This window comes from Anaeromassilibacillus sp. D41t1_190614_C2 (genome assembly GCF_015558525.1).
GTDB lineage: Bacteria > Bacillota > Clostridia > Oscillospirales > Acutalibacteraceae > Anaeromassilibacillus > Anaeromassilibacillus stercoravium.
In genome coordinates, this window is record NZ_JADMOD010000023.1 from 1 (window position 1) to 42,305 (window position 42,305).

The 42,305-nt window shown below is 54.6% G+C and carries 29 protein-coding genes and 1 riboswitch; of the genes, 26 read left to right on the forward strand and 3 right to left on the reverse strand.

All coding sequences use genetic code 11. The features are described from left to right. Positions 1–315, forward strand: a 315-nt coding sequence (locus tag I2G69_RS13480) for a hypothetical protein (RefSeq protein WP_195560943.1), incomplete at its 5' end; no start/stop codon positions are given. 350 nt (positions 316–665) lie between these two features. Here I2G69_RS13480 and I2G69_RS13485 read toward each other — a convergent pair. After that, complete coding sequence (locus tag I2G69_RS13485; protein WP_191396002.1) at positions 666–2,951, reverse strand: GH25 family lysozyme; 2,286 nt, start codon at positions 2,949–2,951, stop codon at positions 666–668. 415 nt (positions 2,952–3,366) lie between these two features. Next, positions 3,367–4,386, reverse strand: a complete 1,020-nt coding sequence (locus I2G69_RS13490) for a reverse transcriptase family protein (protein ID WP_191363112.1) — start codon at positions 4,384–4,386, stop codon at positions 3,367–3,369. 489 nt (positions 4,387–4,875) lie between these two features. Here I2G69_RS13490 and I2G69_RS13495 point away from each other — a divergent pair, with 489 nt between their 5' ends. From I2G69_RS13495 to pgsA, 14 genes are all read left to right on the forward strand, one after another. Next, positions 4,876–10,182, forward strand: coding sequence for a glycoside hydrolase family 97 catalytic domain-containing protein (locus I2G69_RS13495; RefSeq protein WP_195560944.1), 5,307 nt, complete (start codon positions 4,876–4,878; stop codon positions 10,180–10,182). A 718-nt stretch (positions 10,183–10,900) separates the two neighbouring features. Then, positions 10,901–12,271: a VCBS repeat-containing protein gene (locus I2G69_RS13500; protein WP_242969688.1), complete on the forward strand. Its 1,371-nt coding sequence runs from the start codon at positions 10,901–10,903 to the stop codon at positions 12,269–12,271. A gap of 102 nt (positions 12,272–12,373) precedes the next feature. Continuing rightward, on the forward strand, positions 12,374–13,078 hold the full coding sequence (locus I2G69_RS13505) for a response regulator transcription factor (protein ID WP_087234277.1): 705 nt from the start codon (positions 12,374–12,376) through the stop codon (positions 13,076–13,078). 38 nt (positions 13,079–13,116) lie between these two features. Further along, positions 13,117–14,565, forward strand: a complete 1,449-nt coding sequence (locus tag I2G69_RS13510) for a sensor histidine kinase (RefSeq protein WP_191448826.1) — start codon at positions 13,117–13,119, stop codon at positions 14,563–14,565. Position 14,566: 1 nt separating this feature from the next. Next, complete coding sequence (locus tag I2G69_RS13515; RefSeq protein WP_087234273.1) at positions 14,567–15,556, forward strand: DUF1385 domain-containing protein; 990 nt, start codon at positions 14,567–14,569, stop codon at positions 15,554–15,556. Then, positions 15,553–16,422 (forward strand): peptide chain release factor N(5)-glutamine methyltransferase, encoded by an 870-nt coding sequence (gene prmC / locus I2G69_RS13520; RefSeq protein WP_195560945.1) that lies wholly within the window; start codon positions 15,553–15,555, stop codon positions 16,420–16,422. The genes I2G69_RS13515 and prmC overlap by 4 nt, the downstream gene beginning before the upstream one ends. A 92-nt stretch (positions 16,423–16,514) precedes the next feature. Further along, positions 16,515–16,629, forward strand: a riboswitch (FMN riboswitch). A 153-nt stretch (positions 16,630–16,782) separates the two neighbouring features. After that, positions 16,783–17,889, forward strand: coding sequence for a bifunctional diaminohydroxyphosphoribosylaminopyrimidine deaminase/5-amino-6-(5-phosphoribosylamino)uracil reductase RibD (ribD, locus tag I2G69_RS13525; protein WP_087234269.1), 1,107 nt, complete (start codon positions 16,783–16,785; stop codon positions 17,887–17,889). Further along, positions 17,870–18,517 carry a riboflavin synthase gene (locus tag I2G69_RS13530; protein WP_087234267.1) on the forward strand — a complete coding sequence of 216 codons (648 nt, stop codon included), beginning with the start codon at positions 17,870–17,872 and terminating at the stop codon, positions 18,515–18,517. Before ribD ends, I2G69_RS13530 begins: the two co-directional genes overlap by 20 nt. A gap of 12 nt (positions 18,518–18,529) precedes the next feature. Then, complete coding sequence (locus I2G69_RS13535; RefSeq protein WP_087234265.1) at positions 18,530–19,765, forward strand: bifunctional 3,4-dihydroxy-2-butanone-4-phosphate synthase/GTP cyclohydrolase II; 1,236 nt, start codon at positions 18,530–18,532, stop codon at positions 19,763–19,765. Further along, the gene (gene ribH, locus I2G69_RS13540; protein WP_087234263.1) at positions 19,762–20,235 is read left to right on the forward strand and encodes a 6,7-dimethyl-8-ribityllumazine synthase; all 474 of its coding nucleotides are present in this window, start codon (positions 19,762–19,764) and stop codon (positions 20,233–20,235) included. The genes I2G69_RS13535 and ribH overlap by 4 nt, the downstream gene beginning before the upstream one ends. Positions 20,236–20,433: 198 nt before the next feature. After that, positions 20,434–21,597: a recombinase RecA gene (recA, locus tag I2G69_RS13545; RefSeq protein ID WP_195560946.1), complete on the forward strand. Its 1,164-nt coding sequence runs from the start codon at positions 20,434–20,436 to the stop codon at positions 21,595–21,597. Between the two features lie 28 nt (positions 21,598–21,625). Then, entirely contained in the window at positions 21,626–22,243 is a 618-nt protein-coding gene (locus I2G69_RS13550) for a regulatory protein RecX (protein WP_195560947.1), read from the forward strand. A 3-nt stretch (positions 22,244–22,246) separates the two neighbouring features. Next, entirely contained in the window at positions 22,247–23,569 is a 1,323-nt protein-coding gene (rimO, locus tag I2G69_RS13555; protein WP_195560948.1) for a 30S ribosomal protein S12 methylthiotransferase RimO, read from the forward strand. 22 nt (positions 23,570–23,591) lie between these two features. Next, positions 23,592–24,191, forward strand: a complete 600-nt coding sequence (gene pgsA / locus I2G69_RS13560) for a CDP-diacylglycerol--glycerol-3-phosphate 3-phosphatidyltransferase (RefSeq protein WP_087234255.1) — start codon at positions 23,592–23,594, stop codon at positions 24,189–24,191. Between the two features lie 45 nt (positions 24,192–24,236). Here pgsA and I2G69_RS13565 read toward each other — a convergent pair whose 3' ends face one another. Then, on the reverse strand, positions 24,237–24,581 hold the full coding sequence (locus tag I2G69_RS13565) for a helix-turn-helix domain-containing protein (protein WP_195560949.1): 345 nt from the start codon (positions 24,579–24,581) through the stop codon (positions 24,237–24,239). A gap of 200 nt (positions 24,582–24,781) precedes the next feature. On the opposite strand from I2G69_RS13565, the gene I2G69_RS13570 reads away from it, so the two are divergent. The 11 genes from I2G69_RS13570 (at position 24,782) to I2G69_RS13620 (ending at position 41,202) form a co-directional block, all read left to right on the forward strand. Further along, positions 24,782–25,888: a TasA family protein gene (locus I2G69_RS13570; protein ID WP_195560950.1), complete on the forward strand. Its 1,107-nt coding sequence runs from the start codon at positions 24,782–24,784 to the stop codon at positions 25,886–25,888. A gap of 475 nt (positions 25,889–26,363) precedes the next feature. Continuing rightward, the gene (epsC, locus tag I2G69_RS13575) at positions 26,364–27,044 is read left to right on the forward strand and encodes a serine O-acetyltransferase EpsC (protein WP_195560951.1); all 681 of its coding nucleotides are present in this window, start codon (positions 26,364–26,366) and stop codon (positions 27,042–27,044) included. Positions 27,045–27,172: 128 nt separating this feature from the next. Beyond that, a complete protein-coding gene (gene cysS, locus I2G69_RS13580; RefSeq protein ID WP_087234247.1) occupies positions 27,173–28,582 on the forward strand; it encodes a cysteine--tRNA ligase in 1,410 nt (469 codons plus the stop codon). A gap of 153 nt (positions 28,583–28,735) precedes the next feature. Beyond that, positions 28,736–29,194 carry a Cys-tRNA(Pro) deacylase gene (gene ybaK / locus I2G69_RS13585; protein ID WP_242969690.1) on the forward strand — a complete coding sequence of 153 codons (459 nt, stop codon included), beginning with the start codon at positions 28,736–28,738 and terminating at the stop codon, positions 29,192–29,194. A 35-nt stretch (positions 29,195–29,229) separates the two neighbouring features. Further along, the gene (locus I2G69_RS13590) at positions 29,230–29,964 is read left to right on the forward strand and encodes a hypothetical protein (protein ID WP_195560952.1); all 735 of its coding nucleotides are present in this window, start codon (positions 29,230–29,232) and stop codon (positions 29,962–29,964) included. Between the two features lie 97 nt (positions 29,965–30,061). Then, entirely contained in the window at positions 30,062–30,721 is a 660-nt protein-coding gene (locus I2G69_RS13595; RefSeq protein ID WP_195560953.1) for a CatA-like O-acetyltransferase, read from the forward strand. 112 nt (positions 30,722–30,833) lie between these two features. Beyond that, the gene (locus tag I2G69_RS13600) at positions 30,834–31,040 is read left to right on the forward strand and encodes a DUF6514 family protein (protein ID WP_087234241.1); all 207 of its coding nucleotides are present in this window, start codon (positions 30,834–30,836) and stop codon (positions 31,038–31,040) included. A 261-nt stretch (positions 31,041–31,301) separates the two neighbouring features. Further along, positions 31,302–32,837 carry a hypothetical protein gene (locus I2G69_RS13605; RefSeq protein ID WP_195560954.1) on the forward strand — a complete coding sequence of 512 codons (1,536 nt, stop codon included), beginning with the start codon at positions 31,302–31,304 and terminating at the stop codon, positions 32,835–32,837. Positions 32,838–32,842: 5 nt separating this feature from the next. After that, on the forward strand, positions 32,843–33,163 hold the full coding sequence (locus I2G69_RS13610) for a hypothetical protein (RefSeq protein ID WP_087234235.1): 321 nt from the start codon (positions 32,843–32,845) through the stop codon (positions 33,161–33,163). 158 nt (positions 33,164–33,321) lie between these two features. Next, on the forward strand, positions 33,322–33,525 hold the full coding sequence (locus tag I2G69_RS13615) for a DUF6514 family protein (protein ID WP_087234232.1): 204 nt from the start codon (positions 33,322–33,324) through the stop codon (positions 33,523–33,525). A 648-nt stretch (positions 33,526–34,173) separates the two neighbouring features. Further along, positions 34,174–41,202, forward strand: coding sequence for a glycoside hydrolase family 97 catalytic domain-containing protein (locus I2G69_RS13620; protein ID WP_195560955.1), 7,029 nt, complete (start codon positions 34,174–34,176; stop codon positions 41,200–41,202). Positions 41,203–42,305: the final 1,103 nt, after the last annotated feature.

Below are 42,305 nucleotides of genomic sequence, written 5' to 3' on the forward strand. Positions count from 1 at the left end.
GGCGCAGCGGGCATTGTCTCTGCAAGCCAGAGCGTATCCGCACAAGCCTATGTGGTTTCCGACACGACGGTCAACTTCACCTTGAAGAGAGGCAGCGCATACTGCTTTAAGATGACCGTGGTCAACGGCAACGCCATGACGCCGGGCTTCACGGCCGGCAACGGCGATGTGCTGAAGACGCAGTTCGTGGCGAAGGTTGGCAACGACTACTATTACAGAGTCTATGCCACCGGCACGCCGGGCCAGAGCACGGGCGTTTACACCACCCTGCCGGGCCAGAACGCTACAAAGCACTGCACGGTAACCATTGGCTAATTTAAAATGAAAGGGAAGGCTTCTTCCCAATAACGGTAAGGCCCCCACCCCCGGGAATTCCCAGGGTTGGGGGCCTTCTGTATTTGATTCTTCTATTTCTCACATGTGGTGGAACTGTAATTTTTGCCTGTATGAAAATTTTTGCTTGCCTCTGTAGGGCCTTCCCCTGTGGAGCGGAAAGCAAACTCCTTGCGGTTTGCTTTCGTAGAGAACGCCGTAGGCGCGAAAAGACGCTGTGCGTCGGCTAATCGGAAATGCCAAGATAAAAGGGAAGGGTTCTTCCCGATAACAGTAAGGCCCCAACCCCGGGGAGATTCCCAGGGTTGGGGCCTTTTATGTGTTGTCTTGAATTACTCGACGTTTACCGTGCAGTAGTTGACCGGCGCTTGACCGGGGATGGTCGCATAGACGCCCGTGCTGCCGACGCCGACGCCCTTGACCGTCAACAGGTAGGAACCATTGCGCAGCTTCAGGCCGGCGGTGATCAAAACATTGCTGTTGCCGGTGGTGAACTGTGGGGTTCCAACGTTTCCATTCGGTGTAAACAGGAACGTATAAATGTTTCCCTGCCGGATGGTAAAGGGATGCGTGGTGTCACAGGTCAGGCTCCCGGTGGGGGTGGACCCCGACGACGAAGAACGATTGCCGGTGGCCTGGAAGCTGACGGAGGAACCGTCCACCGTCGTCGTAATCACCGCCGTTCCCGTGCCGACATTGTTGATCTGGAAGATGTACCCGTCGCTTACCTTCTTGCCGAAGGTGACCGAAACGGCGGACGGGTTGGAAGATGTGGCAGTCGGCTGCGTTGCACTGGTGGTGAACACTTTGTAGTAATATGCCGAATTGCTACCAAATGTATAGGGAGAGGTGGTATCACACCGCAGCGGCGTACCGCTTGAAGTGGACCGCGTGCCCGTTGCCTGGAAGCTGACGGAAGCGCCATCGGCCGTTGTTGTGGTGATGACCGCCGTCCCCGTGCCGACATTGTTGATCTGGAAGATGTACCCGTCGCTCACCCTCTTACCAAACGTAACGGAAACAGCTGAAGGATTGGAAGACGTGGCGGTCGGTTGTGTGGTACTGTTTGTAAACACTTTGTAGTAATAAGTCGAATTACTACCAAATGTATAAGGAGAAGTGGTGTCGCAAGTCAACGTAGAGGAAACGATGGACTTGTTGCCGGTCGCTTGGAAGCTGACCGAAGCACCGTCCGCAGTGGTCGTGGTGATCACCGCCGTGCCCGTACCAACGTTGTTGATCTGGAAGATATACCCGCCCGAGACCTTTTTTCCAAACGTCACGGATACAACCGCAGGGTTGGAAGAAGTCGCGGTTGGCTGCACGATACTGTCTGTAAACACTTTATAATAATATACAGAATTATTACTAAATGTATAAGACGATGTGTCACAGGTCAATGCCGGCGTTGCAGATTTATTGCCGGTGGCCTGGAAGCTGACCGAAGCGCCCTCCGCCGTGGTTGTGGTGATAGTCGCTGTGCCAGAACCGACGTTATTGATCTGGAAAATATACCCGTCGCTCACCTTCTTGCCGAATGTAACGGAGACAGCCGACGGGTTGGAAGAGGTCGCGGTCGGCTGCGTTGCACTGGATGTAACTACCTTATAATAGTATACATCGTTGGAACCAAACGCATAAGAAGATGTGTCGCACGAGATGGAAGGCGTGGTTGGGTTGGACGGGGCCACAGGCGTACCAGCCTGTGAATAGTCCTTAAAGGAGTAGTTCAAGTCCACATTCCCACTGATCCCCGCTAGGGTGCCGTATGCATACTGCCAAATGGTATAAGCTTTATCGAGGTTGGCCACATCCCTGCCCCAGCTTGCCACCCAGCGGTCATACTTATCAAGGCGCGGGCTGGATAGGTTGGAATTAAAGATGTTGACCGAACTATAGACGCCAGTGCGATAACCGGCCGCTTCTATTTTCCCGCAGAACGCCTCCACAATGTCCGCCATCAAATTGGTATCCATGGTGCGGTGGACAGTGTCCTCGATGTCGTAAAAGACGGGGTAATCCAGTTCACGCCCATCCAAAATGCTCAAACAGAAGTCAGCCTCCTGAAGGGCGTCTTCTACGGTTTCCGCATAGCTAAAGTGGTATACCCCCACTTTAATGCCATTTGCGGTGGCGCCGCTGTAATTCTGCGCAAAATAGGCGTCGGTCTGCACTTCCGGGGCGGTCTTCCCATATCCGGTGCGGATAATTGCGAAGTCGATCCCTTGGTTTTTGACCGTTCCCCAATCAATATTTCCTTGCCAGGAGGACACATCAATCCCCTTTAAGACAACGTGTACATAGCAGGTTGCGCTTTCTCCCGCGCTGTTCGTGGCGGTGACGGTCGTTGTACCAAGCTGGTGGCCTGTCACCAGACCATTGCTGACGGATGCAATGCTTGGATTGCTGACGGTCCATGTGGCGTTCATCGTGGGGGAACCATTTTCATAAGCGGTAATCACCGCGCTTTCCCCGACTTTTATCGCAATGGACGTGTTATCAATTTGAAAAGTTCCTGTAGACGTAGCCGCAACAGCGGAAACATCCTCCGCAAAAGCAGCAGCCCCACAGTAAAATGTGAGACAGAACGTCAAAAGCAAAGCGAGTATTTTTTTCAATTGGGCTCCTCCTTTAAAGCGGCTACGCCGCGAACACGCGCAGCCGGAACAACGCTCCGCACAGATGAAAGCTGTTTGCATGTTTTTTTAAATGGTTCGTTCAATCGCATATCCCCTTTCTTCTGGTTGGCCGGGCCGCATCCGGCACGGAACTTCATGCAAAATCCGGCGGATTTTTACATGGTTTTCGTGTTTGATTATATGGGAATTCCAGAATTATGTCAAGTACACAGAGGGGATATGCAAATATGGGAAAGAATAGAAAAACACAGAGGAAAAATGGCGTAGAACAGGGGATTCCTGGAAGGATCGGAAACGTTTGTACGACGAAGGCAGGGGGATAGAAGAGGCCGTTAGGGAGGAAGTAAAAGGGACAGAAAAAAAGGCGGCCCGTGCCGCCTAATTTTCGTCATATTTATGTATAATGTTTCATTTGTTGCAAAATGTATGCCCGGTATCCCAGAAATTCCCGGTCATATGGGCACACTTGCAACACAAATTGGATGCGGCCGAGCAAACTGTGAAGATAGGGCCCTGGGGCGCATGACTCGCCCGTCCGCCCTTCGTGGAGCAGATGGGAGGATAGGCCGAAGCGTTGAATATAATAGAGTTCCTGCCGGATGCGCCTGCGGAATTTACGCCCGGCCTGCGGGCGGTCGTTTACGAGGATGCCGGTCACTTGTTGCCGGTTTCCCCGCCGGGCGATAACGGTTTTCGATTCATGAAGAAGGAATCCGTGCTCGCACAAAAGCCGCCGTATAAAACGGATCAGCGTATCCGGTGAAAAGTCGCCCGAAAAGGTCAGGTCGTCGCTGTACCGGGTGTAATGGATTTTACGGCCCTCGCAAAACGCAGCGATTCGGCAGTCCAAAGGGAAAAAGACTAGATTGGACAACAGCGGGCTGGTGGGGGCGCCCTGCGGCAAAACGCCGTCGAGGGTGCAGAGAGTAGCAAAGAAAAAACTCAGGGCCGCGTTGTAACTTTCGGTGGCTCCTTCCCTTGCAGAGGATGCCTTGGCGGATGATTGGATCTCTGGATTCCTGCACAAGGCACGGTCGATGGCCGCATAGACCGCTGGAAAAGGAATGCTCCCAAAGAAATTAGCGATGTCGAGCTTGACCACGAAGGGTTGCCCGACATGCGGGGCCGCATTGCGCAAAAGCGTGCAGCCCGGCTGATAAGCGGTCGCATGGGGAGAGACTTCCCCCACAGACAACAGCGAAAGGATACCGCGTTGCACCTTTTTAAGCCCAAGAGAGGGCGCCGCAACCGGGCGGTAACCGCCGCCGCGCTTGGCCAGCCAGAAAACTTGATATTCCCGCCGCTTTTTCCGGGCGGACCGCAGGGACAAAAGCCAATACAAGCTTTTTTGCACGGAACGGATGGAAGCATCTGGCTGGAGCCATTGGCAAAAGTCTTCGGGTGTCTGGATCATCCGCTTCCCTCCTGATTTTTAAAGGTGCGGCGGGGCAACACATCAAACACCTGAAGGGATGCGGGCACAGCCGTGTGGGAATACACGCAGTGTATCGATTACACGGCGAATCCCGCATGCCTCTTTCTGCCCAGATATCCTATTGGCCGGCGACTCCCCGGCCAGCCGTGCTGACAATGGCCACGGAAAGCGCTGTTGTCCCGCCTAACGAATACTGTATCATATTTCTTTACAAAATTCTATTCTAATTTTGTAACATATCATAAATTCTTTCGTACCAAAGGGAATGTAAAGATTTTTCCACAAATTTTTTAAATTATACTAGAAAAAGTCATAACATAGTGCTATAATACTTTAGGTTTCAACATGATTTCTAGTGAAGGAAAAGAAAGGAGGATCATAATAAGGATCCGTCAGTCGAGCGGATGCCTCATAAAGAAGACCATAATCATTTGGGAAGTTATTTTGATTAAAAGGAGGAGACTTAAGTTGAAAAGAAAAACATGGCGCTCTGCTGTTGCGCTGGTACTCGCCGTTCAGATGGCGGTGGCAAGTGGCGTAACCGCAATGGCGCAGACCAATATGGTTGCTTTGAATCCCAGCAGCCAGGCCTCTGTTTCCGTGGTAAACGACGGGGAAGAGGAGACAATCACTCGTTACCTCAGCGATATGCAGCCTGCGAAGGCGACCGTCGGCTGGGGCAGTTTGATGCTTGATGAGGGCCTTGAAAACTTGCCCTTGAAGCTGCGCACGGAAGACGGCGGCACCAAGGTCTATGAGAAGGGTATCTGCGCACACGCAGCTTCGGAATTGGTTTACGACATCGAAGGCCGCGGTGTGCAGCGCTTCCAGTCCTACATAGGCGTTAACTATTCGAAGTCCCGCGGCACCTGCGGCTTTACCGTTAAGGCGGACGACGAGGTGCTGTTTACGGTAGATCGCATCGCAGAATCCGATCCGCAGCAGTATGTGGATGTGGAGATCCCGGCGGATGCAAAACAGCTGATTCTGATTACGACGACGGGCGGCGATTCCAACGATTCCGACCACAGCGTGTGGGCGGATGCAAAATTGATTCTGGACGCCACTGTACAGCAGAATCTTTATAAGGTGACCGCTTCTACGGACAAGACCATTTTGGATGCCGGCGAGACGGTGAATATCAGCTTGTCCGGCACGTTGGTCGACGATAGCGTTGCTGATCTCTCCAATGCAGAGATTTCTTACACCAGCAGCGATAACGAAGTTGCAACGGTCGACGGCAGCGGCGCAATTACGGCGGTAGCCAACGGCTTGGCAACGATCACCTGCGATGTTACATTGGACGGCATCACCAAGAGCGCTTCCATCGACCTGATTGTGGGCGATGAGGTGGAAGGCAAAGTTTGGTCGGTTACTTCCCCGGAGGGTAATGTCGGCGGCATCTTTATGTTGGGCAGTGAAGGAAATCTCTCTTATACCGTCCTGCGCGAGGAAAAACCCGTCCTGGATTTCGGCGCAATGGGCATGAAGACCGAGATTGGCGATTTCTCCGAGGGCTTGGAATTTGTATCGGTTTCCGATGCGACGACCGTGGACGAGACCTATTCGGTCAATTCCCATAAGAAGGCCGAGTACCGCAACCACTATACAGAGCGCACGATTACCTTTATGAAGGACGGCGTGCAATTTGACGTTGTAGTTCGCGCATATGACGACGGCTTGGCGTTCCGCTATGTCATCCATGGGCCGGAGGGCGAGTCCTATGCGGTCGAGGATGAAGCGACGACGTTTGAGCTCCCCGCAGGGTCCAACGTTTGGGCAATGGCCTATGGCAGCGGCGCTTATTCCTATGAGTCGCATTTCTTTAAATATACGGCAGAGTCGGTCAGCGGCAACCAGACGATCCCGATGCTGTATGAGACCCCGGACGGCACCTTCGGCATGATTTCCGAGGCTGTGTTGACCGGCTATATGGGTTCCATGGTTGTGGCGCAGGACGGAGAGCTGAAAGTTTCCGCAACGCCGTTGCAGAGCACGGACCCGACCGTAGAGGGAACGTTTGCATTCCCGTGGCGCTTTACCGTTGTTGGCACCTTGGGCGACATCAACGAGAACACCATGACCGAAAACCTCAGCCCCGCTCCGGCAGAGGGCGATTACAGCTGGGCAGAGCCGGGCGTTTGCTCCTGGACTTGGCTGGTTGGCGGCGCAGGCATGCAGTCCAATCCGGATCAGATCAAGAAATATATCGACTTTGCATCCGAGATGGGCTGGAAGTACTTCATCATGGACGAAGGCTGGCAGCCGCGTTCGAACCAGGGCGACGGTACCCGTTACTTTGGTGAGTACGGTTGGATTGAAGATGTCATTAAATATGCAAACGAAAAGGGCGTCGGCCTGATCGCATGGGTACACGTCGACGACTTGAATACAGCGGAAAAACGCGCACAGCGTTTGGACCGTTGGGCAGAGCTCGGCATCAAGGGCATCAAGGTTGACTTCTTTGACCGCGAGACCGACGAACGTGTCCAGCTGATGGAAGACGTCTATGCAGACTGTGAGAGACTGCACCTGGTTACGAATGTCCACGGCGCGAACAAGCCGACCGGTGAAGTCCGCACCCACCCGGGCATCCTGACCCGCGAGGGCATCTATGGACAGGAAATGGGCGACCTGAGGGCAGAGCAGTACACGATTTTGCCGTTTACCCGCAATGCCGTTGGCCCGGCCGACGTAACGGAGACGGTCTATCCGAGAGGCGGCTCCACCACTTCCGGTTTCCAAGTAGCGTTGTCCGTCCTGATTACCAGCGGCATGCACTGCTTGGCCAGCAGCGTGGAAGATTATCAGAGCAGCCCGGCACTCTCCTTCTATAAGGACTTCCCGTCCGTTTGGGACGATACGCATTTCATCGACGGCTATCCGGGCGAGTTTACCGAATTGGCACGCCGCAGCGGGGACAAGTGGTATGCCTGCGCGATTACTGACGAAGCGCGCGACGCAGAATTCAAGCTCGATTTCCTGGACGACGGCGAATATTATGCGATGGTCTATGCGGATGACGGCACGAGCAACCGTGGCCTGAAGCTCGAAATCGAGAAGGTCACGAAGGACGACACCCTCACCGTTCCGATGAAGGACGGCGGCGGCTGCGCAGTCATCTTCACAAAAGAAAAGCCCTCCGCGGCAGAAACCATCGAATTTGCAGAGCATGAATTGACTCTGGAGCGCAATACCAGCACCACGTTGGATGTGACCATTACGCCGGAAGAGCCGCTGATCCCCAGCCTGGTTTGGGAATCCAGCGACCCGTCGGTTGCGACGGTGGACGATAGCGGCAATATCACCGCTCTGCGTCCCGGCACGGCAGTCATCACAGCTACCTCCCCGGTGGACGATTCCGTATCGGATTCCTGCACCGTGACGGTTGAGATGGAGAAATATACCCTGGACCGCAACACCTGGACCATCGAGCGCGAGAGCAGCGAGAACATCTCCTTCCCGAGCGAAACGTCCATGATCCAGAATTCGCAGTCCGGCGACGTTGACGGCAATGCGGATAGCAGCGCGTGGCCGAAGAACATGGTGCTCTTCCCGATGAAGGACGAAGACTTCACGGCCACTGTAAAGGTGAGCGGCGGCTTGGATACCGCTTTCCAGACCGTAGCACTGACCGCGTTTGCGAACAGCAACAATGCTGCTTCGGTCATGAGAAGATACCACAGCAACTTTGGCGGCAACGTCTTTGAGTTTATGCGCTATCAGAACGGCTATAGCGAGCCCTATGTGGCGGACACCAATCCGTCTGAAGATGCATACTTGAAGCTGGAAAGAAACGGCAACATCTTCAAGGGCTATTATAGCTATGACGGCCAAGAGTGGGTGCAGATTGCAGAGCAGGATTGCACGCAGCTCCTGAGCCAGGACAACGTCATGCTCGGTGTATACACCGGCAACGGCGCTGGTAACAACAACAGCATCCAGATCACAATCGAAGACTTCACCTATAACGACGAGCTGATCCCGTTCGCTGTGAGCACCGAGACCACGATTACAGACGTAGAGCCTGTAGCGCTGGGCGAAGTCTATGCGGGCACTGCATTTGAAGACCTGCAGCTGCCGAGCACCGTTAAGGTGACCTTGCTCAATGGCACCGAGGCAGAGCTGCCTGTCACATGGGCAGCAGGCGACTACGACGGCGATACGCTGGATACCTACACGCTGGAAGGCACCATTACTTTGGAGAACGGTGCATTGAATGTGATGGATCTGAAGGCAACGGCAACCGTCACGGTAGTAGAGGCGCCGGTAGAGGACAACACGATCACGGCAACCTATAACAACAAGGACGTCACCCTGTCGGTGGACGGCGAACCGCAGAAGATCGCAGACCTGCTCGGCAAACTCGAGATGAAGGATGTTACGACCGGTTCGAATGTCGAACTGACCTTTGCACCGCGCGTGGAAGGCAAGAACTTCCGCTCCGTGAGCATCGACGGCGCAGAGCCGGAGCTCATCAGCGGCGATTCCTACACTTACACGGTTCCGATGGAAGGCGACGGCGTTGTTCTGGACTTCGTATTCGAAGTGACCGATAAGCGCATCCTCGAAGAGACTTACAACTACGCGAAGACCTATGTGGACGACGGCACCGTCGATTCGCTGGTCACCGCAGCGAAGGAAGCCTTCATGGAGGCTTATGAGGCAGCGGCAGCGGTATTGGACGACGACACGGCGACCCAGGCGCAGATCGATGCGGCTTGGAATGACCTGCTGAACGTCATCCACTATCTGGACTTCCAGGCGGGCGACGCAAGCGCGCTGGAAGAGCTGTATAACATTTTGAGCGGCCTGGTGGAAGACGACTTCACGAGCGACAGCTGGGCGGCATTTGAAGAAGCAATGACGCAGGCAGCGGAAGTTATTGCAGACGACGAGCCGCTGGAAGCGGACGTCACGAAGGCCTATGAAGACCTGCTGAACGCAGCGGAGGGCTTGGTGCGTGCATCCGACCTGAGCAGCCTGAACGACTTGATCGAGAAGGCGGAAGAAGTAGCGGCGGAGATCGCAGAGGGCAAGTACCTGCCGGACGGCCAGGAAGCTTTCCAGGCGGCATTGGATGCAGCAAAGGCGCTGACGAAGGACGACGCGCAGGCGACGATCAACGAAGCGGCACAGACGCTGACCGAGGCCATGGCGGCGCTGCGCAAGAAGGCAGATAAGAGCGAGCTGGAAGCAATCCTGAATGAGCTCGAAGCACTGGACGCTTCCGATTACACAGCGACGAGCTATGCAGCGGTTGCAGCTTCCATTGCAAACCTGAAGACCCTGCTGGCGGACGAGACTCTCGACGCAGAAGAGGGCCAGGCGGTTGTGGACAACGCGGTCGCACAGGCGCGCGCGGCAAAGGCCAACCTGGTTGAAGTGAGCAACGGTGGTTCGAACTCCGGCAGCTCCAGCAATGGCAGCACGTCCGCAAACGTTGGCAATGCATATGGCGCTTCCGGTGTTGTGGCAGCAGGCCAGAATGTATCGGCTGTGAGCGCATATGTCCGCAGCGACACGACGGTCAACTTCACGCTGAAGCATGGCCAGGCGTATTGCTTCAAGATGACGGTTGTCAACGGCAACGCTATGACGCCGAGCTTCACGGTCGGCAACGGCGATGTGCTGAAGACGCAGTTCGTGGCGAAGATCGGCAACGACTACTATTACAGAGTCTATGCGATCGGCACGCCGGGCCAGAGCACGGGCGTTTATACCACCCTGCCGGGCCAGAACGCCGTCAAGCATTGCACGGTAACGATTGGCTAATCGAAAATAAAAGGGAAGGCTTTTCCCTAATAAACAGCAAGGACCCAATCCTGGAAGCTCCCGGGATTGGGTCCTTCTGTATTTGATACTTCTATTTCTCACATGTGGTGCTGCGGAGCTGTGTGTTTTGCCTTTATGAAACAATTTTTCGACTGCCTCTGTAGGGTTTTCCCTGTGGAGCGGAAAACAAACTCCTCACAGTTTGCTTCCGTAGGGAACGCCGTAGGCGCGAGAGGCACTGTGCGCCCGCCGTAGGCGCGGATGACGCTGTGCGTCCGATTGGCTAATCTAAAATAAAAGGAAAGTTTTTTCCTTATGAACAAAGAGGCCCCTGTCTTGGGATATCCTAGGGCGGGGCCTTTCTGCCTATGGCCGGAATAAGAGCGGTGTGAGGAAGGTTTGGAAAGGCTGTATTTGTAAGATGCTTTCCGCTTTTCAAAAAGGGCCAGGGGTGTTTTTGTGTACGCAATTGGCACAATGGTTCCTGGAAAATAAGACGGTATTTCATTTGACTCATTCAATTACAGATTTGATACTGTTCAATTTGCGTAGAAGATGCTATAATAACAAAGATATAGACGGACAATTTAGAACTATTTTTAACAAACCCTTCAAAATTTAGTGATAAACATCCATATATTCGTGGGTGGGCAAGGGATTCGTTCCCAAGCAAGATCGATAGAAAGGTTCGCGTTTAATCGAAAAAGGGGGCGGTGAGTTGTCTCATAAATTGCGCATATGGTGCGCAGCGGTTGCCGTGGCACTGGCCATTTCGCTGCTTTTTTCAGGCTGTTCTCTTTCAGCTCTGGACGCCCAGTCGCTGATGCGCCCTCCGCGTCCTACGGGGGAGCGCGCACAAATCCACGACGAACTGGAAAAATCGGCGGGCGCAAACCCTACTTTAAAATACCCCAGCAGGGGGGAATACCGCTCTGCAATTATTATGCATAGCCTTGTTAGCGCAGGGCAGGAAGATGCCATTGCATTCTATCAGAAAAAAGGCGACAGTGCTGGAATCAATGTCATGTTTATCCATAAAACAGAAGATGGCTGGAAGGCGGTTGGGGATTTTAATAACCCGGCCACTACAGTGGATAAAGTCTGTTTTGGCGATATAAACGGCGATGGGCACGACGAGGCGGTGATCGGTTGGGGAAGTAACCTCAATAACTCGACGACCATTTGCGTGTACTATTATGAAAACGGAAAAATGTGCGAGCTCAAACTGGAGCAGTCGTACACAGAAATGGTGGTTATGGATTTTGACGATGACCACAGCGATGAAATATTTACCGCGAGTGTAACGGTCGGCGACCAACCTGCGATCGCCCGGTTGTTGCGGGTCCGGGACGACCAGTTGGAGATCATCGGTTCCGCCAATCTGGATACGACCGTAACCAGCTATGCCTCCACTACGGCAGGAATCATCAGTGAATCCGGGAACTTGAAAGGCGTTGTATTGGATGGCCGAAAGAGCGCCGATACCTTGGTAACCGAGATGCTGTATTGGGACAAGGAGGCTTCTACCTTGCAATCCCCCTTCTATGACAGCAATGCGCAGACGTCAAACTATACCCAGCGTAGGACACATGCGGTGTCGCAGACGATTGGGGATAGCAAGATTATTGAAATCCCCATTGTGACGCCGATGCCTGGTTATACGACGGATAACGCTCCGGATGAAACAAATTATTTGACGAATTGGCATCGCTTTGATGAGCGCGAAGGGACCTTGGTCCGAAGCGCTTCTATGGTAATGGATTACACCGATGGGTATTCCTTCCTAGTGCCGGACATGTGGCGGGGGAAAGTCAGCACACAGATGGACCCTTCCACGCGGACACTGACTTTCTATGAGTGGGTGGTTGCGGATGAAACCACCGGTTCCGGCGCGATGGGGGCGGCATTGCTGCGCCTACATGTCTTTACAAAGGACAGTTGGGAACGCCAGGAGGGGACGGATGGGTATTACCAGCTTGTGGACAACAACAATTTGGTGTTTGCCGCAGCAATCCCCACGCCGGATAATGCGCTGTCCCTCACAATCAATGATATCAAAAATGGATTTGAGCTGATCCGTCAGGAATAAGATAAAAATATGGGAGTTGTTGAGAGAGGTCCCAGCAAGGTTCACATGGGGAATGGGCGTGGGACGGACGTTTAAAAGTTCAGTAGGAAAGGGTGTACTGCCGTGAAAAAAGTATTGGTTGCAGAGGATGAACAGGCCATCCGCGAATTTGTTGTGATTAATCTGAAACGTGCCGGATACGAGCCATATGAGGCTTCCAATGGGGAGGAAGCGCTGGAAATCTATGAACGGGAGGGCAAGGATTTTGACGTTGCCATCCTGGACATCATGATGCCCGGAAAGTACGACGGCCTGGCCGTCTGCAAAGAGCTGCGCAAGCAGAGCGGCTCGATCGGGATTATCATGCTTACCGCGCGGACACAGGAGATGGACAAAGTCAGCGGCCTGATGATGGGCGCGGACGACTATGTGACGAAGCCGTTCAGCCCGTCGGAATTGGTGGCGCGTGTGGATGCGGTCTACCGCCGGGTTGCTTTGGCGCAGATGCGCGATGAAAACAATTTTAAAGAGGAGATCCGGTCCGGGGATTTTGCGCTCAACCTGCGCAACCGCACCTTGATGAAGCGCGGCGCGCCCATTGAGCTGACGCAGGTGGAGTTTCAGATCATGGAATACTTTTTCTCCAATCCGGGGACCGCTCTGGACCGTTCCGCGATTTTGAAGCATGTGTGGGGGGAAGCCTACTATGGAGAAGAGAAGATTGTGGACGTCAATATACGCCGCCTGCGCATGAAGGTGGAGGACGAACCCAGTAACCCAAAGCATATCGTGACGGTCTGGGGACTCGGCTATAAATGGGAGGCATAAATTTAGAGAGGAATCCATAGGAAAGGAGGAAAACCCGCATGGTGGTAAAGGGAATTACAAAACGCTGGCTTTTGAACAGCCTTGGTGTTATACTGATCTTGATCGTCGCGCTGGTTTTCAGCCTTTCGTATGCCATACAAAATTATATTTATTATGGGATTCAACAGGCGATCAACGGCCGCGCAGGGGAATTGACCAATGTTTTCTCCGATTACGGGCAACGTTCTTCGCAGGACTTCCTCACGGCCGCGCGAAATTATGTGGAGAATTTCCCCAACAAGGAAAGCATGGAGTTGATGGTGTTCAATTCCGAGGGGCATATCATCACAACGTCCATTGGGTTTGCGCCGGATCAAAGCCAGCCCATGCCGGATTACCAGCAGGCATTGGCCGATGCGAATGGGTATGGCACATGGACCGGGCGCTTGACCAGCGGGGAAAAGGTGATGGCTGTCACGCGGGTGATCCACAACGACGCCGGCAGCGTGGTGGGCGGCGTCCGGTACGTTGTTTCGCTGGAGGAAGCGGATAAGCAGATCGGTATGGTGGTAGGGATTCTGATCCTGGCGGGCGTCGTGATCCTGCTTTTTATTTCCACTTCGAGTTACTATTTTATGAAGTCCATCCTCACGCCGATCAAGGAGATTGGCGCGACCGCGCGGCGGATCGCACAGGGCGATTTCAAAGCGCGCATTGAAAAATCCAACGACGATGAGATCGGCCAGCTGTGCGACACCATCAACGACATGGCGGTGGAGCTGGGCGCGGCGGAAAAGATGAAAAATGATTTCATCTCCTCCGTCTCCCACGAGCTGCGCACGCCGTTGACTGCCATCAAGGGCTGGGCAGAGACGATGCAGGGCGGCGGTATGGACGACGAAACCTTCGACAAGGGCATGAGCGTCATCATCCGGGAATCCGAACGGCTGTCCGGCATTGTGGAGGAGCTGCTCGACTTTTCGCGTATGCAGAGCGGCCGCATGACCCTGACAATGGACAAAATCGACATTCTTGCCGAGTTGGGCGAAGCGGTCTATATGTTCAGCGAGCGCGCAAAATCCGAACACAAGTATCTGCTATATGAAGAGCCGCGGATGCTTTCCCCGGTCTTGGGGGACATCAACCGTTTGCGGCAGGTATTTGTCAATATCCTGGACAATGCGTTAAAATATACAGGCGAGGGCGGGACCATCAGCGTGGTTGCCTCCGAGGAGAACGGCTACATCCGGGTCGCCATCAGCGACAACGGCTGCGGTATCCCGCCGGAGCACCTGCCCAACGTGAAAAAGAAGTTTTATAAGGCGAACCAGACCGTCCGGGGTTCCGGGATTGGGCTGGCACTCGCCGACGAGATCATGCGGCTGCATTCCGGCAGCCTGGAAATTGAAAGCCACGAGAATGTGGGGACTGTGGTAACCATCCGGATCCCTGCATTCCTCGAAAAGGCGCCGGACGCCGCGCAGGACACAGAAAGGATATCCGAATAGAATGGCTAGAGAAAAGACAAAACGTATTACTTCCATCGGCGGACAGGCACTGATCGAGGGCATCATGATGCGCGGGCCGAAGCGCACCGAAATTTCTGTGCGCATGCCGGATGGCACCATTTCTTCTGAAACCCTGGAGACGGACGGCCTGGGGAAGAAGTACAAAATTTTCCGGCTCCCGATTTTCCGCGGGATAGCGGCTTTTATCGATTCCCTTTCCACAGGCTTTAAGGCGCTGAATATCTCCGCAGAGAAGTCTGGGATGGCTGAGGAAGAGGGGGAACCCTCCAAGTTTGACCAGTGGATGGAGCGGGTGTTTGGCGATAAGCTGATGAACGCCATTATGGCGGTGGGCACGGTCCTGGGCCTGCTCTTGGCCATTGTGCTGTTTTTCTTTTTGCCGACCTGGCTGTTTAATGTGTGCGAGCAATACCTCTTTGGAACGGGGATTGAAGCATGGCGCTCCATCATTGAGGGCGCGATGCGCATCGGTATTTTTGTGGCGTATATCGCCATTGTAGCGCATATGTCGGAGATTAAGCGCGTGTTTGAGTATCACGGCGCGGAACATAAGACCATTTTCTGCTATGAAAATGAAGAAGAGCTGACCGTTGAAAACGTGCGGCATCACAGCCGCTTCCATCCGCGCTGCGGTACGAGCTTTATGATTATCATGCTGCTGCTGGGGGTCATCATCGGGTTCTTCATCCCGTTCACAAACCCCATCCTGCGCACATTGGTCAAATTGCTTTGTATTCCGGTGGTGGTGGGCATCGGCTATGAGCTTATCCGTATCTGTGGGCGTTATGACAACCTTGCCACGCGCATCATTTCGGCCCCCGGCCTCTGGATGCAGCGGCTGACAGTCAAGGAACCGGACGACAGCATGATCGAAGTGGCGATTGAGGCGATGAAGGCGGTCATCCCGGAGGACGGGACGGATCTGCAATGCCCGTTACAGGCCAAGCAGCCAAAGGAGAAAACGGCATGACGCTGCGGCAAACGTATCAAAAGGGAAAGATGCTTTTAGAAAAGGCAGGGATTGAAACCCCTGCCTTTGATGCTGTCTGCCTGTTTGAAAAGGTCTTTGGTATGGATCGCCAAAAGCTGATGATCCATGGGATGGAACCGGCGGAAGAAGCGCACGCGGCCGCATATTGGGAGCTTTGTGAAATGCGGGCGCAGGGGCGGCCGTTGCAGTACATCCTTGGCGAGTGGCCGTTCATGGATTTTACGCTTTGCGTGGGAGAAGGCGTTCTGGTGCCGCGCGAGGAGACGGAGTTGCTGGTGTATACAGCGGCGGAACGGCTCCGTGTGGGCAGCGGCGCGAAAGGGCCTTGGAAAGGGATCGACCTCTGCGGCGGAAGCGGCGCAGTGGCGATCGGGCTTGCATCCCTGCTCCCAGGGTTAGAGATATCCTGCGCAGAGCTCTATGCGGATGCTTTCCGGTTTTTGGAGGCCAATGTCCGCCGGCTGGCAAGCAAGGCCGTCCATCCGGTCCGATTAGATGTCTTGTCGCCGGAATCGGCCGCACCGTTTTCCGGGCTAGATCTCGTGGTGTCAAACCCCCCTTACGTGGAGGCGGGGGTGATTGCGGGACTACAAAAAGAGGTGCAGCAGGAACCGCGCACAGCCCTGGACGGCGGGGAAGATGGGCTGGTGTTCTACCGGGCGATTGCGCAGCTATGGGTCCCGCGTTTGAAGCCCGGCGGCGTTGCCGCTGTGGAGATCGGGGAAGAACAGGCGCAGGCCGTGACGGAATTGTTCCAAGAGGCGGGTGTGCGGGAAATCGAAGTGCGCAAGGATTTTAACGGGTTGGACCGCGTGGTCGTAGGATGTTTTTATCCGGGGCCATGAGAGGGGAAGGCCCTGGCAGATGAAATGCCAAACGAAAAGGGTCCCAGGGATTGACTTTTTCCAATAGGAGGAGTATACTCAATTCAATTGAATAGGATCTTCAGGGCGGGGTGCAATTCCCCACCGGTGGTATAGCCCACGAGCCGCATGGCATGATTCGGTGAAACTCCGAAGCCGACCGTATAGTCTGGATGAAAGAAGATCGTGTATGGCAGAATAAAAACGTCTCTGCACGCATGGATTTGCTCTGGAATGTTGGATTCCAGAGCTTTTTTATGTTCTGTGGCCAGAAGCCCCCTGCCATTTCAGGATGCCTTGAACGACCGTTCAAGGCATTTTTCTTTTTTTCGGAGGTGAAAGATGGAAGATCAAGATTATATGCGCTTGGCCCTGGAACTGGCGAAGCGGGGATGCGGCTGGACGAACCCCAACCCCATGGTAGGGGCAGTCCTTGTAAAGCATGGCCGTATCATTGGACAGGGATACCATACGCGCTATGGAGAGCTCCATGCGGAGAGGGAGGCTTTGAAGGCCTGCACGGAATCGCCGGAGGGCGCAACCATGTATGTTACGTTGGAACCCTGCTGCCATCATGGGAAGCAGCCTCCCTGTACCGATGCAATCCTGGAGGCCGGGATTGCCCGCGTGGTGGTCGGTTCGGAAGACCCCAATCCGTTGGTAGCGGGGAAAGGCCTGGAGCGGTTGCGTGTCCAAGGGGTGGAGGTGGCCACCGGCGTCCTGCGGGATGCTTGTGACGCGCTCAACCAAGTGTTTTTCCACTTTATCCAGACCCGGCGCCCTTATGTGGTGATGAAATACGCGATGACGATGGACGGAAAGATCGCCACACGGACCGGCGCTTCCCAATGGATCACCGGCGAAGCGGCCAGGCGGCGTGTCCATCAGGATAGGCACCGGTATGCGGCAGTTCTGGCAGGAATCGGCACTGTCCTCGCGGATGACCCTTTGCTGACCTGCCGGCTGGAGGGAGGAAAGAACCCCATCCGGGTTCTCTGTGATACCCATTTACGGATACCGCTGCACAGCCAAATTGTACGCACCGCCAGGGAAGTCCCCACCATTTTGGCCGCAGTCTCCCCGGAGCCGGGGAGGAAGGCAGCGCTGGAGGACGCTGGCTGCCGGGTTTGGACCCTTCCGGAGCGGGAGGGCCGGGTGGATCTGCGTGCATTGATGGAGAGGCTTGGAGAGGAAAACATCGATAGCCTTCTGCTGGAAGGGGGCGGCGCGCTGAATTGGGCGGCGCTGGAGCAGGGGATTGTCCAAAAGATTCAAGCTTATATCGCCCCGAAGATCTTCGGCGGTGCGGCCGCCAAGACACCGGTGGCGGGCATAGGGGTTGAACTGCCCTCCCAGGCGGTCCGGCTGAAAAATACGGTGGTTGTCCAACTTGGAAAGGACTTTTTGCTGGAAAGCGAGGTGGACGGCAATGTTTACGGGGATTGTTGAAGAAATTGGGACGGTCCGCGCGGTCCGGCGCGGCGCGCATTCCTCTGTATTATCGATTGGGGCTGTCCGAATCCAGAACGGTCTAAAAATTGGCGACAGTGTTGCGGTAAACGGCGTATGCCTGACGGTCTGTTCAAAGGACTCCGGAGGGTTTACAGCGGATGTGATGCACGAGACGCTCAACCGCTCTTCCCTGGGATGCCTCTCCGTGGGCAGCCGCGTAAACCTCGAGCGTGCAATGGCGGCGGACGGGCGGTTCGGCGGTCACATTGTATCGGGACATATCGACGGGGTAGGCTGTATCCGAGCCCTCCAGAGGGATGACAACGCCCTTTGGTATACGGTGGAGGCAGCCCCGCAGGTTCTACGGTATATCGTTGAGAAGGGATCGATCGCTATGGACGGGATCAGCCTAACGGTCGCTTCTGTTTCAGAGACGGATTTTTCGGTCTCTGTTATTCCACATACGGCCAGCGCCACCATATTGGGAGAGAAACGGCCGGGCGATCCGGTCAACCTGGAGACGGATGTAATTGGAAAATATGTGGAGAAGTTTTTGTGCGCATCGAAGGAGGCGCCTACATCCAGGGGCGTCACCTTGGAATTTCTGGCGCAAAACGGATTTTAAGGAGGAATTTCCATGTTTCAATATGATTCGATTGAAGACGCATTGGAGGCGCTGCGGCAGGGACACTTGATCTTGTGTACCGACGACCCCGACCGGGAGAACGAAGGCGATCTCATCTGTGCAGCCCAGTTTGCAACCACTGGGAACATCAATTTTATGGCCACCCATGCCAAGGGGCTGATCTGTATGCCCATGTCGGCCGCATATGTCCAAAAGCTCCGGCTCCCGCAGATGGTGGCCGACAATACGGATAACCATGAGACGGCGTTTACCGTCTCCATCGACCATGTATCCACAACCACCGGTATCTCCGCTGCAGAGCGCTCCATCACCGCGATGAAATGCGTTGAAGAAGGGGCACGTCCGGAGGATTTCCGGCGCCCCGGCCATATGTTTCCCCTTCTGGCAAAGCCGAACGGCGTTTTGGAACGCAACGGCCACACAGAAGCGACGGTCGATTTGCTGCGGCTGGCCGGTTTGAAGGAATGCGGCCTGTGCTGCGAGATCATGCGGGAAGACGGCACCATGATGCGCGCCACGGAACTCCAGCAGAAGGCGCAGGAATGGGGCTTGAAGTTCATCACCATCCGAGATCTGCAAAATTACCGCAAACGTCATGAAAAGCTGGTAGAACAGGTGGCTGTGGCACGCTTGCCAACCAAATATGGGGAATTCACCGCCTATGGCTACCGCAACAAGCTGAATGGGGAACACCATGTTGCTTTGGTCAAGGGGGACATAGGGGATGGACAGAGGCTGCTGTGCCGCGTTCACTCCGAATGCTTGACGGGGGATTGCTTCGGCTCACTCCGGTGCGACTGTGGCCAGCAATTGGCGTCGGCGATGCGGCAGATTGAGAAAGAGGGACGGGGGATTCTGCTGTATATGCGGCAGGAAGGCCGTGGAATCGGTTTGCTCAACAAACTGAAGGCCTATACGCTTCAAGACCAAGGCATGGATACCCTGGAGGCAAACCTCGCCCTGGGTTTTCCTGGAGATCTGCGGGAGTATTTTATCGGTGCGCAGATTCTGCGGGACTTGGGGGCAAAGACCTTACGGCTCCTGACAAACAACCCGGATAAGATCTACCAATTGTGGGACTTTGGGATGGAGATTGTAGAGCGAATCCCCATCCAGATGGAGGCAAATCCGGAGGACCTGTTCTATTTGCAGACAAAGCAGCACCGCATGGGCCACATTTTACATTATGAAACCGATGTATCCAGTGAAGGAGGAACAACCTTATGAAGATTTACGAAGGAAAACTGGTTGCGCAAGGGATGCGTGTGGGAATTGTAGCTTCCCGTTTCAATGAGTTTATCGTTTCTAAGCTGCTCAGCGGCTGTGAAGACGCCCTGCTGCGCCACGGCGTGCTGGGCGATGCGATTTCTGTCGCATGGGTGCCGGGTGCGTTTGAAATCCCTGTGGTTGCCAGCCAAATGGCAAAGAGCGGGCAGTACGATGCGGTAATTGCGCTGGGCGCTGTGATCCGGGGCGCCACCAGCCACTACGACTATGTTTGTAACGAGGTCTCCAAGGGGATTGCGCATGTGTCGCTGGAGAGCGGCGTCCCGGTTATGTTCGGCGTTTTGACGACGGATACCATCGAGCAGGCGATCGAGCGTGCAGGGACGAAAGCGGGCAATAAGGGAGCGGAATGTGCGCAAGGGGCCATTGAAATGGTAAACCTACTGCGCACCTTAAAACGTGCAGACTGATCCCCGGCGTTTTGCTTGAAAGGCGCCCCCTGCCAAAAGATAGAAGGTTTGCAAGAAACTTTGTTCGAAATTTGTCCCCATCCATTGCTTTTCTTTCAAAAATACGATATAATAATGCAAGTTATTTTATGACTTGTCACTTCGAGACGCCGGAACTTCTTCCGGCGTTTTTCCAATCAAAAGACCGGAGGGAATCAAATGGCCATGGACAAAAGCCGCGGCGCGGCTGCGGGAAAAACGATGGATAAAAAGGCAGCGTTGGAGACAGCGCTGGCGCAGATCGAAAAGCAGTTTGGCAAGGGCGCGGTGATGCGTCTGGGCCAGAACGAGGCCATGCATGTGGAGGCGATCCCCACCGGTTCGCTTTCCCTGGATCTGGCGCTCGGGATCGGCGGGCTGCCGCGCGGCCGTATCGTCGAGATCTACGGCCCGGAGAGTTCCGGCAAAACCACGCTGGCCCTGCATTGCATCGCGGAGGGGCAGAAGAACGGCGGCAATGCGGCATTCATCGACGTGGAGCACGCCCTCGACCCGGTGTATGCCCGCGCGTTGGGCGTGGACGTGGACGGCCTGCTTGTTTCCCAGCCGGATACCGGCGAACAGGCGTTGGAGATCACGGAGGCGCTGGTGCGTTCCGGCGCAATCGACGTGATTGTGGTCGACTCGGTGGCGGCGTTGGTTCCGCGCGCGGAGATCGAGGGCGAGATGGGCGATTCCCACGTGGGACTACAGGCGCGCTTGATGAGCCAGGCGCTGCGCAAGCTGGCGGGTGCGATTTCCAAATCCAACTGCGTGGCGATCTTCATCAACCAGCTCCGCGAAAAGGTGGGCGTGATGTACGGCAACCCGGAGGTCACCCCCGGCGGCCGCGCCTTGAAGTTCTATTCCTCGGTGCGCATCGACATCCGCCGCATTGAGACGCTCAAGAACGGCACGGAACAGGTTGGGGCACGCACCCGTGCGCGCGTGGTAAAGAATAAGATTGCGCCGCCATTCCGTGAGGCGGAATTCGACGTGATGTACGGCCGCGGCATTTCGCGCGAGGGCGAGCTGCTCGACCTTGCCGTCAAGCTGGATATCGTGCAGAAGAGCGGCGCCTGGTTCTCATATAAGCAGGAGCGCCTGGGGCAGGGCCGCGACAATGTCAAAACGCTGTTTGCCACCAATAAGGAACTGGCGGACGAAATCGAACAGCAGGTTCGCGCAAATGTCGGGAAACTCTATGCCAAGTCGGCGGTACCCATGCCGAACGCTTCCCCAGCGAAACCGCTGGAGATCCCCGCGCCTGCGGCGGAGGAGGCAAAACCGGCCTCCCGCGCAGCGGCTGCGAAAATCGACATAGAGGCCGACGACGTCGAATAGACATGAATCATAAAAGGATGGGAATGCTTTGTTAGTTACCGCATTGGAGCCGCGGCGGAAACGCCTGACGGCCCTGTTCCTGGATGGGGAGCTCGCCGCAAAGCTGGACGCGGAGACCCTGTTGCAATCCGGCCTGCGGATTGGGATGGAGCTCGACGACGAAGAGCTGTACCGGCTAATCCAGCGGAGCGACGCACACCGCGCGCAGGAGAAGGCGCTCTACCTGTTGGAGCACCGCAGCCACTCCAAAAAGGAACTGGCGGATAAGATTTCCCGGACGGCGGGGCGCGAGGCAGCGGAACGCGCTGCGGAGCGCATGGAAGAGCTCGGCCTGGTCAACGACGCGCAATATGCGCGCAATTTGGCGGAAGAGCTGCTGCAGCGCAAGCGGTTTGCGGCGCGCCGTGCGGAATATGAGCTCTTGCAAAAGGGGATCGACCGCGCGCTCGCCCAGGAAATTGTGGAAGAGCTCGCCCCAGAGCCGGAGGAATCGCTCCGGTTCCTGCTGGAACGGAAGTATCAGAGGTCCCTTTCCGATGAAAAAGGGCGCCGCCGCGTGTTTGCTGCGCTGCAGCGGCTTGGTTACAGCGGCGAGGACATCCGCACAGCGCTGCGGGACTATATCGACTACGAAAATGAGGATTGAAGAATGGCATCTGTTGGAATGATCAGCCTCGGCTGTGAAAAGAACCGGGTGGACGCGGAGATGATGATGGCGCGTCTGCAAAAGGCAGGATATGAATTGGTGGACGACGCCTCCTGTGCGGATGTGGCGATTGTGAACACCTGCGGCTTTATCGAGGCGGCCAAGAAGGAGTCCATCGGGGAGATTTTAGAGCTCGGCAAGCAGAAGGCGGCCGGGCAAATCAAAGCGATCGTGGTCACCGGCTGCATGGCGGAGCGCTATCAGCAGGAGATCCGCAAGGAGCTGCCCGAGGCCGATGCGGTCTGTGGGATTGGAGCGGACGCCGACATTGTGGAAGTGGTGGACCGCACCCTGCGTGGCGAGCATCCGGAGCTGTTCCCCGAAAAGACGCTCCTGCCCCTGTGCGGGGAGCGCGTCCATTCGACGCCGCTCTACTCATCCTATATCAAGATCGCGGAGGGCTGCGACAACCGCTGTTCCTATTGTGCGATCCCATTGATCCGCGGGCCGTACCGCTCCCGCCCGATGGAGAGCATTCTGGAGGAAGCGAAGGCATTGGCGGAAAGCGGGACAAAGGAACTGATCGTCATCGCGCAGGATACCACCCGCTACGGGCGCGACCTATACAAGAAATGGATGCTGCCGGAGCTGTTACATAAGTTGGGCACCGTGGACGGCGTGGAGTGGATCCGGCTGCTGTATTGCTATCCGGACTTCATGACGGAAGAACTGATGGATACGATTGCGCAGGAGCCAAAAATTGTCAAATACGTCGACCTCCCGCTTCAGCATTGCAGCGGGCCGGTGCTCCGGGCCATGCGCCGCTTTGGGGACCGCGAAACACTCACGGCGCTGATCGGGAAGATGCGCGAGCGAATCCCCGGCCTGGTCCTGCGCACCACCGTGATTGCAGGCTTCCCCGGCGAGACGGAGGAGGACTTCGCGGAATTGTGTGATTTTATCAAAGAAATCCGCTTTGAACGGCTGGGCTGCTTTGCCTATTCGCAGGAGGAGGATACCCCCGCCGCCGAGATGGAGAACCAGATCGAAGAAGAAGAGAAACGCCGCCGCGCCGGCCGTGTGATGGAGACCCAGATGGGGATTATGCAGGATTGGGGCGAGGCACAGGTTGGCAGGGTGTTTGACGTGCTCACCGAAGGCTTCGATGAGGAGACGCAGTGCTGGTTTGGCCGCAGCTATGCGGATGCACCGGAGATTGACGGCAGGGTCTATTTCACGGCCGCAGACGCGCCCGCCCCGGGACAGTTTGTGCGGGTGCGCATCACCGCGTGTACGGACTGCGACCTGATGGGCGAAGCGGAATAGCGCGCCCCGTGGAGGTATCGATATGAACTTGCCCAATAAACTGACGGTATTGCGCATGGCGATGGTGCCGTTTTTCGTTGGAGCTCTGTTGTGGCAGGAGCTGCCGCACAACTGCTTGATCGCATTGCTCCTATTTCTTGCAGCGTCCTATACGGATCACTTAGATGGAAAGATCGCCAGAAGCCGGAACCTGATTACCAACTTCGGGAAATTCATGGACCCGTTGGCGGATAAGATCTTGGTGATTTCCGCCCTGGTTTGTTTTGTGAGCTTGGGGCTGATCAACCCCTGGTGGGTGCTGATTATCATTGCGCGTGAATTCCTGGTGACTTCCCTGCGGCTGGTTGCCGCGGACGAGGGTGTGGTGATCGCGGCGAACAAATGGGGAAAGGTCAAGACGGTCAGCCAGATCATTGCCATCGCATTGATCTTGGCGATGCAGTATGCACAGGAGCTGATCGCTGCGGGAACCCTTTCCGCTTTCTCGGTGGGAGGCGTACCGGGCGGGATGGTTTTCCTGTGGATCGGGGAAGCGCTCATGGCGGTTACCGTGTTTTTTACGGTACTCTCCGGAGGAATCTATTTAAAACAGAATTGGAAGGTAATCGGCAATTCGAAATAAGGAAAACAAAAGGCCGCGGACGCACTTGTTGCATTCCGTGGCCTTTTACGTTTTTCGGGATTGCTTTTTCTGCTTCTTTCGCGCACGCTTAAATCGCAGGAAAGCGATGTATTCGCGGAGCTCTTTTTTCTCTGCATCCTCAAATTCGGCGGGCAGAAGCATACAGTTTTCTGCCCTATGGAACGAATAAGGTTCATCCACCAAACCAAGCAGGTAGTCAAGCGATATATCGAATAGTTTTGCGATTTCCATTTTCATTGTGTCATCCGGAGCGCTGCGGTTTCGCTCATATGAAGAGATCGTATGGATGGATACGTTGAGTTTATCTGCTAAATCCTGCTGGGAAAGGCCGTGATCCTTGCGAAGTTCCTGGAGCCTTTCTCCTAACATGGTTTCCCCCTTTGTATATGCAATTTTGTTTGTTCATGCTTATAAATATTATAAATTTTTTATGGTTTTATACAATTAAATGAAAGAAATCTTATGAATTTTTCTTGACACTCATAAAATCCTGCGGTATCATTTAAATAATCCGGAAGAAACTTATGGGTTACCGCGCCCCCATAATCCGAGAAAAAGGAGGAAAAAACATGAAAGCCAATAAAAAGAGGATCGTCCTGTCGGCGCTCTCCTTGGTTTTGGTTTTCTGCCTGCTGGCAGGCGGAACCATGGCCTGGTTTACCGACACGGAAAAAGTGGCTGGCAATTTTTCTGCCGGCATTCTGGACATTGAAGTCAATCCGGACCCGGAGAACGGAAACTTTACGACCACGAAGCCGATGGAGTTTAAGAATCTCCGCCCGATGCTCCTTAAAAATTTTGACAAAGAGCTGGTGGAATACGATGAGGCGACGGAGACGTTCGCCGACGTCAACAATCTGGAAAACAACAACCAGGACCCGGAAAATTATCCCGAGGATAATCTGCCGATCTATTTCCGCCCGGTCCGCGTGGAGAACCGGGGCACCCTGCCGATCTACATTCATCTTGGCATGAATGCGACAGGTAAAGAAGATTGCACAGAGCCGGTGCTCTATGGCGACAACAAGTATGAGATCGACCAGGATCTGTACAAGGATAAGCCGTGTGAAAATACGCTCGAAGACGCGCTCAAGATTTTTGTCTATAAGAAGGATGGAGATACTTGGACGCGTTTGGAGAACATCAACCTCAACAAGGAAACGGCCACCTCTAACGAGAAGATCTGCTACGATCCCACCGATATCATCGGCGCTAACGAAGAGGTTACATACATCATCGGCGGATACCTGCCGCCTGAGGCGGGCAACGAATACCAGGGCCAGCATTATCACGGCGCTCTGGAAGTCTGGGCTCGTCAGGTGGATCAGGGCCCGTACGACCATGGTAACACCGGTGAAGATCCGGAATTTATTACCGTGGATGTACCAACAACATTGATAGACGTAACCGTTCCGGGAACTGGAGAAATCGTTGAAGAGAATCTTATCATTCCCATGAAATTTGAAAAGGGGACTACACAGGCGACGTCGGAAGAAGTTGAAAGTCAAATTAGACAATTCTTGGAGACCTATACCCATGAAGGGCAGGCATATGACTATGCCGGCTCTTATGCACCGCCGACGTTTGGTATCGTTGATAATGGTGATGGCACATATTCGGCGGACCTTGGTGAAACCTATGAAATTTTGCGTATAGATGTGAGTCCCAGAGGATAAAGGGAAACGAAATTTCTCTGAATCTGTAGCATGAATAGGTAAATCCTAGGATTGTGGGGTCAACTGTTACCTCATAAGTTTCAAACCTCTTTTCTTTGCAAAGAAAACCGTTTTCAAGTTTCCTTTCCCATTCTCTTTACATTTTCCGCCCGGCGGCATATAATAAAACGTACAGAATATGTATATTTTAAATGCAGCGAGCGGAAGAAGTACCTTTGGATTTTCCTGCAACAGAGAAAAAGCGCCATGGGCTGAGAGCGCTTTTGGCGGGTGCCGGAGGGAAATGCGTCCGTGATGCCGGAAAAGAGACCGGCAGTGCAGGCGGGGGGAAAGGATAGTATCCTCGCACGGCAGCCGCCGTTATCGGCAGCAACGAGATAGAAAACGGAGTGGAACCGCGGTTAAAAATCGCCTCCGTCCCTTTGGGGACGGGGGCGGTTTTTTATTGTTTTGGAAAGCAGGTGACAAGGGAAGTATGTTTGACCAGTTAAAAGCAGAGTTGGACTCCATTATGGAACGGGACCCGGCTGCGCGGAGCCGGTGGGAGGTCTATTTCCTCTATTCGGGCTTCAAAGCGGTGCGTTCTTACCGCAAAGCGCACTGGTTTTATCAGCATGGGCATAAATTTATCGCGCGTTGGATCAGCCAGCGCGCCCGGCATAAGACGGGCATCGAAATTCACCCCGGCGCAACCATCGGCAAGGGTTTGTTTATCGACCACGGGATGGGCGTCGTGATCGGCGAGACAACCGAGATCGGGGATAACTGCACCCTGTATCAGAACGTCACGCTGGGCGGCACCGGTAAGGAACAAGGAAAACGCCACCCGACCCTGGGCAATAATGTGATGGTGGGTTCCGGCGCCAAGGTGCTGGGGCCGTTCAAAGTGGGCGACAACGCCCGCGTGGCCGCGGGCGCAGTAGTCCTGGACGAGGTCCCGGCCAATGCCACGGCGGTCGGCGTGCCCGCGCGCGTGGTGCGGATCAATGGCGTCAAGCCCAACAGCCTCGACCAGGTGCATGTGGCGGACCCGGTTTCGCAGGAGCTGTGCCGGATGCAGGCCAAGTGCCTGAATTTGCAGACACGTTTGGAGGCTTTGGAAAAGGAGCGCGCCCGTTCTTCGGAACATCCGGAGCGCGAAGAGAGTGTACAGTAGCCGTTCCATAGAATGCCCCTGCCCAATGCATGGAAAAGACACGATGTGTCTTGTATTTTTCCGAAAAATCCCATATAATAACGGGTACTGGAGCGCACAGAACAATAAAGCTGGGAGGAACAAGGACAATGAAAATCTATAATACCCTGACGCGCCAAAAGGAAGAGTTTGTGCCGATCACAGCCGGAGAGGTGAAAATTTACGCCTGCGGCCCCACGGTGTACAATTACATCCATATTGGCAATGCGCGGCCGATCTGTGTGTTCGATGTGTTGCGCCGCTATATGGAGTACCGGGGGATGAAGGTCACCTATGTGCAGAATTTTACGGATGTGGACGATAAGATCATCCGCAAAGCGAATGAGGAGAACAGCGACTACCTCACCGTCTCCCAGCGTTATATTGAAGAGTATAAGACGGACGCCGAGGGCTTGAATGTCCGCCCGGCGACGATCCATCCGCTGGCGACGGAGAACATCGAGGAAATCATCAGCATGGTCGCGACCCTGATCGACAAGGGCTATGCGTATGCGGCGGACAATGGGGATGTCTACTTCCGCACCCATAAGGACGAAGGCTATGGAAAGCTTTCCCATCAGCCGCTGGAGGACCTGGAGGCGGGCGCGCGTATTGCCGTGGGCGAAGAGAAAGAGGACGCGATGGATTTCGCCCTTTGGAAGGCCGCCAAAGAGGGGGAGCCGAGCTGGGTATCCCCGTGGGGTAACGGCCGCCCGGGTTGGCACATTGAGTGCTCCGCCATGGCAAAGCACTATTTGGGAGAGACCATTGACATCCATTGCGGCGGGCAGGACCTGATTTTCCCGCACCACGAAAACGAGATCGCACAGAGCGAATGCTGCAACGGGGTGCCGTTTGCGCACTACTGGATGCACAACGGATATATCAACGTCGATAACCGCAAGATGAGCAAATCCCTCGGCAATTTCTTCACGGTGCGCGATGTGGCGGCGCAGTTCGGCTACGAACCCATCCGCTATTTGATGGTGGCTTCGCATTACCGCAGCCCCATCAATTACAGCGTGGAGGTCATCGAGCAGTGCAAGGCGGGATTGGAGCGCCTGTACAATTGCCGCGACAACCTGGCGTTCCTGCTGAAGAATGCCCCGGAAGGGGAAAAGGAGGGCGAGAAAGAGATTCGCCGCCGCTTCAGCGAATACCAGGATCACTTCATCGAGGCGATGGAGGACGATTTGAACACGGCGGATGCACTGTCGGCGCTGTTTGACCTGGCGAGGGACATCAATTCCACGCTGAATGCGTCCTCCGCGCCCAGCAAGGAGCTGTGTGCCTATGCGCTGGACCTCTTTAACGAGCTGGCCGGTGTGCTGGGCCTGCTCTACAACCAGAAGGACGACCAGCTTCTGGATGAAGAGGTGGAAAAGCTGATCGAGCAGCGCAACGAGGCCCGTAAAAATAAGGATTGGGCCACCGCGGACCGCATCCGCGACGAGCTGAAAGCGCGCCATATCGTTTTGGAGGATACACCGCAGGGCGTCAAATGGAAGGTTGAGGAATAAATCCGGTTTTGCGGCCCGGTGAGGACAACCGGGCCATGCGGCGCCGGGATGAAAAGCGGCTCCCGCCGGACTAACCAAGCCGGCGGGAGCGCGGTTTCTATGAGAAAAGGGGCGTTCCGATTGGCAAAGGAAAAGGAAAACAAGACGAATGTCATGCGGATCTTGGACAAGGCAAAGGTTCCGTATAAATTCTATTTTTACGAGCATGAAGACGGGGCCATCGACGGCGTTGCGGTCGCCCATAAGCTGAACCAGAATGTGGAGCAGGTGTTCAAGACGTTGGTGACGAAGGGGGCATCCGGCGCGTTCTACGTCTTTGTGGTGCCTGTGGCAAAGGAATTGAACCTCAAGGCGGCGGCCAAAAGCGTGGGGGAAAAATCCGTGGAGATGATCCACGTGAGCGAGATCAATAAGGTGACCGGCTACATACGCGGGGGATGTTCCCCCATTGGGATGAAGAAGCTGTACCGCACCGTGGTGGACAAGAGCTGCGAGGCCTTTCCCAGCATCATTTTCAGTGCGGGAAAGATCGGTGCGCAGGTGGAAGTAGCGCCGCAGGATCTGCTGCGTTTGGTGAATGGAACATCGGCGGAGATTGCAGTAGAGCCGTAAACAGATGCGGCAATGGGATGAGAGGGAGTGGAACCATGACGGAAACTTCGCTTTTGCAGGCGATTGAAACGATGATGGACCGAAAGCTGGAGCCGATCCGGGAGGATATGGCCCGCATGAAGCAGGATCTGTCCGGTGTCCGGCAGGAACAGGCGACGATCCGCCGCGATGTGACGGCGGACAGCCAGACGCTTGTCGGAGTCAAGCAGAGCCTGACGGAACTGAAACAAGGGAATACCGCCCTGAAGCAGGAGATCAACGCGGTGAAGCAGGAGACGGCAGACTCTAAACAAAAGCTGGTGGGCGTTGCACAGGACCTTTCCACGGTGAAGCAGGGAATTTCTGCGGTGAAGCAGGCGGAAGCAGAGCTGAAGCAGCTGGTGACCGGCGTGGGTCAGGATGCCGCCGGTTTAAAACAAGCTGTGGCGGCAGAGCGTCAGGAGTTGGCCGGATTCAAGCAGGAATTCTTGGCGGTGAAGCAGATGCTTTCCAATCTGGAAACGGTTGCTTCCGGGATCGAGCAGGATGTGGCGACGATCCGCCAGGACATTGCAAAGGAACGAAAGGCCATGGAACTCATGGCACAGAAGACGGTCCAGGTGGAGGCCACCCTGGAGAACGTTACGAATCCGCGCCTACAGACGGTGCAGGACAGCCAAAAAGAGGTGCAGTCCCGCCTGGATGCATTCGACCTGTTGGACGAAAAGCTGGAGAAAGTCCGCAGCATTGTGGACGTTTTGCGGGCGATCCGAATCAACCCGCAGTATTGATCGCATTGGAAACCGGCGGGCGGTTCCCGGCCAAGGAAGGGTCCGGGCCGCTGCGCCGGTTTTTGCTTTGAAAATGTTTGTGACAGCGGAGGAAGCCATGGAATATCAAAAAATCCGTGAATTGCAGGATTGGCCGCGCCAGGAGGCGTTTGACCATTTTTACCATCAGGTGGTCACAGCGGTGACCCTGACAGCGGACGTGGACGTCGCGCCGCTTCTACAGGCCTGCCGGGAGAGGGGGCTTCGCTTCTTCCCGTCCTTCCTGCATCTTCTCAGCCGCGTGGTCAACCGGCACGATGCATTTAAGATGGGGCATAATGCGGAGGGGGAACCGGTCATCTGGAAGCAGGTTTCCCCCTCCTACACGGTCTTTCAGGAGGAGGATTCCTCCTTTTACAGCCTCAGCACGGAATATGTCCCAGAGTTTGAAGCGTTTTACCGGCAGGTGGTCTTGGATATCGAGCAGAGTAAGCCCCTGCAAGGCCCGCGGTGGAAGGAGGAGCCGCCCAACCGGTTTTATGTCTCATGCATCCCGTGGCTGCACTATCGGGGCTTTAACATGCAGATGTACGGCGACGGGAAGTTGCTCTGCCCCATTTTTACGTGGGGAAAGTTCGAGCGCAGCGGGGACAAAACCGTGATGCCGCTCACCATACAGATTCACCACGCCAGCGCGGATGGGTTCCATATCGCTCAGTTGTTCCAGGAACTGCAATGGGAAGTGGACCACTTTTCAGAGGAACAGGCCGGCGCATAGCGAAAAAATTGGGCTGCCGAAAATCGTTTCCGGAATTTTCCGGCTTCGACAGGCTTCCGTGCCTTTCTCCCTTCCCCAGTGATACAATGGCGTGGAAAGGGGAGGAGCGAACGTGCAGATTGCGATCTGTTGTTCAATGCAGGAGGATGCGGATCATGGAACGTACCGGACGTATGGGCTAAAAATGGGGGATGTGCGTGTGGATGATATTTCCACCCATTGGCGTACAGTCGCCCGTTTGCGGCGCAAACTGATCAAAAACCAGGTTTCCCCGGTGCATCTGTGGGATGTAGTGGAGGACTTTTTGGCGGCGTGTTAGGCTGGTTTACCCGATGGAAAAGTTCACAACAAGAGAAAACGGCTTCTGTCCAGGGGATTCCCGAGACGGGGCCGTTTTTTCATGCGGCGGTCAATCGGCATGGGGCTGAGGCCGTTGCATGCTTTTTTTCAAATCGTTCGAAACAGGATTGAAAGAACCGCCTTTTTTCAGTATAATAGGAATGATTTTCGTCTATTTTAACGAATGATGGCAATGAAATGGGAAGGTTGTCTCAAGCTGCAATGCCAAAGGAGGAGCGCTATGGAATTGCAAAGGGGTATAAAACGTTTTGCAATAGGGTTGTTTTTGGTGCTGTTTGCGGTAGGGTTTGTCCCCCTGTCCGTATTTGCGGCGGAAGAACAGGGGGATGCGGATAAAATCCAAATTACATACTACTATTTTTCTTCCTGCGAGAGCTGTGAGGATGGCGAGAACTACCTGCTCGCCCTGGAGGGACAGATCGAGGACGCGATCTCCCCGGACGAATATGAATTCCATCTAAAGAACGTCTTTGAAGAGGACGCCTATGAGGATTTCATGGAACGTACCAAGGATATGGCAACGGACGAGTTCACCCCGGCCCCTCCCATGCTGGATGTGAATGGGACCTGCCTATTTGGGGTGGACGACATCACAAACAAGGCCCGCAGCGTGATCCTGGAGGAAAAGGAAAAACTGCGCACGGAAGAAGAGCGGCTGGAGAGCTTCCGCAATGTTCCGGCCGAGAGCTCTTACTTTGTGTATTTCTATGTGCCCGCCTGTGACGACTGTGAAAAGGTGCAGGTTTACCTGAGCAATATGGACAAGCAGTTTGCGTTGGAGCAGAACCAGGTCACCAATTTGCAGGTAAATTATGTCAACATGAGCGCCCTCGACAACGTGCCCCTGGCGCATTGGTTCTTTGACCAATACGGCGTGCCGGAGGACCGGCAAAAAGCGCCGGTCCTGTTCTATCAGAATGGCTATTTGCAGGGCTATGAGGACATCGTCGCCAATATGCCGAACATCATTATGAGCGGCGAAGCGCTGAACTGGGAGGACATCGACTATGTGCCGGAATCCCAGGTCGGGAGCTTTGGGTGGAATGATTGGGCCTTTCTGGTGCTCACCGGCTTTGCGAACGGCTTGAGTCCCTGCGGGATCTCGCTGCTCCTGCTGTTGTTTTCCCTGCTGCTGGCCAAAAATGCCAATATCCTCAAGCTGGGCTTGACGTTTATCACCGCGCGCTTTTTGACCTTTTTGCTGCTGGGGACGGTTTTGTACTCCGCCTTTGAGCAGATCAGCGCCATCCTTTCCCCGGTGGGAAAGGCTTTGCAAATTCTCATCGCAGTTTTGGCGGTGTTCTTTGCGATCCTGAATTTTATGGATTACTTTGCGGCGAGGAAAAACGAGTATGGGAAGATCCGCTTCCAATTGCCGCCCAAGCTCCGTGCATTCCAGCGCGATTACCTGGAGAACACCTTGAATTGCGGCGGCAAGTACCTGACGGGAACGGTCTTCATCGCGGGGATCGTCCTCTCCGTAGGGGAGTTCCTCTGCACGGGCCAGCTCTATTTGGCGTCGATCATCTATATGATGCAGCGGCAGACAGCCTGGGACATGACGGTCTTTTTGGCGTTTGTGGTCTATCTGCTTGCGATGTCCCTGCCGCTTTTGCTGCTGACCCTATTGGCAAAACGCGGTTCCCAGGTGTTGCAGCTTTCGGAAATGACGCGCGGGAAGCTGCCTTGGATTAAATTGCTCTACGGCGTGCTGTTCTTGTTGTTTGCCGTATTATTATTTGTATTCTTGTGGTGATTGCGATGTTTGGAAAGAAAAAAGAGAAATCGCCTGCGGCGCTGGGCTTCTCCCTGTTTAATCAGGAAGGGGAACGGACGGCGCAGCATGCAGCGGTATCCCTGCCCTTGAACCGGGAGGCGGTTTTGGAAAAGAGTATCGAGTTTTTCCAGGACCCCCATCCTTGTGCGATCCACGAAGGGGCTGTGCGGATGCGGATGTTGGGAGAGTTGGAGGCCTATCTGAAAGGGAAGGGCTTGGTAAGGCTCTCAGAGATGCCGGATTCCCTGCGCCATTACCTGGATTTGGAAGCTGAATATGTATATATTGCGCTCGACGAGGCGTAGCAGGATGCTTTACGCCGGCGCAGATCGGCAATATCGGGTGTCTGGAAAGTGTTTATCCAATCCTATCCAGTAGGGGTTGGTAATTTTTCACAATTCGCATTATAATCTTTTCATTTGTCCCTGTCTGCTCTATAATGGGGTGTAAGGGGGGATAAAGAATGGTTTATAAAGTGCTGGAAGAGACCGTCACCGACGAGGAGCAGGGACAGCGCCTTACATATGGCATCATTGCCGGAGCTGCTGTGGTCAGCGATATTTCCGATAAACGCGAAGCCGTGGAACGGCTTGTCGAGTTGCTGAATACGCGGCAGGTGCCCCTGATGCACTTTAAAGATGTGATCGAGGACTTCCTGACACGATAAAAGAAATCTCTTCTCAATCATTGATTGAGAAGAGATTTCTTTGTATGAAGCAAAAAGGTTTTGTGAATAAAAATAGAAACGCCGTCCAAAGGACGGCGTTTCTATTTAAGAGAGAAGAAAAGGAAAATTTATGAAAAAGAGAAGATCTTGTAATCGATTTTTCTGTTCCCCTTGGAACGATTATAAGTATAAAGAATCTTTGTGAACACTGCGTGAAATAGAAATGATCATTTTACAAAAATCAGATGGAAAATAAAAGAAGAAAGCTCCGCTGTACCTCCCATGCATAGGTATTCATTGCCAAAGAGGCGAAGAGGTCCATTGCCGCCCGTTCGATGGCCATACGGCTCCCATCGGCCTATTTATAAAGGGAGATTAAAAGGAACGGCATGGCTTTTCGTCCTACGAGAGAAAGAGTGCCGTTTCCCGTGTACAGCGTATCCTGACGGATACGATCTGCCGCGCATGTGGAGGCACTGTATACGGATATATGGAAATCAAACAAAAAGCCGGATTAAAATTTTATACGTGTTCCCTAAAAGGATGGTCGTATTTGGAACACTTTTGGAACACTATGTTTTATATAATCAAACCAAAGGCCAAAAAATTAAAAATTTTGTGCCAAAGTTCAGGAAAGGAGAAAGGAACATGAACAAAAGAGTATGGCGATCTGCGCTTTCTTTGTTGCTGGTCTTTACGCTTGTATTTACCAGTGGGCTTTCCGCATTCGCAGCAACTACGGAAAACCGTGCAGATCCAGCCGAAACAGCTGCCGTGTATCTCAGCGATATGGAATGGGTATCCGCTGAAGATGGATGGTGGCAGGTCCGGAAGGACCGGGACGTCAACGTACATAAGATTGTCCTAACAGATGAAAACGGAGAGGAGGTCCCGTTCGAGAAGGGACTCGGAACCAGTGGCAACGCGACCATTGTCTATGATTTGACGGGCTATGGTGCGCTGCGCTTCCAGGCGCAAATTGCCATTCAGTCGGATAACTGGTGGGGTGGAACGAGCTTTACGCTGAAAGCGGATGGCGAGGAGTTCTTTACCCAGAGTTTGACAAGCAGCAGAGGCATTACGCCTGTGGATGTAGAAATTCCGGAAGGCACGACCATCTTGACGATGGAAAACTCCGGCGGTTCCAATTCTGTTTGGGCGAATGCGCAGATTATCTGCGACCGCGCTGTGATGGACCGTTTGAAGACGCTGTCTGTGCAGCCGGAGGAGCCGGCCGTTGCTGTGGGGGATAGCACCAATCTGGTGATCTCCGCGTATTCTAACGGCCAGGAGAGCATTGCTCTCACCCCGGAACAGTGCACGTATTCGAGCAGCAATCCGGAAATTGCAACGATCGATCCGGATACGGGTGTCATCACCGGCGTCGCGGATGGCATTGCAACAATCACCTGCACGGTGGTGGATGCGGTTGACCCGAGCATCAGCCGCACGGCTACCTGTGAGATCATTGTTGGCGAAGGCGAAGAAGGCGCAACTTGGTCGGTCACATCGCCCGACGAGAATATCTCTGCCCTGTTCTTTATGGACGCGGAGGGCGCCATCCGCTTCTTTACCACGTACGGCGGCAAGACGGTTGTTTCCAGCTCCCCGACGGGCCTGGTGACCAACGCCGGTGATTTCCGCAACGGCCTCACCTTTGTAAGCCGTGAAGACGAAGAGGTCACGGATTCCTATGACCTGATCGGCGCGAAAGTGAACCATGTGGACACAACCGCCAACCAGATGACGCTGAACTTCACAAAGGACGGCGCCTCTTACAGCATCATTGTGCGCGTTTATGACGACGGCATGGCGCTCCGCTATGCAATCGAGACCGAGGACGGCCAGGAGCTCACCATTTCTGAGGAAAATACGGGCTTCCAGCTTGCCAGCGGCTCTGTCGCACAAGCGATGGAATATGAATATGCAAATGAGTCGGTTGCGCAGGAAGAGGAAGCACACAGACTGCGCGGCGGCTACTGCATGCCGCTCCTCTATGAGACCACGGACGGCGTTTGGGCGCTGCTTTCCGAAGCAGACCTGAATTCGACCTACTGCGGCGCACAGCTTGTGGGCGACGGCACCGGTATGCTGAATGTAGAATTCACGCCGGAGCAGACGGAAGACGTTGTTACGACTGCACCGTTTACCTCCCCGTGGCGCTTTGCCGTCATCGGCACGCCGAAGGCCATCGCAGAAAACACCATGGCAGAAACCTTGAGCGAGGACTGCCAGCTGGAAGACACCAGTTGGGTCCAGCCGGGCACCGTGGACTGGACGTGGCTGAACGGCGATCTCCGCCATACCGACCCGAACGTGGACTTCGAAAACGATGCGTTGGACATTTATAAGGAATATGTCGACTTCGCGGCAGAGATGGGTTGGGAATACCAGCTGCTGGACGAAGGCTGGCAGAGACAGAACAGAGACCCGGATGATGATTCCATTTACAAGGGCTATTACGATTGGACGGAAGAGCTGATCGATTATGCCAATGAGAAGGGTGTCGGCCTGATTGTCTGGGCGAACAGCGCAGACCTGGATACCCCGGAAGAGCAGGAAGAGCGCATCACCGAATGGGCGCAGATGGGCTTCAAGGGCGTCAAGCCGGACTTCTTTGATTCCCAGTCCCAGGATACGATCCTGCAAATTGAAAACCTGATGAAGGTTACAGCGGAAAACCACATGCTGCTGAACCTGCACGGCGCAGGCAAGCCGACCGGTGAACGCCGCACCTATCCGAACGTCATTTCCCGTGAGGCGGTGTTCGGTGCAGAGCAGTATGACTTTATCCCGGACAACGTGAGCGCGCGCCACAATTGCACGCTTCCGTTTACCCGCAACGCAGTAGGCCCGATGGACTACACCCCGATGGCTTCTTACGGCGTAAGCGGCGACCATCGTCAGTTTACCCTGGCGCATATGGCTGCCCTGCCAGTCGTATTTGAAGCTGGCGTGCAGTGCATGGCGGACAAGCCCGACGTTTATCGCGCACATCCGGCCTATGAGCATTATTTCAAGAACATGCCCTCCGATTGGGATGACTCCATCCTGGTGGACGGCGAGCCCGCAGCGTATGTAAACTTCGCACGCAGAAGTGGGGACGACTGGTATCAGGGCATCATCTGCGATGCAGCCCGCAATGCAGAGTTCTCCCTGGACTTCCTCGGCGAGGGAACCTACACCGCATACATCTATACGGATGGCGAAGATCCGATGGAGACCGTCGACGAAGAGATCCGCACGGTCACCAAGGACGACACGCTCAATATCCCGCTTGCAGAGACGGGCGGCGCGGCAATCCATTATGTTAAGACAGCCGAAGAAGAGCCTGTTTGGGATACCAACGCACTGTACTCGATTCTTTCTTCCCTAAAGGATGCAGGCATCGAGGTCAACAGCAACAATACCAGCCCTGGGGCGATCGTTGACCTGTGGTGGAACTTCGCTGGAGATTCCCTGTTCTGGCGCTTGATCCCGGATGCAAATCAGGAATACTATCGCATTCAGCCCGGCAGCACAACGGCTACCGTTTTGATGCCGACCGATTCGGAAGTGGCAGTCAATACCAAGCTGACCGTCGGCAACATCGACGATGCAGACGATTCCCAGTGGTGGAAGATCGTAGAAGCGGAGGATGGCACGTATCGCATTCTGAATAAGAAGGCGGAATTGGCAGGAACGCCGCTCTATATCGCAACGGATAGCGATTCCACGACGGACGGCGCACCGATCGTTTTGGCGGACGAAAGCGCTGCTTCCAGCAAGTGGAACCTGGTGAAAAAAGAAGAGCCCGAGCCGGAGCCTGTGGAGCCGGCAGCAGAAATCAAGGTTGACCAGAGCCTGCTCAACGTGGGCGATGTGACCGATGTAACGGTTTCTGTAACGGACAGCAACAGTGAAGAAGTCACAGAATACACCGTAGAAAGCAGCAATCCGGCCGTTTTGGAAGTCACCCGCACGGCGGATGGCATTACCGCAGAAGCACTGAGCAATGGCACTGCCTCGATCGTCGTTCGTGCAGATCTGGGAGATGGCGTCGTTGTGGAAGGCTATGCACAGGTGATTGTTGGAACCGAACCCGTGGAAGGCAGCGTCTATGAGGTTGCCGCTCCGAATGCGGACGTAAAAGCATTGGTTGCTTATGACGCAGTCGCTGGCACAGTATCCTATCTGGCAAGCAAGGACGGCGAAGTCATGGCCGGCGTATCGGGGACAGGCTTGATGACCAATATGGGCGATTTCCGCAGCGGATTGGTCCTCGGCGAAGTCACCACCAGAGAGGGCAATGATTCCTATGACCTCCTCGGCGGCAAAGTAAAGCATGTCGATAAAGACTACAATGAGACCACGTTCCCGTTCACCAAGGACGGCGTGAACTACAGCATCATCTTCCGCGCATACGACGAGGGCGTTGCCCTGCGCTATGCGATCGACGGAAACGGCGATGAACTGCAAATCACCGAAGAGTTCACCGGCTTCCAGCTCCCCGAGGGCTATCAGAAGCTGTGGGGCCAGAGCATCGGCGACAACTCCAGCGTTGCCAACGAATGGCCGCACAGAGAGTATAGCAACCGTTCGAGACTGGATGGACAGAACTTCAATATGCCGTTGCTGTATGAGTCCGAGAGCGGCGCTTACGGCCTTTATTCCGAAGCAGACCTGATGACCGGCACCTATTGCGGTTCCGTGCTCGCAGGCGGCGAGGATGGCATGCTCACCGTGAAGTTTGCACCGGAGCAGGCGGCAGAAGGCCCGGTTGTCACGACGGCGCCATTTACGTCCCCGTGGCGTTTCCTGGTGATGGGCGATCTGGCAGAGATTATGGACAACACCATGCCGGAAAACCTGAGCCCGGACAGCGTGATCGAAGATACCAGCTGGATTGAGTCCGGCGTCTCCAACTGGACCTGGTTGAACGGCGACCTGCGCCATGACCAGATCCCGGCAGATAAGTTTGAAACCGAAGGCCTGCGCATCTACAAGGAATATGTAGACTTTGCAGCAGAGATGGGTTGGGAATACCAGCTCCTCGATGAAGGCTGGATGATCCCGTACAACCGCACCGAAAATAAGGAAGAGCAGCCCGGCTATGATCCGGATGCACCGGCTGGCCAGCGCTATCTGGGCTATTATTCCTGGACAGAAGAACTGGTTGAATATGCAAAGAGCAAGGGCGTGAAGCTCCTTGTTTGGGTGCATAAGAACGATATTGTCACCGAGAAACAGCGTGAGCGCATTGCATACTGGGCGGATCTTGGCATCGCAGGCATCAAGCCGGACTTCTTTGATTCCGCAACACAGTCCACTATGCAGCTGTATGATACGCTGCTCAAGCTGACCGCAGAGAACCATATGATTATCAACCTGCATGGCACCGTAAAACCGGCAGGTGAACGCCGTACCTATCCCAACGCTTTGACGAGAGAAGCTGTTGGCGGCGCAGAAGGCTATGCAGTAAGCGACTGGCGCGACCCGAACGATTACGGCGGCGGCTCCTATCCGTGGGGCGGCGATTTGACCGCTGCAAACAACTGCGTGATCCCGTTCGCGAGAGGCGCAGTCGGCCCGCTGGATTACACCCCGATGGCATCCTTCGGCGCATTGAACAACGTGCGTTTTGGCCCGACGGATCCGGATACCGGAAAGCCGCAGGAATTTGACAACCCGCCGTTGTTTACTCTGGCACATATGTATGCCCTGCCGATCATTTATGAGAGTGGCATCCAGTGCCTGGCGGATAAACCGTCGGTTTATAAAGCAATCCCCTACTATGAGCAGTATTGGAAGGACATGCCAGCCTCCTGGGATGAGAGCAAGCTGATCGACGGCGAAGTTGGCGAACTGGTCGAGATGGCAAGACGCGATGGCGACGATTGGTATCTGGGCGTTATCTGCGCATATGAAGAGACCAAACCGGTCGACATCGATCTGGACTTCCTGGGCGATGGCACGTACACCGCGTATATCTACAGAGATAACCCGGACAACCCGCTCGATTTGGATGAGCCGATGAACGGCCTGATTGCTGAGACGAGAACGGTTACGAGTGCAGATACTTTGACGCTCGAACTTGCTGGCCTCAATACCCCGGTTCTGGAGTATGAGTTCAAACAGGCGGACGGCAGCACGGTTACGGCACACAGCCGCAGCGACCTGACGACCTCCGGCGGTGCAGCAATCAAGTTCGTGAAGAACACCACTCCGAGCGAGCATATGCTGACGGTCACCTTCCCGAACACGGTGGAACTGAGCATCGACGGCGAGAGCCAGACGATTGCCAACCTGATCGGCGCGTATAAAGACGTCGTGATGGCGGACACCGAACTCAACCTGACCTTCACGCCGAGAGTGGATGGCAGAGAAATTGCAGGCGTCACCGTGAACGGCGAAGCAGTTGAAGACTTTGACATCAATGAATTTGTTTACAACCTGACCATGCCGAACGCGGACACCACGATCGAGCTTGGCTTCACAGTGGTAGACAAGCAGAACCTGCGCGCTGCCATTGAGATTGCAGAGGGCCGGGCGGACGAAGCTGCGGAAGCAGTGGAATCCGTACAGGAGAAGTATGAAGCAGCCTTGCAGGCGGCGAAGGACGTCGAAGCCAAGAAGACTGCAACGCAGAACGAGATCAACACCGCATGGAGCGACCTGATCGACGCGCTGCATTATCTGAGCTTTGTGGCAGGCGACAAGAGCCAGCTGGAGATCCCGATGGAGATCGCAGAGTCCATCAACCGCGACCTGTTTACGCCGGACAGCCTGACAGCGCTGGACGAAGCGTATGCGGCAGCACAAGACCTGCTGGACGACGAAGAAGTCCTGGAAGCGGACATCACCGCAGCGGTGGATGCGCTGTATGACGCCATTTATGGCCTGGTCTACCGCGCAGACGTCACCGAGCTGGAAGCGCTGGTCAACAAGGGCGACGGCATTGTCGAAAATGCAGACCAGTACATCCAGAACGACGCATGGACAAGCTTTGAGACCGTCCTGGCCGAAGCAAAGACCGTGCTGGAAGATGCAAACGCAACGCAGGATGCGGTGGATACCGCAGCAGAAGATTTGGCAGCGGCGATCTCCGCCCTGCGCCTGATCCCGGATAAGGATGCTCTGGAAGCATTGATCGGGGAAGCCGAGGCAATCAATACCAATAAGTACACGGCAAAGAGCGTAGCAACGATGAAGGCCGCATTGAGCACCGCGAAGGCAGTCCTGAACGACGCAGAAGCAACTGAGGAAGAGGTTGCAGACGCTGTGGAAGCGCTGGAGAACAGCATCGACAGCCTGGTCGAGAAGACTACCTCCACGAGCTCGAAGAACAGCGGCAGCACGTCCGCGAACGTTGGCAATGCATATGGCACCGCAGGCGTCGTATCCGCAAGCCAGAACGTAGCGGCGAGCGCATATGTCGTTTCCGACACGACGGTCAACTTCACCTTGAAGAGAGGCAGCGCATACTGCTTCAAGATGACGGTGGTCAACGGCAACGCCATGACGCCGGGCTTCACGGTCGGCAACGGCGATGTGCTGAAGACGCAGTTCGTGGCGAAGGTTGGCAACGACTACTATTACAGAGTCTATGCCACCGGCACGCCGGGCCAGAGCACGGGCGTTTACACCACCCTGCCGGGCCAGAACGCAGTGAAGCACTGTGCCGTGACGATTGGCTAATCGGAAATAGTAAAATAAAAGGGAAAGATTTTTCCCTATAAACAACGAGGGCCCAGCCCGGGAGTTTTCCCGAGGCGGGGCCCTTTTCTATATTTCGTGCTTTCCTTTTTCATATCTAATGCAGAACGATGGCTTCCTGTCTTTAGGAATTTTTTCGCTTTCTTCTGTAGGGCTTCCCCTATAGAGCGGAACATGCCATAATTGCGGTTTGCTTCCGTGGTTGCCGCCGTAGGCGTGTCCAGACCGGAGGTCCGCGAAAGGCACTGTGTGCCCGCGAAGGACGCTGCGCGTCCGATTGCCTGAGCGCAATAAGCAAAATTGTAGAGGAAATGCAAGGACTCCAACAGATCAAATATATCTGTGAAGAAGATGACTTTCCTTTACAATGTGAAGAATATGAATAAGCAAGTATTTAAGCTCTCCTTCTCAAAAAATGTTAAAATATAAGGAATCCCCCCTGTTCCGTGTTTAGGAACAGGGGGGATTCCTATTTGATCGAAATATTTGCATGGGCTACAAAGTGGAGAAATTCCTTTTGGCCGTGGGGCTCTTCTTTAATTGTAGTGTCACAATATGGGGCAAGATAAATGCACATTATATAAGAATCCAGCGCTTTTATTAGGAAAGCGCCATTTCCTTGTCTATAAAAGGGAGGTGGAATTGCAAGTGAATATACGAAAAATGGACCAATCGTGTGTAAGCCTGTTATCCGGTCGTGTTGGGGGCATTTCTCTAAAGGCGGGCACATAGTGCCTCTCGCGCCTACGGCGGGCACGCAGTACCTTTTCGCGCCTACGGCGTTCCCTACAGAAGCAAGCGAAAAACTTCCTAAAGACAGGAAGCCATCGTTCTGCATCCGATCTGAAAAAGAAAAGCACGGAATATAGAAAAGGGCCCAGACTCGGGAAAACTCCCGGGCTGGGCCCTCATTGCTTATAGGGAAGACACCTTCCCTTTTATTTTGTTGTTTCCGATTCGCCAATGGCTACCGTGGACGCACAGCGTCTTTTCGCGGGCACGCAGTGCCTTTTCGCGCCTACGGCGGGCACACAGTGCCTCTCTCGCCTACGGCGTTCCCTACGAAAGCAAACGGAAAAGAGTTT

Excerpts from the sequence above, each read along its gene's own strand:
- I2G69_RS13570 (WP_195560950.1), top strand. The coding sequence starts at position 24,782 with ATGAAAGCCAATAAAAAGAGGATCGTCCTGTCGGCGCTCTCCTTGGTT.
- prmC (WP_195560945.1), top strand. The coding sequence starts at position 15,553 with ATGACGCTGCGGCAAACGTATCAAAAGGGAAAGATGCTTTTAGAAAAG.
- epsC (WP_195560951.1), top strand. The coding sequence starts at position 26,364 with ATGTTTGACCAGTTAAAAGCAGAGTTGGACTCCATTATGGAACGGGAC.
- pgsA (WP_087234255.1), top strand. The coding sequence starts at position 23,592 with ATGAACTTGCCCAATAAACTGACGGTATTGCGCATGGCGATGGTGCCG.
- I2G69_RS13535 (WP_087234265.1), top strand. The coding sequence starts at position 18,530 with ATGTTTCAATATGATTCGATTGAAGACGCATTGGAGGCGCTGCGGCAG.
- ybaK (WP_242969690.1), top strand. The coding sequence starts at position 28,736 with ATGCGGATCTTGGACAAGGCAAAGGTTCCGTATAAATTCTATTTTTAC.
- I2G69_RS13490 (WP_191363112.1), bottom strand. The coding sequence starts at position 4,386 with ATGATCCAGACACCCGAAGACTTTTGCCAATGGCTCCAGCCAGATGCT.
- rimO (WP_195560948.1), top strand. The coding sequence starts at position 22,247 with ATGGCATCTGTTGGAATGATCAGCCTCGGCTGTGAAAAGAACCGGGTG.
- ribD (WP_087234269.1), top strand. The coding sequence starts at position 16,783 with ATGGAAGATCAAGATTATATGCGCTTGGCCCTGGAACTGGCGAAGCGG.
- cysS (WP_087234247.1), top strand. The coding sequence starts at position 27,173 with ATGAAAATCTATAATACCCTGACGCGCCAAAAGGAAGAGTTTGTGCCG.
- recA (WP_195560946.1), top strand. The coding sequence starts at position 20,434 with ATGGCCATGGACAAAAGCCGCGGCGCGGCTGCGGGAAAAACGATGGAT.
- I2G69_RS13590 (WP_195560952.1), top strand. The coding sequence starts at position 29,230 with ATGACGGAAACTTCGCTTTTGCAGGCGATTGAAACGATGATGGACCGA.
- I2G69_RS13565 (WP_195560949.1), bottom strand. The coding sequence starts at position 24,581 with ATGTTAGGAGAAAGGCTCCAGGAACTTCGCAAGGATCACGGCCTTTCC.
- I2G69_RS13515 (WP_087234273.1), top strand. The coding sequence starts at position 14,567 with ATGGCTAGAGAAAAGACAAAACGTATTACTTCCATCGGCGGACAGGCA.
- I2G69_RS13595 (WP_195560953.1), top strand. The coding sequence starts at position 30,062 with ATGGAATATCAAAAAATCCGTGAATTGCAGGATTGGCCGCGCCAGGAG.
- I2G69_RS13530 (WP_087234267.1), top strand. The coding sequence starts at position 17,870 with ATGTTTACGGGGATTGTTGAAGAAATTGGGACGGTCCGCGCGGTCCGG.
- I2G69_RS13510 (WP_191448826.1), top strand. The coding sequence starts at position 13,117 with ATGGTGGTAAAGGGAATTACAAAACGCTGGCTTTTGAACAGCCTTGGT.
- I2G69_RS13620 (WP_195560955.1), top strand. The coding sequence starts at position 34,174 with ATGAACAAAAGAGTATGGCGATCTGCGCTTTCTTTGTTGCTGGTCTTT.
- I2G69_RS13610 (WP_087234235.1), top strand. The coding sequence starts at position 32,843 with ATGTTTGGAAAGAAAAAAGAGAAATCGCCTGCGGCGCTGGGCTTCTCC.
- ribH (WP_087234263.1), top strand. The coding sequence starts at position 19,762 with ATGAAGATTTACGAAGGAAAACTGGTTGCGCAAGGGATGCGTGTGGGA.
- I2G69_RS13605 (WP_195560954.1), top strand. The coding sequence starts at position 31,302 with ATGGAATTGCAAAGGGGTATAAAACGTTTTGCAATAGGGTTGTTTTTG.
- I2G69_RS13615 (WP_087234232.1), top strand. The coding sequence starts at position 33,322 with ATGGTTTATAAAGTGCTGGAAGAGACCGTCACCGACGAGGAGCAGGGA.